This window comes from Sulfurisphaera sp., assembly GCF_059755235.1.
Genome location: NZ_DBPRYF010000052.1, coordinates 1 through 56554, shown reverse-complemented (window position 1 = coordinate 56554; position 56554 = coordinate 1). Strand labels below are relative to the sequence as shown.

Annotated in this window: 62 protein-coding genes and 2 pseudogenes (1 of these 64 cut by a window edge); 32 read left to right on the top strand and 32 right to left on the bottom strand. The window is 35.1% G+C overall.

Annotation, left to right across the window (positions count from 1 at the left end; all coding sequences use genetic code 11):
* The 3 genes from AC3OCB_RS11145 to AC3OCB_RS11135 all read left to right on the top strand — a co-directional run.
* Positions 1–26 carry the final stretch of a hypothetical protein gene (locus AC3OCB_RS11145; RefSeq protein WP_498342605.1) on the top strand. Its footprint begins 400 nt before the window's first position, so the window shows 26 of its 426 coding nt (coding positions 401–426); its start codon lies off the left edge, out of view; its stop codon occupies positions 24–26.
* A gap of 4 nt (positions 27–30) precedes the next feature.
* Positions 31–507 carry an AAA-associated domain-containing protein gene (locus AC3OCB_RS11140; RefSeq protein ID WP_498342604.1) on the top strand — a complete coding sequence of 159 codons (477 nt, stop codon included), beginning with the start codon at positions 31–33 and terminating at the stop codon, positions 505–507.
* Positions 508–569: 62 nt separating this feature from the next.
* Positions 570–1313: a VIT1/CCC1 transporter family protein gene (locus AC3OCB_RS11135; RefSeq protein WP_498342602.1), complete on the top strand. Its 744-nt coding sequence runs from the start codon at positions 570–572 to the stop codon at positions 1311–1313.
* Here the strand turns inward: AC3OCB_RS11135 and AC3OCB_RS11130 are convergent.
* The 3 genes from AC3OCB_RS11130 to AC3OCB_RS11120 form a co-directional block, all read right to left on the bottom strand.
* Positions 1310–2233 (bottom strand): MBL fold metallo-hydrolase, encoded by a 924-nt coding sequence (locus AC3OCB_RS11130; protein WP_498342601.1) that lies wholly within the window; start codon positions 2231–2233, stop codon positions 1310–1312. The genes AC3OCB_RS11135 and AC3OCB_RS11130 overlap by 4 nt on opposite strands.
* 13 nt (positions 2234–2246) lie before the next feature.
* Positions 2247–2495, bottom strand: a complete 249-nt coding sequence (locus tag AC3OCB_RS11125; RefSeq protein ID WP_498342600.1) for a hypothetical protein — start codon at positions 2493–2495, stop codon at positions 2247–2249.
* A gap of 118 nt (positions 2496–2613) precedes the next feature.
* The gene (locus AC3OCB_RS11120) at positions 2614–3675 is read right to left on the bottom strand and encodes an aminopeptidase P family protein (RefSeq protein WP_498342599.1); all 1062 of its coding nucleotides are present in this window, start codon (positions 3673–3675) and stop codon (positions 2614–2616) included.
* 36 nt (positions 3676–3711) lie between these two features.
* Between AC3OCB_RS11120 and AC3OCB_RS11115 the strand changes: the two genes are divergently transcribed.
* A complete protein-coding gene (locus tag AC3OCB_RS11115; RefSeq protein ID WP_498342598.1) occupies positions 3712–4701 on the top strand; it encodes a histone deacetylase family protein in 990 nt (329 codons plus the stop codon).
* Here the strand turns inward: AC3OCB_RS11115 and AC3OCB_RS11110 are convergent.
* The 9 genes from AC3OCB_RS11110 to AC3OCB_RS11070 all read right to left on the bottom strand — a co-directional run bounded on the left by AC3OCB_RS11110 (position 4698) and on the right by AC3OCB_RS11070 (position 13656).
* Entirely contained in the window at positions 4698–5531 is an 834-nt protein-coding gene (locus AC3OCB_RS11110; protein WP_498342597.1) for a zinc ribbon domain-containing protein, read from the bottom strand. The genes AC3OCB_RS11115 and AC3OCB_RS11110 overlap by 4 nt on opposite strands.
* 32 nt (positions 5532–5563) lie before the next feature.
* Positions 5564–6283 (bottom strand): class II glutamine amidotransferase, encoded by a 720-nt coding sequence (locus tag AC3OCB_RS11105; RefSeq protein ID WP_498342595.1) that lies wholly within the window; start codon positions 6281–6283, stop codon positions 5564–5566.
* Positions 6276–6974 (bottom strand): MBL fold metallo-hydrolase, encoded by a 699-nt coding sequence (locus AC3OCB_RS11100; RefSeq protein WP_498342593.1) that lies wholly within the window; start codon positions 6972–6974, stop codon positions 6276–6278. The genes AC3OCB_RS11105 and AC3OCB_RS11100 overlap by 8 nt, the downstream gene beginning before the upstream one ends.
* A gap of 93 nt (positions 6975–7067) precedes the next feature.
* Positions 7068–7937 carry a PfkB family carbohydrate kinase gene (locus tag AC3OCB_RS11095; protein ID WP_498342592.1) on the bottom strand — a complete coding sequence of 290 codons (870 nt, stop codon included), beginning with the start codon at positions 7935–7937 and terminating at the stop codon, positions 7068–7070.
* Positions 7934–9142, bottom strand: coding sequence for a bifunctional hydroxymethylpyrimidine kinase/phosphomethylpyrimidine kinase (gene thiD / locus AC3OCB_RS11090; protein ID WP_498342591.1), 1209 nt, complete (start codon positions 9140–9142; stop codon positions 7934–7936). Before thiD ends, AC3OCB_RS11095 begins: the two co-directional genes overlap by 4 nt.
* 108 nt (positions 9143–9250) lie before the next feature.
* Positions 9251–9871, bottom strand: coding sequence for a CRISPR-associated protein Cas4 (gene cas4, locus AC3OCB_RS11085; RefSeq protein WP_498342590.1), 621 nt, complete (start codon positions 9869–9871; stop codon positions 9251–9253).
* The gene (locus AC3OCB_RS11080; RefSeq protein WP_498342589.1) at positions 9868–11046 is read right to left on the bottom strand and encodes a glycosyltransferase family 2 protein; all 1179 of its coding nucleotides are present in this window, start codon (positions 11044–11046) and stop codon (positions 9868–9870) included. The genes cas4 and AC3OCB_RS11080 overlap by 4 nt, the downstream gene beginning before the upstream one ends.
* Before the next feature lie 550 nt (positions 11047–11596).
* A complete protein-coding gene (locus tag AC3OCB_RS11075; protein ID WP_498342588.1) occupies positions 11597–12733 on the bottom strand; it encodes an aminotransferase-like domain-containing protein in 1137 nt (378 codons plus the stop codon).
* Positions 12718–13656, bottom strand: coding sequence for an ornithine cyclodeaminase family protein (locus tag AC3OCB_RS11070; protein ID WP_498342586.1), 939 nt, complete (start codon positions 13654–13656; stop codon positions 12718–12720). The genes AC3OCB_RS11075 and AC3OCB_RS11070 overlap by 16 nt, the downstream gene beginning before the upstream one ends.
* Positions 13657–13718: 62 nt before the next feature.
* On the opposite strand from AC3OCB_RS11070, the gene AC3OCB_RS11065 reads away from it, so the two are divergent.
* Positions 13719–14033, top strand: coding sequence for a winged helix-turn-helix transcriptional regulator (locus tag AC3OCB_RS11065; RefSeq protein ID WP_498342585.1), 315 nt, complete (start codon positions 13719–13721; stop codon positions 14031–14033).
* Here AC3OCB_RS11065 and AC3OCB_RS11060 read toward each other — a convergent pair.
* The 4 genes from AC3OCB_RS11060 to AC3OCB_RS11045 are packed head-to-tail and all read right to left on the bottom strand — an operon-like array spanning position 14016 to position 17818.
* Positions 14016–14699, bottom strand: coding sequence for a polyprenol monophosphomannose synthase (locus AC3OCB_RS11060; protein ID WP_498342584.1), 684 nt, complete (start codon positions 14697–14699; stop codon positions 14016–14018). The two genes, AC3OCB_RS11065 and AC3OCB_RS11060, sit on opposite strands and share 18 nt — an antisense overlap.
* Positions 14671–15150 (bottom strand): RNA-binding protein, encoded by a 480-nt coding sequence (locus tag AC3OCB_RS11055; protein WP_498342583.1) that lies wholly within the window; start codon positions 15148–15150, stop codon positions 14671–14673. The genes AC3OCB_RS11060 and AC3OCB_RS11055 overlap by 29 nt, the downstream gene beginning before the upstream one ends.
* Positions 15150–17267, bottom strand: coding sequence for a glyceraldehyde dehydrogenase subunit alpha (gene cutA, locus AC3OCB_RS11050; protein WP_498342581.1), 2118 nt, complete (start codon positions 17265–17267; stop codon positions 15150–15152). Before cutA ends, AC3OCB_RS11055 begins: the two co-directional genes overlap by 1 nt.
* Before the next feature lie 38 nt (positions 17268–17305).
* The gene (locus tag AC3OCB_RS11045) at positions 17306–17818 is read right to left on the bottom strand and encodes a M48 family metalloprotease (RefSeq protein WP_498342580.1); all 513 of its coding nucleotides are present in this window, start codon (positions 17816–17818) and stop codon (positions 17306–17308) included.
* A 79-nt stretch (positions 17819–17897) separates the two neighbouring features.
* Between AC3OCB_RS11045 and AC3OCB_RS11040 the strand changes: the two genes are divergently transcribed.
* The gene (locus tag AC3OCB_RS11040) at positions 17898–18917 is read left to right on the top strand and encodes a zinc-dependent dehydrogenase (RefSeq protein ID WP_498342578.1); all 1020 of its coding nucleotides are present in this window, start codon (positions 17898–17900) and stop codon (positions 18915–18917) included.
* Here AC3OCB_RS11040 and AC3OCB_RS11035 read toward each other — a convergent pair.
* Together AC3OCB_RS11035 and AC3OCB_RS11030 are read right to left on the bottom strand one after the other, a co-directional pair.
* The gene (locus AC3OCB_RS11035; protein ID WP_498342576.1) at positions 18825–19757 is read right to left on the bottom strand and encodes a cobalamin biosynthesis protein; all 933 of its coding nucleotides are present in this window, start codon (positions 19755–19757) and stop codon (positions 18825–18827) included. The genes AC3OCB_RS11040 and AC3OCB_RS11035 overlap by 93 nt on opposite strands.
* Complete coding sequence (locus AC3OCB_RS11030) at positions 19712–20461, bottom strand: adenosylcobinamide-GDP ribazoletransferase (protein WP_498342575.1); 750 nt, start codon at positions 20459–20461, stop codon at positions 19712–19714. Before AC3OCB_RS11030 ends, AC3OCB_RS11035 begins: the two co-directional genes overlap by 46 nt.
* 16 nt (positions 20462–20477) lie before the next feature.
* Between AC3OCB_RS11030 and AC3OCB_RS11025 the strand changes: the two genes are divergently transcribed.
* Complete coding sequence (locus AC3OCB_RS11025) at positions 20478–21872, top strand: cobyric acid synthase (RefSeq protein ID WP_498342573.1); 1395 nt, start codon at positions 20478–20480, stop codon at positions 21870–21872.
* A 19-nt stretch (positions 21873–21891) separates the two neighbouring features.
* Positions 21892–23004: a GMP synthase (glutamine-hydrolyzing) gene (locus AC3OCB_RS11020; protein ID WP_498342572.1), complete on the top strand. Its 1113-nt coding sequence runs from the start codon at positions 21892–21894 to the stop codon at positions 23002–23004.
* On the opposite strand, the gene htpX is transcribed toward AC3OCB_RS11020, so the two are convergent.
* On the bottom strand, positions 22985–23962 hold the full coding sequence (gene htpX, locus AC3OCB_RS11015) for a zinc metalloprotease HtpX (protein ID WP_498342570.1): 978 nt from the start codon (positions 23960–23962) through the stop codon (positions 22985–22987). The genes AC3OCB_RS11020 and htpX overlap by 20 nt on opposite strands.
* Positions 23963–24094: 132 nt before the next feature.
* On the opposite strand from htpX, the gene AC3OCB_RS11010 reads away from it, so the two are divergent.
* From AC3OCB_RS11010 to AC3OCB_RS10990, 5 genes are all read left to right on the top strand, one after another.
* A complete protein-coding gene (locus tag AC3OCB_RS11010) occupies positions 24095–24496 on the top strand; it encodes a CBS domain-containing protein (protein ID WP_498342568.1) in 402 nt (133 codons plus the stop codon).
* 246 nt (positions 24497–24742) lie between these two features.
* Positions 24743–26227 carry an MATE family efflux transporter gene (locus AC3OCB_RS11005; protein ID WP_498342567.1) on the top strand — a complete coding sequence of 495 codons (1485 nt, stop codon included), beginning with the start codon at positions 24743–24745 and terminating at the stop codon, positions 26225–26227.
* Positions 26228–26245: 18 nt separating this feature from the next.
* On the top strand, positions 26246–27064 hold the full coding sequence (locus AC3OCB_RS11000; protein ID WP_498342566.1) for a class I fructose-bisphosphate aldolase: 819 nt from the start codon (positions 26246–26248) through the stop codon (positions 27062–27064).
* 12 nt (positions 27065–27076) lie between these two features.
* Positions 27077–28204: a glycosyltransferase family 39 protein gene (locus AC3OCB_RS10995; protein ID WP_498342565.1), complete on the top strand. Its 1128-nt coding sequence runs from the start codon at positions 27077–27079 to the stop codon at positions 28202–28204.
* Positions 28194–28961, top strand: a complete 768-nt coding sequence (locus AC3OCB_RS10990) for a nucleotidyltransferase family protein (RefSeq protein WP_498342564.1) — start codon at positions 28194–28196, stop codon at positions 28959–28961. Before AC3OCB_RS10995 ends, AC3OCB_RS10990 begins: the two co-directional genes overlap by 11 nt.
* Here AC3OCB_RS10990 and agl3 read toward each other — a convergent pair.
* Positions 28945–30102: a UDP-sulfoquinovose synthase gene (gene agl3 / locus AC3OCB_RS10985; protein WP_498342563.1), complete on the bottom strand. Its 1158-nt coding sequence runs from the start codon at positions 30100–30102 to the stop codon at positions 28945–28947. The genes AC3OCB_RS10990 and agl3 overlap by 17 nt on opposite strands.
* A 140-nt stretch (positions 30103–30242) precedes the next feature.
* On the opposite strand from agl3, the gene AC3OCB_RS10980 reads away from it, so the two are divergent.
* Positions 30243–31139 carry a BadF/BadG/BcrA/BcrD ATPase family protein gene (locus AC3OCB_RS10980; protein ID WP_498342562.1) on the top strand — a complete coding sequence of 299 codons (897 nt, stop codon included), beginning with the start codon at positions 30243–30245 and terminating at the stop codon, positions 31137–31139.
* On the opposite strand, the gene AC3OCB_RS10975 is transcribed toward AC3OCB_RS10980, so the two are convergent.
* Positions 31132–32571: a gamma-glutamyltransferase family protein gene (locus AC3OCB_RS10975; protein ID WP_498342560.1), complete on the bottom strand. Its 1440-nt coding sequence runs from the start codon at positions 32569–32571 to the stop codon at positions 31132–31134. The two genes, AC3OCB_RS10980 and AC3OCB_RS10975, sit on opposite strands and share 8 nt — an antisense overlap.
* Before the next feature lie 45 nt (positions 32572–32616).
* Between AC3OCB_RS10975 and AC3OCB_RS10970 the strand changes: the two genes are divergently transcribed.
* From AC3OCB_RS10970 to AC3OCB_RS10960, 3 genes are read left to right on the top strand one after another with little or no spacing between them, the layout of a single operon-like run.
* Positions 32617–32976 (top strand): hypothetical protein, encoded by a 360-nt coding sequence (locus tag AC3OCB_RS10970; RefSeq protein ID WP_498342558.1) that lies wholly within the window; start codon positions 32617–32619, stop codon positions 32974–32976.
* Positions 32966–33211: a MazG nucleotide pyrophosphohydrolase domain-containing protein gene (locus tag AC3OCB_RS10965; RefSeq protein ID WP_498342556.1), complete on the top strand. Its 246-nt coding sequence runs from the start codon at positions 32966–32968 to the stop codon at positions 33209–33211. The genes AC3OCB_RS10970 and AC3OCB_RS10965 overlap by 11 nt, the downstream gene beginning before the upstream one ends.
* A gap of 3 nt (positions 33212–33214) precedes the next feature.
* Positions 33215–35518: a tRNA(Met) cytidine acetyltransferase TmcA gene (locus tag AC3OCB_RS10960; protein ID WP_498342555.1), complete on the top strand. Its 2304-nt coding sequence runs from the start codon at positions 33215–33217 to the stop codon at positions 35516–35518.
* 11 nt (positions 35519–35529) lie between these two features.
* Here the strand turns inward: AC3OCB_RS10960 and AC3OCB_RS10955 are convergent, their stop codons facing one another.
* Positions 35530–36291: a COX15/CtaA family protein gene (locus AC3OCB_RS10955; protein ID WP_498342553.1), complete on the bottom strand. Its 762-nt coding sequence runs from the start codon at positions 36289–36291 to the stop codon at positions 35530–35532.
* 53 nt (positions 36292–36344) lie between these two features.
* On the opposite strand from AC3OCB_RS10955, the gene AC3OCB_RS10950 reads away from it, so the two are divergent.
* Positions 36345–36671: a hypothetical protein gene (locus tag AC3OCB_RS10950; protein ID WP_498342551.1), complete on the top strand. Its 327-nt coding sequence runs from the start codon at positions 36345–36347 to the stop codon at positions 36669–36671.
* Positions 36672–36868: 197 nt separating this feature from the next.
* The gene (locus AC3OCB_RS10945) at positions 36869–38284 is read left to right on the top strand and encodes an APC family permease (protein ID WP_498342550.1); all 1416 of its coding nucleotides are present in this window, start codon (positions 36869–36871) and stop codon (positions 38282–38284) included.
* 196 nt (positions 38285–38480) lie between these two features.
* On the opposite strand, the gene AC3OCB_RS10940 is transcribed toward AC3OCB_RS10945, so the two are convergent.
* Both AC3OCB_RS10940 and AC3OCB_RS10935 read right to left on the bottom strand, forming a co-directional pair.
* Entirely contained in the window at positions 38481–38828 is a 348-nt protein-coding gene (locus AC3OCB_RS10940) for a phosphate ABC transporter ATP-binding protein (protein WP_498342548.1), read from the bottom strand.
* Position 38829: 1 nt separating this feature from the next.
* Complete coding sequence (locus tag AC3OCB_RS10935) at positions 38830–39258, bottom strand: ATP-binding cassette domain-containing protein (protein WP_498342546.1); 429 nt, start codon at positions 39256–39258, stop codon at positions 38830–38832.
* A 240-nt stretch (positions 39259–39498) separates the two neighbouring features.
* Between AC3OCB_RS10935 and pstS the strand changes: the two genes are divergently transcribed.
* From pstS to AC3OCB_RS10900, 7 genes and pseudogenes are all read left to right on the top strand, one after another.
* Positions 39499–40647: a phosphate ABC transporter substrate-binding protein PstS gene (gene pstS, locus AC3OCB_RS10930; RefSeq protein ID WP_498342544.1), complete on the top strand. Its 1149-nt coding sequence runs from the start codon at positions 39499–39501 to the stop codon at positions 40645–40647.
* A 1-nt stretch (position 40648) separates the two neighbouring features.
* A complete protein-coding gene (gene pstC / locus AC3OCB_RS10925; protein WP_498342542.1) occupies positions 40649–41542 on the top strand; it encodes a phosphate ABC transporter permease subunit PstC in 894 nt (297 codons plus the stop codon).
* A gap of 6 nt (positions 41543–41548) precedes the next feature.
* Complete coding sequence (locus AC3OCB_RS10920; RefSeq protein WP_498342540.1) at positions 41549–42388, top strand: PstA family ABC transporter permease; 840 nt, start codon at positions 41549–41551, stop codon at positions 42386–42388.
* A 380-nt stretch (positions 42389–42768) separates the two neighbouring features.
* Positions 42769–43941, top strand: a complete 1173-nt coding sequence (locus AC3OCB_RS10915) for an MFS transporter (protein WP_498342538.1) — start codon at positions 42769–42771, stop codon at positions 43939–43941.
* A gap of 57 nt (positions 43942–43998) precedes the next feature.
* The gene (locus tag AC3OCB_RS10910) at positions 43999–44391 is read left to right on the top strand and encodes a universal stress protein (protein ID WP_498342536.1); all 393 of its coding nucleotides are present in this window, start codon (positions 43999–44001) and stop codon (positions 44389–44391) included.
* Between the two features lie 99 nt (positions 44392–44490).
* Positions 44491–45999 (top strand): MFS transporter, encoded by a 1509-nt coding sequence (locus AC3OCB_RS10905; RefSeq protein WP_498342535.1) that lies wholly within the window; start codon positions 44491–44493, stop codon positions 45997–45999.
* A 174-nt stretch (positions 46000–46173) separates the two neighbouring features.
* Positions 46174–46462: pseudogene (locus AC3OCB_RS10900) on the top strand (peptide-N4-asparagine amidase); the annotation flags it as partial.
* Here AC3OCB_RS10900 and AC3OCB_RS10895 read toward each other — a convergent pair.
* Positions 46459–47643 (bottom strand): enolase C-terminal domain-like protein, encoded by a 1185-nt coding sequence (locus AC3OCB_RS10895; protein ID WP_498342533.1) that lies wholly within the window; start codon positions 47641–47643, stop codon positions 46459–46461. The pseudogene AC3OCB_RS10900 and the gene AC3OCB_RS10895 overlap by 4 nt on opposite strands.
* A 206-nt stretch (positions 47644–47849) precedes the next feature.
* Between AC3OCB_RS10895 and AC3OCB_RS10890 the strand changes: the two genes are divergently transcribed.
* The gene (locus AC3OCB_RS10890; protein WP_498342531.1) at positions 47850–48722 is read left to right on the top strand and encodes a metallophosphoesterase; all 873 of its coding nucleotides are present in this window, start codon (positions 47850–47852) and stop codon (positions 48720–48722) included.
* A 214-nt stretch (positions 48723–48936) separates the two neighbouring features.
* On the opposite strand, the gene AC3OCB_RS10885 is transcribed toward AC3OCB_RS10890, so the two are convergent.
* The 4 genes from AC3OCB_RS10885 to AC3OCB_RS10870 form a co-directional block, all read right to left on the bottom strand.
* Positions 48937–49143 carry a hypothetical protein gene (locus AC3OCB_RS10885; RefSeq protein WP_498342715.1) on the bottom strand — a complete coding sequence of 69 codons (207 nt, stop codon included), beginning with the start codon at positions 49141–49143 and terminating at the stop codon, positions 48937–48939.
* Between the two features lie 270 nt (positions 49144–49413).
* Entirely contained in the window at positions 49414–49809 is a 396-nt protein-coding gene (locus tag AC3OCB_RS10880) for a CBS domain-containing protein (protein ID WP_498342529.1), read from the bottom strand.
* A 51-nt stretch (positions 49810–49860) separates the two neighbouring features.
* The gene (locus tag AC3OCB_RS10875; protein WP_498342527.1) at positions 49861–50199 is read right to left on the bottom strand and encodes a DUF1634 domain-containing protein; all 339 of its coding nucleotides are present in this window, start codon (positions 50197–50199) and stop codon (positions 49861–49863) included.
* Entirely contained in the window at positions 50192–51046 is an 855-nt protein-coding gene (locus AC3OCB_RS10870) for a sulfite exporter TauE/SafE family protein (protein ID WP_498342526.1), read from the bottom strand. Before AC3OCB_RS10870 ends, AC3OCB_RS10875 begins: the two co-directional genes overlap by 8 nt.
* A 647-nt stretch (positions 51047–51693) precedes the next feature.
* Between AC3OCB_RS10870 and AC3OCB_RS10865 the strand changes: the two genes are divergently transcribed.
* From AC3OCB_RS10865 to AC3OCB_RS10845, 5 genes and pseudogenes are all read left to right on the top strand, one after another.
* Positions 51694–52179 carry a hypothetical protein gene (locus AC3OCB_RS10865; protein WP_498342524.1) on the top strand — a complete coding sequence of 162 codons (486 nt, stop codon included), beginning with the start codon at positions 51694–51696 and terminating at the stop codon, positions 52177–52179.
* Between the two features lie 11 nt (positions 52180–52190).
* The gene (locus AC3OCB_RS10860) at positions 52191–52649 is read left to right on the top strand and encodes a hypothetical protein (protein WP_498342522.1); all 459 of its coding nucleotides are present in this window, start codon (positions 52191–52193) and stop codon (positions 52647–52649) included.
* Positions 52650–52663: 14 nt separating this feature from the next.
* Positions 52664–53170, top strand: a complete 507-nt coding sequence (locus tag AC3OCB_RS10855; RefSeq protein ID WP_498342520.1) for a hypothetical protein — start codon at positions 52664–52666, stop codon at positions 53168–53170.
* A pseudogene (locus tag AC3OCB_RS10850) lies at positions 53151–53204 on the top strand (hypothetical protein); the annotation flags it as partial. The gene AC3OCB_RS10855 and the pseudogene AC3OCB_RS10850, both read left to right, overlap by 20 nt.
* Before the next feature lie 153 nt (positions 53205–53357).
* Complete coding sequence (locus AC3OCB_RS10845) at positions 53358–53531, top strand: hypothetical protein (RefSeq protein ID WP_498342518.1); 174 nt, start codon at positions 53358–53360, stop codon at positions 53529–53531.
* Between the two features lie 56 nt (positions 53532–53587).
* Here AC3OCB_RS10845 and AC3OCB_RS10840 read toward each other — a convergent pair whose 3' ends face one another.
* The 3 genes from AC3OCB_RS10840 to AC3OCB_RS10830 all read right to left on the bottom strand — a co-directional run.
* Positions 53588–54673: a hypothetical protein gene (locus AC3OCB_RS10840; RefSeq protein ID WP_498342516.1), complete on the bottom strand. Its 1086-nt coding sequence runs from the start codon at positions 54671–54673 to the stop codon at positions 53588–53590.
* A 189-nt stretch (positions 54674–54862) separates the two neighbouring features.
* On the bottom strand, positions 54863–55780 hold the full coding sequence (locus AC3OCB_RS10835) for a CDC27 family protein (RefSeq protein WP_498342514.1): 918 nt from the start codon (positions 55778–55780) through the stop codon (positions 54863–54865).
* Positions 55756–56554 (bottom strand): glycosyltransferase family 4 protein (locus AC3OCB_RS10830; protein WP_498342513.1); only part of this gene is annotated, 799 nt, incomplete at its 5' end. The genes AC3OCB_RS10830 and AC3OCB_RS10835, both read right to left, overlap by 25 nt.

Here is a 56554-nt window from a genome sequence, read left to right as displayed (position 1 = left end):
TAAAAAGGAGTATGACATATAAGTAAAGTAATGCAAACACAAGTTCCTATACTCTCACCCGAGGCAAGAGTTGCAGACTTACTAGGTTTATTTACAGTACTACAAAATAGTTTTGGGGGAAAGACCGACATATATTTATTAGAAAAAGAACTAGAGGTAGATTTAGATGACTTCATGCCCATAGTTTATGCTGCTAGCGCTTTGGGATTTATAACCATAGATGATGGGGACATTATAATAACTGATAAAGGAATGGAATTTTTAAGAGGTAACATAAGAAAGAGGAAAGAGTTACTAAAGGAATCATTACATAAATTAGAACCCTTTGCTACTGCGAAAGAATTAGGAAGATTCAAGTTAGAGGATTTAATGAAACTCCTAGAGGAAAAAGGAGTCACCGCTTATTCAGGTCCATCAGGTTATCATGACTTACAAATAATCTTGGCTGAATGGGGAGTGTATTCCGGTTTCTTAAAAATGGAAGATGATGAATACGTTGTAACTTAAATCTACTTACGATTTTTCGTAATCCAAGAAGGGTTTTTAAAATTCATGGTAAACATTAGATTATGGAAAAACAAAACATTGACGAGCCTGTAATACATTATACTCATGAAGCTGATGTATTTAGAACAAGAGTTTTTGGAATGCAAGATGGGTTAATAGGAGTTGGAGCTATAGCCCTTGGTGCAGCAGGTTATTCGGACGACCCTTTGCTTGTCTTAGTTACTGGTCTAATAGCAACAATCGCTCAAGCTTTTTCGATGGGAATAGGTGAATATATATCTACTAGAGTTAGAAATCAAATAATAAACAATGAAATAAAAAAGGAAAGATATGAAATAGATAAGTACCCAGAAAAAGAAAAGGAGGAATTAAAGCAATTCTACTTAAGTAAGGGTTTACCAGAAGAAGAAGCAGAAGAAATATCAAGAAGATTGATGAAAAATAAGGATATAGTTCTTCATGAAATGATGATTCATGAGCTTAAGTTATTCCCAGAAGAATTTGAAAATCCAGTTAAACTTGGCTTCATCATGTCAGTATACTTAATAGTTGGTGGCACTATTCCACTAATCCCGTTTATATTGTCATTATTCGTGAGAATTCCTTTCATATCAGCAGTCATCGCGTCTATAGTTCTTGTATTAGCTACCCTAGGAGTTTTTGGTGCCATGACAACTAAGTATACTGGGCTAAGCAAATGGAGGGGATCTTTCGAACAAATCGGTACTGGTTTGTTAGCTTTAGTGGGAAGCTACATAGGAGGTATGATTATAGGCTATTTCTTGCCAGTACATGTTGCTATTTAGTCGCCAGCACTAAGAAGTTGTGCCAATCCTCTAGGTATTTTAGCTGGTTTATTTTCTTTTTTGAATAGCTCTCTTCTATGAGCCTCTAGCAAGTTTGGTTCCTCTCCTAAATACTCAGCAGCTGATATCACCCTGCAACCGCTGTCTTTTGCGATTTCTTTTACTGGCTTTAGTACATTCTCATTGTTTAAATCTCTTAACACGTGATGATCTACAATCGCAAATTCTAATCCGTTCTTTACCATGGTCTCCATGTTCTTTATAGCTTTGTCTAATTCTTCTTCCGACAATGCTCTGCCGAGTAAATAACTTAAAGGTCCGTCAATTATTAGGTAATTTGGTTTAACTTTTAGTGTAAATTCAAGATGCTGATCCTTTGGAGCTCCTTCAATATCTGAAGTAAATATTACTGTCCCATCTTGATCATTTATCCCGACTTGAACTACATAGCCTAATCTTTCATCAGCTCCATGCGGTACAGCATTTGAAAAGAATAATTTTGTTGACCCAAATTTAAACTCTTTTCTGTCAGCAATTTCCAATTGCTTAGGTTTATCTTTTATAGCTCTTAGGAATCTTGGAGCCCTCCTATATTTTTGGCTATTATTTATGTTATTTACTGGGTCTTTGATGAACACTATCTTGTCCTTATATATATCTGTAGGAAGTATATACCCTGGGTCATGATGATCATAATGATAATGCGTTATAACTATTATATCAACATCTTTTGCAATGTCGTTTATTTTCTTAGCTAACTCTGTTAACTTATCAACCTCTAACTGATGTGGAGGCAAACCATATCTTCTAGGTGCTAATGAAACTGCCGGATCGACTAGTATTCTTACATCTTTAGTTTCTATTAGAGTTGCTTGTGATCTTACACCTAGGCTTTCAAAAGCTAATGGTGTGATTTTCATGTCTCATAAATTATTACAGTCTTATACTATTAATATCTAGTATTGTTTCTCTCAAGCGTCTTTTGAATTCCTCAAGGTCTTGATAAGCCATTCTAAGGCCGTAGTTTGTTCCCCTTTTCTCCATGTATTTTCCAATTCCATATAATGTTAGCCCAGTTATTGTAGTTACATGGAATGGGTCATCAAGTCCAAAAGCCACGAATTTCCCAACAGCTTGTATAGTCCTCCCTCTAGGTTCATAATCACCTAAAATTTCTTTCATATTAAATAAATTCTATGGGAAATGATTTAAGGGATTACCCGATATATTATGGTATTCTACCTTCTTATGATCTTGAAAGAATACTCTGTTTCGAACTATGTTTATAGAAAATTAACGTTCAAATTACAAATATCTCATCTTTTTTGAGGTTGTTTATCACGATTCCTTTTTTATTTACATATACCATATCCTCTATCCTTATTCCAAATTTCCCTGGTAAATAGATTCCGGGTTCTATTGTGAAAATCATGTTCTTTTCTAATTTTCTTTTATAGTAAGGTGCTATATAAGGATCTTCATGAACATCAATTCCTATACCATGACCAGTTCTGTGAATGAAGTATTCTCCATATCCGTAGGAAGAAATCGTTTGCCTTGCAGTTTTATCTACATCACAAGCCATAATTCCCTCGTATATGCTATCTTCTGCTTTCTGTTGAGCTTCTTTTACAATTTCATAGATTTTATTTACTTCCCCTGATGGTTTACCTAGGCTAACAACTCTTGTCGTATCAGTAGAGTAGCCTTTATACTTAACACCGAAATCAAAGATTATTACATCTCCCTCTTTAATTTCCCTATTTGTAGATCTCAGGTGTGGCATGGAAGTATTTGGCCCTGAGGTTACTATTGGTTCAAAAGAGACCCCTTCAGCCCCGTTGTTGATAAATTCATCAACTAATATTTTTGCTACTTTCCTCTCGGTAAAACCAGTTTTAATTTGAGAAATAGTGTTTAAGAACGATTTTTCTGCTATTTCAACACCCTTTTTCATTATATCTATTTCATCGTCACTTTTTATTATCCTAAGCTCTTTCATAATTTCGCTACCTTTAATAAGTTGTGAAGGTGAAAAATAGTTTATAATATCTATTGTGAAAGAAGACCATAGCATATCATCTATTGCAATTGCCTTTCCTTTTTCTAAACTTAATTTTTTATAAGGATTTTCATCGTCATTATAGGCAATAACTGGGAAATTAAGTTTTGAGAGTTGTTCCTCATAAAGTTTTGGGGCTATGAAATAAGCGTTCCAGTTGTCAACAACGAAAAATAAAGGTCTTTCCATTTGTTCCTCAAGGAAACCCGTTAGGTAAAACATATTGCTTCCGGGCCCAAGAATTATGTAATCGATCTTCTTTGTTCGCAAGAATTCTCTTAACTTCTCTAATCTTCCCATATATACGCTTTTAACCTAAAGCAATATATAACTTCTGTGGCTTTAGTACCTCTCGTCTACTCGGATAAATACTTATTACACGAAACTAAAAGGTATCACGCGGAGAATCCAGATAGGCTAAAAGGGTTAATTGACGAACTTAAAGATCATAAAATAATTCCTCCTATAAGAGTGGTTGAAGAAGATGCAAAACTTATTCATGACGAAGATTATATAAAACTAGTTAAGTTGACTAGCGAGAAAGAAGAGTGGTTAGACCATGACACTTATACTAACAAGTATACTTGGGAAACAGCACTTTATGCGTTAGGCGGATCGTTAAAAGCATTTGAAAACAATGGGTTTGCCCTAGTTAGACCGCCTGGACATCACGCTGGTAAAAATGGTAGAGCTTTTAATGCCCCTACATTAGGTTTTTGCATTTTTAACAATGTCGCTTTTCCAATTAGAAAGTATAACCTTAAACGCGTGATTATAATTGACTTTGATGTTCATTATGGTAATGGAACCCAAGAAATATTTTGGAATGACCCAGAGGTTGTCCATATCGATATACATCAAGATCCTAGAACTCTTTATCCCGGTACAGGTTACCCAGATATGATTGGAGGAAAAGATGCCGAAGGAACAAAGATAAACCTAATTATTCCGCCATTGGGCGGAGACGATTTATATGAGGAGTTAATCCCAATAATTCAGTCTATAATAGATGATTTTAAGCCAGTAGTTATTGCTTATTCAGCAGGTTTTGATGGTTTTGAAGGGGATGGTATTGCAAGTCTACGAGCAACTGAATGGACTTATTACAACATGGGTTTAATCTCTTCCAAATTTGAAAGGAAATACTCTGTTTTAGAAGGAGGATATACGATAGGGCTAAAAAGAGGGGTTAAAGCTTTTCTTCAAGGGCTAGAAGGGGAATTTATGAATTATAAAAAGAATTTATCTTCAGATTCAGTAAAGAGTAGATTCAAAGACTATCTGTCTCAAGAGAAAAAGATACTAAGAGATTACTGGAAGATTTAGCATGTGTAATAACACTTTAAAGCTAAATTAACAGCGGCGTTAAAGTCTCTATCCGCTTTATATCCACATGCTGGACATACAAACAGTGGGCCTAACACTTCACCTTTTTTGAATCCACAGTTAGAGCACACTTTACTCGTATTATAAGGATCAATGAGTCTGTATCTAATCCCCCTAGAATAAAGCTGTTGTTGTAGCTCAATCTCAATATTCCTTAACGTGTTTCCTACTTTATTTTCAAATATTCTTAGATCTTCTAGTGCAACTATTTTGGGGTTTAAATCTTCTATGAATTTTACCACGTCACTTATTGTTCTTTTTACCTTTGCCCTTACATTTTTTATTTCAGTCACTCCTTGTGGTTCTCCCAAAATCTTTATCATTTCATCAGTAATTAGCTCCTTTCCCCAGAATTTAGCTTTCCATATTTTTCCATTCCTTACTGCTACAACAGTTATCAAATGCCTTACTCCTATGTCAACTCCTACGATAGACTTAGGCTTTTCGTAAGCCAAGTATACTTTAACGTTGTTTGTGAAATCAATTATTGCATAGTTAGGTATTTCTGATCTTTCGCTTTTAACAATGGCATCTATCCCTTTTAGTTTATATGGATTATTTCCAAGTATTTCAATGGGTCCATATTTTATTTCGCTTGACGATAAAGCTAGATAATACAGCTCTCTGGGAACATTTTGAGGTGGAGGCCCAACATCATGTCCAGACATTTTTAGAATTTTTGAGTATTCTCTTATGTATTGTACTTCTTTGTAAAGTTCTCTCAATTTTCCATAATCTATTATCTTTGCCTCAACTAATTCTTCTGCCATAAATATATACTCGAATAATTTATTTAAATGTTTTAACCAGACATATCACTAATCATTCCGAAGCTTAATTCTTGAGTTTTTTTACCTAGATAATATGCTATGGTTGAAGAAAAGATATAATCTTCATATCTATACATTCTATAATATTCCTCAATTTCCTTCATTCTATTCTTGTTATAATAATACCCTACGTAGATTTTAGGTCCTTCTGGGGTGTTAAAGGTGAGTAAGGCAGAATTAAGACTAGATGCATAGGTAGCTAGGTTTTGAATCGTCTCTAAGTAAGCTATCTTAAAATCATTTATCTCTTGGTATTTCCTTATTATTTCTTGAAAGAAAAGATAACTGTCTGTTGAAGGATAAGTCGAATTACTGAAAGCTTTTCTGTTAACGGAACCATTATGAACAAAGTATACATCATGCGTTGCTAACCTATGATAATAAGGATGGTTGTGTCTCACTCCTAAAAGAAATGTCTTGCCAGCTTTTCTCGCATGGAATATTGCGTGAATTTCTTCTCCCTTTAATAGGCTTACGTAGTTAAAGAACATTTCATCTTCATAAATTGGTTCATGGGTCTTGTAAAATAGAACTCTCCATTTTCCATTCCTTAAAATAAAGGCTGTAAAACCCCAACCATCTGAATGTGAACCATATTTAAAGTATACATCATTTTTGCTAGCGTCTAGGAAGGCTTTTAAAACAGATAAATCTGGCTCCCCCTTAGCTTTAAACGCTAAGATTCTACACATTTATAGTCATACCATCAAAAGCTAGATTATAACCTTTTGCCATTCTTTTAATTTCTTCTTCTATCTGAGACGGTATGTGAGTTATAATTAGCCTCTTGTTATTGAAGGTGTTTATTACTTTTGGTACTGGGGTGTGACCATACTGTTCACAGCCTTGAATACAACTACCTTCATGAATTATCAGATCCGCGTCTTTACTCTCCTTTAGTATTGGTTCACAAGGTTCTGATGTGTCTCCGGTGTATATTATTTTCTTCTTCCCATCTGTTATTACATAACTTACTGCATATATGCTATGACAAGCTTCAACAGAGTAAATCTCCAAGTCTCCAATTTTAGCTTTAGGCAATTCATTTTCATTAACTATTGCAGAAATGTTGTTCCCCGCTTCTTTGTAAGATGTCAAAAGTTTTGAAAAACCTGAAGGAGAGTAAATTATAATTTCCGGCATTCTCATGACTTTCCTTTGAACTAAATGGTCAAACACTCCGCTTACGTGGTCAATATGAAGATGAGTTATAAATATAGCTGAAAAATCTAAGAGATTAAAATCCTCAAGCTTAAAATTTGCACCAGTGCCTAGATCAAGAAGGATCGACGTTCCTTCATCACTCTTTAAGTAGATTGATGCCTTCACTCTCTTTGAACTAAAAGTAGCACCTGCTCCAGTTCCTATGAACGTGATTTTCATAAATCATCCCTCTCATTTATGTCTACTAAATCGTCGCAACAAAGTCCTATACATTCGTGTCCTTCTGCCTCTTCCTCCTCTTTTTTAGTTATTCTAATCTTCTTTTTCAATTAGACTTTTCACCTCCTCATAAGTTGGACCTAAAGCACCAATAATAGTTGTTGAATATGCTGCTACTTTGTTAGCTATTTTCACAGCAGTGATAATATCATACCCCTTTTCTAAATAAACTGCTAAAGATGCATTAAACACATCTCCAGCCCCCGTTGTATCAATAGGATTTACTTTAATTGTCGGGACTAATATTCTTTCATGCTTTGTAGCTATTAGTGCACCTTTCTCTCCTAAAGTAACTATTACTGCCTTTTTTACCTTTTTCAAAAGAGCTTGTAATCCGCTTTCGAAATCATCTGAATTAGTTAATTCCTTGAACTCAACTTCATTAGGAGTCAGAATATCGACATATTCAAGGAGAGTAATATCATTAAGTATAGCTGGTGCTGGGTTTAAAATTCTAATACCACTAAAGTCTTTAAATGCTTTCTTTACTACATTCTCGTTAACTTCGAGTTGAGATAAAAGTATATCACCAGCTAAGCTATTGTCCAAATCCTCCTCGTTCAGAAGAGCATTAGCACCTCTATTTACTACTATCATATTTTGTCCTTTAGAATTAACAATTATGTAAGCTGACCCTGTTACAGTATTCTTTATTTTTACATAAGCGGTATCAATTCCTTCATCTTCCCAAAATCTAATAGCGTTCTTTCCATACTCATCATTACCCACTCCAGCAATTATTCTTACCTTAGCTTTTAACCTAGCAGAAGATACTGCTTGATTTGATCCCTTACCGCCGTGATTAATATAGATCTCTTTTGCGAATACTGTCTCTCCTTCAGCTGGGAAATCATCAACTTTTAGAAGAAAATCTACGTTATAACTGCCTAAAACTGTTATCATCCTCTTATCCTCCTTAATTTAGTGATAACTTCATCAACAGAATTGCCTACCAAGTATACCACACCCTCACTCATGATTAAGTCACTGTTAACTCCACTCTCACTAATCTTCAATATTCCTTTCTCAGAGGCTTCTAGTAATGTCTTATTTAAAGACACTACTACGGCAACTCTCTTATTAAAACCTCTCAGTTTTTCTGTTATTGTGTTTTTTACGTTTATTAAAATCGGGCCATCTAGTTTTATCTTATCAAGGTATCTAATTATTCCCCCTGCTAGACTTGCGACGTCCTTGTAATCAGTTAAATAGGCTACATTGCTTTTCGTATTTTCATCAAGTACTTGGAGAATTAAACTTGGATCTTTTTCAAATTCCCAAAGTAATCTTTCTAACTCTTGCCTTGCATATTCCCTTTGAATGATTAAATCAACTGGAGCAAAAGGATCTACTGGACCATGACCCTTGCCAAGATCTAGAGAGTATTTTATTGCTTGTGTTACAAACTCCTTTGCTTTTATTATAGCGTTTTTCAGTTTTTCTCCTTTAGCCAGATACGCAGTTATTGCTGCAGAAAACACGTCACCACTTCCGTGGGTATTTTTTGTATTTATGTTTTCTCCCTTTAACTCAAACTCATCAGAATCAACTACGGCGTAATCAAGTCCGTTTAATGTCGAACCGCCTTTTACTACTACATTTACGCCGTAAGTTTGATAAATTTTCTTTGCTGATTGTCTTAAGTCTTCTACTGAGTTTATTTTCATTCCAGAAAGCTTTTCGGCTTCAAACTTATTCGGTGTCGTAATCAATGACACCTTCAACAATTCAAATAATGATGAGATTACATTCTTGTCAGTAACCAAAGGTGCACCAGATTTGGCAACCATAACAGGATCGAGAACAAGGTTTATTCCGTACTGAATCACTTTCTTTTTTACAGTTCCAATTATTTTGCTAGATGCAAGCATTCCGGTTTTAGCATAAGAAGGTTTTAAATCACCCATAACTGCGTCAAATTGGGCTTCAACAAATTCCGGAGGTACTTCTAATACTTTAGTAACTGAATAGGTATTTTGAGCTGTGAGACCAGTGACTATTACAGTGCCAAAGACTCCTAGTGCGGTAAAAGTCTTTAAGTCAGCCTGTAAACCTGCGCCTCCACCTGAGTCACTTCCAGCAATCGTCATTACTACTGGTCTGAGCATAAGATAAAAATAGAGAATTACTTTTTATTTCTTTAGAACCATTTTTAAGGGAACTCCTCAATCTAAAAGTCAAAGGTTAAAACATGGAAACCCTTTGTCGTAGAAAAATTATTTTTTGGATGGACAAACAGAAGAAAATACACAGTATTTACATTCCCAAGCGTATCTCGGTGTTTTGCTCATTTTTAAAGTCTCCTCTGCTAATTTTATAACACCTGCATCATCCAATGCCCCATTGACTGGGTACTCTGTTATCCTATCTGGTGTTATATACACAAGAAGTCCTTTCTTTATCCCCGTTATCCAAAGATAGATTTGAAGTTGTGCTTTATGATGTTCATGGGGCAAACCTTTATCAGCTCTAGCAGTTTTTATTTCAATAACCGTTTTTTCCCCGTCAATTTCAGCTACAGCATCAATTCTCCCTTTAATTTTTATTTGCTTATCATTTACAAGTATATCTTTTTCTACCTCTATTTCAGCTTGTGCGTTAGTGAAGTTATTTTTTATGAAATCTTCTAGTCCCGCATGTACGAAATCTCCCAGAATGGCGGCAGGCGTGAAAACTTCTGACATTGCTAGTTCCTTGTACACCATCTCATAATGATTTTTTAAAGGGCATCTTACAAGGTCAGTAACGTAAAGCGTGTTCTCTTCCTTTACATGAGATAAATATTCTTCAAGTTTTTTTCTAAGAACTTTTTCTACTATCATTTTGTCCACACTCATATTTCGTTTAATATTTTACCACTCCTTTCAGTTTTGACCCATATCTTAGGTCTTTTGGTTATCTCAAGGATTAAAGCAATTATGTTTAAAAGTATAACGAAATTCATGTAAGCTAATGAGAGTATCGAATAAGGAAACTCGATTAGGTGCTTTTTAGATATTACTACGGTAGTCAAGAAACTTGTAAATGAGGCTAAGGAGACAAAGGCAGTAGTAATTAAGAAAAGTGAGGTTGGATATATTAGAATTAAAGAATAGTTTACTAAATTCAATATCATGAATATAGGTGTAGCTACTATTAGTATGCCGTCAATAAGTCTAAAATCTATTTTACCTTTTTTTATCATTAAATTTACCTCAAAATGCCCCCTGTACCATCTCAATCTTTGTTTTATTAGCCAAGATAGACTTGTAGGTACTTCTCTCCAAGCAACTATTGAGGGAACATAAACTATTTTATAACCTTTTGAAGTTAGCTTTATGCTGAGATCAAGATCTTCTGTCAGATTGTACTCATTCCATCCTCCAACTTCATATAATGCAGATTTTCTCACAAATGTACAAGTACCTTCTAATGGTACGAATAGACCTAGTCTTGCTCTTCCAGATATTGAGTATTCGTAAAATAGTTCTTCAAGACTAGCAAACCTGGCAATTATACTTTCCTTTACGTTTATAGGTATCAGTTTTCCTTGAACTCCTGCAACTTGGTTATTAGAAAAAGCTGCAGAAGCATAACTCAATACATCTAACCGTGGTACCGTATCTGCATCGAAAACACCAATAATATCGTACTTAGCCTTCTTTAGCGCATAATTTAGTGCTCTACTCTTACCATTAGGAACTTTCGCTCGAGGTAATTGTATGCATTGAATTAAATCATTGTATAAAGATTCATAATTTTTACATACTTGATATGTATTATCTGTAGACCCGTCTTCTACTACCAAAACCTCGTATTTAGACTTATCATACTCTTGGTTAACCATTCTATCCAATAATCTCCCCAGCACTTTCTCCTCATTTTTTGCTGGTATAATTATAGAGAATGAGTGCTCTGAATGATCTTTATTATCTATTTTTTTCCATGTCACACCATATATAGCTAAAAACGAGTTATACACACTCCAAGATGACACTAAAATACTCAGAAATGCTATTAATTCATCTAACATTGTCTGACCTCCTTCCCGCCCTGAAGGACAAGGGTCCTTGTAGGTGGTTCATAGGTTTGGTGGTACATCTCTTTCCATTCACCACCAGGCTGGGTTTCCAGCCCATTACCCCTATCCCGTGAGGGACTCGGGGTTATATGGGATTGATCATTGGCATTAATAAAGTGCCTCAAGTGTGGGAGGCATAGTGTATAGAATAGTGTATAGATATGTGTATATACATATTTAGAGTAGCTTGAGGTTGACCTCCCACACATTAATCATCATCACTAAAAAGTAGTTAAAAGTCAAGCTCTATAAACTTTTTGTTAACATCAGCTTTGTAGAAATCCTTAGTAAAGTATTTTTTAGGGAGATTTTGCTGAATTTATGACTTACCGTGTTATGACAAAAATCCCTCAACTCATCATTAAATTAAAGGAATATAAGTTTATCGAACAAGCGTTTCATTGAGGATTTCTACAGAGCTCTTAACATCTTCGCCTTAAAAGGTGAGGCTTTCGGTTGTAAAAATAGCAGGTTCTTTTTTATATTTCTTTCCAAGAGATACTTAAATCATATTCCAAGCCGTTTTCAAAATCTTAACTCCTTTCTTTATTTTTTCTTCTGACGAAACTGAAACGCTTAGTCTTGCCATTGTGTCTCCTCCTCTTAAGAAGAATGGTTTTGCTGGCACAAAACTCAGTCCATGATTAACAGCTTCCCGGAATACTTTCCAACTGTCTTTCTTTAGATCAAGAAGAAGAAAGAACCCGCAGGAAGGCTTATTAAAATCTGTGAACCCTTCATCTTCAAGAGAATCAGTAAGTATTTTCATTTTTTTGTTGTAATGAGAGTGCAAATATTTCATTCTATCTTTTACTAACCCCTTCCTTAGAAGCTTAAGTATCACATACTGGTTTATGGTAGACGTAGAGAAATCCATCTGTTCCAACAAGGAGACCTTTTCTGCTATTTCTTCATTAGCTAAGATAAATCCAATCCTTAAGCCTGGAGCTATTATTTTACTAAATGAACTAATGTAAATGACTCTTCCACTTTTGTCAAAATACTTTATGGGTTTTGGTGTCTCACCGGCAATCGGTTTATAAGGATCATCTTCAAGAATGTAAAAATCATATTGTTCTGATAATTCAGCTAACCTTTTTCTCCTCTCTTCACAAAGAGTAACCCCTGCAGGGTTATGACAGTTTGGTATTACATAAAGGAGCTTTATTTTAACTACTTTTAGTAGTGCCTCTAACTCCTCCACATTTATCCCTTTAGAGTCAACTCCAATTGGTAAAACTACATTACTCCTTAACTTTAGTGGGGTAAAAGTTTCAATGAAAGTGGGGTTTTCGACAGCAATTGTATCATCTTCGAGAAAATATTTAGCTAACAATTCCATTGCATGTTGTGCTCCACTCGTAACTACTACTTTTCCATTTTTTGGCAAATCTAAAAGTGGCAAATAATTTTCTTCAATTTCTTTAACTAGTTCCTCTTGTCCCCCGGCACCAGGATAGAAAAGAACTTTACTTCCATATTCTTCTATTACTTCTTGATAAGCCTCTTTTATTTCATTTAATGGCATTACATTAGGATCAGGTGTTCCACTGGCTAGATTTATTTCAACCTTTTTAGCAATCTGTGAAGCTAACTCAACTGGAGAAATTTCAATTTCTCGTCCTATACGACTGGCCATTTTCCTCTTATATCAATTTCACTTCCTATCCCATATTTCTTTGCTTTTTCATACAATAGTTTCATTACAGCGACGTCTTCTAAACCAATTCCCATTGACTTAAATACGGTAATTTCATCCTCCTTTTCTCTTTTTACATTTCCTCCTATAACTTCAGCTAAAATTTTTACCTTATTCCAATCCAACATGTTCATTTTTTCAGCCATACTTAGGTCTCCTGCTTCTTCTTTGGCTTGGTCTATATCTTCAACTACTATTAAATTAGCGTTTTTAAGAACCTCTGGATAAAGTTCTACTCTCTCTGGCAAATTAGAGCCTAGAGCGTTTATATGTGTTCCCTTATTTAAAAACTCATATTTTACAAAAGGATCCTTAGAATTTGTAACCGTTACAACAACATCTGCATTGCAAGCGTCCTTATAATCCTTGGCTCTTTCTACATCTATTCCTTCTTCTCTAATTTTCTTTATTTCTTCTTCAGTTCTTTCCTTGCTCATAACCTTTATTTTTATCCCTTTTTTTAACTCGTGAAATGCCTTAACTTGATATTTACCTTGTTTTCCTAGACCAATTATTCCCACAGTAGTGTAGTTAGGTCTTGCTAAATAGTCTGAAGCTAAAACAGATAGTACACCCGTTCTTATTCTTGAAAATAAATCAGCCTCAGCTAGAAGTACAGGCTCTCCAGAATCGGTGAATAGCATTGAAAAGAAAGTCCCCTTTATAAAAACTTTGAAACCTAAGTATTGATCTAATCCTCCGGATTGATAGGTCAAAACACTACCGTGAAAAGAAGTTCTAACCCTTCTAGTGTTTGTTGCCATTTTATGGTATTGTAATATGAAAGCTTCTTTAATAGCATCATAAGCATCTTTGAAATTTAACATTTTTTGCACATCAGTCTCCTTCAGAAGCAGTGCCAATTCTTATCATAATTTGTTACGCCTAAGAGCTTAAAAGTAAATACTATTGTAAGCTTAAGATTATGGAGCTAACTCCCAGACTTCAAGATATAATTTCTCTCCTTAAAGAAAAGAAAGAAATTAATATAAGAGATTTAGCACTAGAATTAAGGATCTCCCCAAAAACTGCTAAAGGGTATGCCAGGGAACTATATCGACTAGGCTATGTAGAAATAGAAGAAGAAAACATCAAACTAAAAACAGATAATCCAACTCCGGATAATGAGATAAAGAAGATATTAGAGGCTCACGAAATAGAGATTGCAAACCTAAGGAAGGAAATAGAAATGCTTAAGGGAGAAATATTAAAGATGAAGAAATCAAGAAGTAACACTTAGTGACAATTTTAATACATAAATAAACCACTCAAATATTTTCTCACTACCCAATTTGCTCTTTCCTTTACTTCTATCCTTAAAAGTTATGGGAACTTCAACAGTCTTTAATCCATGTTTTTTTACTTGATAGATCGCACATATTTGGAATTCATAGCCATTACTGTGTCTACATTCTTTTACAACTTCTACTGCTTTTCTTGAATATACTCTATATCCCGTAGTATTGTCTTTTGTATCTAGGTGTAACAGTATCTTAGCCAGCAGATTAGCCCCTTTACTTATAATCCTTCTTTTAAGTGGCCAATTTTCTATTTTTCCACCTTTTATATACCTAGAACCAAGAACTAAATCAGCCTTTAATGAGGCATTAAACATTGCTGGTAAATATATTGGATCATGGCTGAGGTCTGCATCCATAGTGGCTATATACTCAAAGCCTAAATCATATGCTTTTAAAAGTCCGAACCTTAGCGCACTTCCTAATCCTCTCTCGTTTTTTCTTACAAAAACTTCCGCATCTAGTTTTTTTGCAATCTCTGCAGTACCGTCTTGACTATTGTCATCTACGATGATAATTTTTACATCTGGTACGTATTGTCTGATTTGAGGAATTAACTCTTTTATGTTCTCTGCCTCATTATACGTTGGGATTACTACTCCTTTCATTGCACATATCCCATATCTCGTCGTCAATATAATGTAAATTTATTCCAAACTTCCCTTTCTTTTCGCTCATTGCCTTTTCTTTATCCATTGTGACTTTTATTACAGCAATAGGTAGCCCAGTCTTGGTCTTCACAAGTACAATATCCCCTTCTTTACAATCACAGTTATATTGTACTATACCCGGGACGAATAAATCAGCACCTTTTACTACATGCCTTACAGCCCCTTCATCAACGGTAACTGAGGGTAATGGCGGATTATACTTTCTTATAAAGCATAAGGTAGGAATTAATTCTTCTGAGAAGAACGAAAGAAGTCCATCAACAAAATAATATATCATCTTTTTCTCTTTTCCTTCTTCTATTTTCCCTTCAATAGTTATATTATATTTCTTTTTTATTTCTTCCAATATTCTTTTAGCTTCTTTTTCTGAGACAAAGTGTTTCTGCATTACTTTATCATCTCCTCAAATTTTACTGGCATACTCGTTATTCTCTTTTTAATACACTGCTCAACAGCATTTATAATTGTTGGTGTACCTACAACGGCTCCAGCTTCTCCAATTCCCTTACTTCCAGTAGGATGAGGTGAAGTACCTAGAACTTCATAACGCCATTCTATTAGAGGAGCTTCCACTGCTGTGGGGATAGCATAGTCTTGGAAGTTGGTAGTTAAGAGTTGACCATTTTCATCATAAGAGGCTCCTTCAAGTAAAGCTTGACCCATTCCTTGTACAATTCCTCCTATAGCTTGTCCTTCTGCAAGCAAAGGATTTATAACGTTTCCAATATCATCAATTGCAACGTATTTCTTAACGTAAACCTTCCCGGTTTCATCAATTTTCACTAATGCCATATGTATACCATAAGGTGTTGTAGGGGGTTGCGTTACATTATATATCGAAGTTACATCTAGGCTTTCTCCCCTCTTAAATGCATTTTTAACAATGTCCATGAAAGTTACCTTTTGTCCATTCTTCTTATTTATAACTTCTCCGTTTTTATACTCAACTTCTTCTTTATCCGCATTTAAAAGTTTTGCACCGATTTCTATTAATTTATCCTTCAGCTGCTGAGAAGCTAAAAGAACTGCAGAGCCTCCAATAGTTACAGTCCTACTACCCCACGTTCCTATACCATCTTCTATTATTTCTGTGTCTCCCCATCTAACTTCAATTTTCTCTATTGGTAATTCTAGGATGTCTGCTGTTATCTGTGCAAATGCAGTAGCGTCACCTTGTCCATGAGGACCAGTTCCCGTCACTAATGTTATTTTCCCATCGTATTTAACTGAAATTCTAGCCACTTCCCAAGGGCCAAAGGATGTTATCTCAACATAAGAAGCTACACCAACACATCCATCTTCATTTTTCATTTTTTCATAATATGTTCTTCCTATTTCAAGCAATTTCTTCATATTTCCAGAGTCATATGTGACTCCGAATACGTTCTTGTAAGGTAAAGGATCAATTACATTTTTCATCCTTATTTCATATTGATCAATCCCAAGCTCATTTGCAACAATATTTACTATTCTTTCAATGAAATAAGTTCCTTCTGGTCTCCCTGCTCCTCTATATGATTGTGTTGGAGTTACGTTGGTATGAACTGCATATACATCAACGTCAGCACCTAGGATCTTATAAATTCCGGGCAACATTCTTACAGTACTTTTAACATTACCAGATTCATCATCGTTTGCGTCCGGATAAGGTGCACCAAGGTTTGCTATTAATGTTCCTCTAATCCCTAAAATAGTACCATCCTTCTTAACAGCAACTTCAAATTTTAATTTCTTATCCCTTCCATGTCCAGCAGAAATGAACTCCTCAGTTCTAGTTGGTATCCATTTTAGTGGTCTTCTAAGGTTTAAAGCGAGTTTAGCTAAGGCGTACTCTTCAGGGTGGGCAATTATTTTACTCCCGAAAGCTCCTCCAACGTCTGGTTGTATAACTCTTATGTTTTCAAAGCCAAGGAAATTAACAAGGTTTCTTCTTAAGTAATGGGCAGATTGAGTTGAAGAGTAAACTGTTAACTTACTACCATCAAAGTAAGCCAAGGCTCCTCTAGTTTCTAGTGGAGAAGCTATTACTCTTTGATTGACTAAAGTATCAGAAATCACTAGGTCAGCTTCTTTAAATGCCTTCTCAACATCTCCTCCTTTCCACCTTTCATGGTAATATATATTTGAAGATAAGCCACTATACACCTTGACCTTGTCTTCCAATGCTTTTTCTGGGTCAATGAGAAAATCGAGTTGTTCATATTCAACCTCTACAGACTCAGCCAAATCATAAGCCTTGTATCTATCTCTAGCTATAACTATAGCCACTGGTTGTCCTTCATAAGTAGTCTCTCTTGTAGGTATAGGAAAATCTTCACCCGGATTGATATCCTCTCCAGTGAAAATACCTTCAGCTCTCTTTATCTTAATCCTAGCGTGTGGATATTTGCTTCTCACAAAAGCTACAAAATAAGTTCCAGGTAGTTCGATGTCATCTACGTAAGCTCCTTTCCCTGTTATTAATCTAACATCTTCAATTCTTTTGATCGATTTTCCAACATACACAGAATAAAATTAAGGATTGTGTTATATAAGAGTTTTATTTAGAAGTTAAGCATTTTTAACCTTGTATAAGATGTAGGATGAGAAGAGAAAATACTTCCCTCTTTGTCACCATACTTTTCTATGACACTTTTTAGTTCCTCACCAACTACTCTGTATGCTAATTTATCTGCTTCAATTTCTTGTCTTCTGCTCAAATATTTTGAGAGTAGAAATGTAATAATCAGGGTAAGCAGGGAAAACATGATATTAATCTGGAAAAGAGCTAGTGCGACAATTATTGATGAAGCTAAAAATATTTTGGTTTTATTATAATGGTTCAAGATTATATGAGAGAATTCATGGGCTAAAATTGCCTTTTGTTCGTTTGTGCTGAGATTTAGGAACCCTCTTGTGATTACCAAGCTTTTTCCTATGACATAAGCATTAACACTATTGCTCGGATCTAAGAACACATTAACCCCCTTAACAGAGAACAGTGTTTTCTTTCCTCTTAGGATCAGCCTATCAGCTATAAATAAGAGAGGGAGTAATGTGAAAATAAATATATACATAAATGTTACTACTCAGTATTACTATAAATCTTTTCAAACAAGAAAGAGATTTTAAAACTCAGATAGCTAAGTACAATTTGTGAAAGCAGTACTCTTAGAAAACGGAAAAGCTGTAATAAAGGACGTTCCCAAACCTACAATAAAAGAGAAAGGAGACGTTATTGTAAAGATGAAAGCTTGTGGACTTTGCGGTACTGATATAGAAAAAATATGTGGTCAATATACAGCTTCTCAGCCAATATTAGGTCATGAACCAGCTGGTATTATTGAGGAGAGCAGTGTTGATTTCTTAAAACCAGGGCAAAGGGTGTTTGCTCATCACCATGTTCCTTGTTATGAGTGTTACTATTGTACTCATGGAAGTCCTACTATGTGTCCTTATTATAGGAAGACAAATCTTGACCCCGGAGGATTTGCAGAATACTTTAGGGTCCCTGCATGGAACGTCGTTAGAGGAGGTATTTTAGTCTTACCAGATACTGTGACATTTGATGAGGGTTCGTTCATAGAACCTTTAGCAACAGTAGTTAGAGCACAGAGAAGAGCAAGAGTGAATAAAGGAGACTCTGTTTTAGTGGTCGGAGCAGGTCCAATGGGTCTTCTTCATGTAATGATGGCAAAAGCTAAAGGTGCCTCTACGGTAATAACTTCTGATGTAGCAGAGTTTAGAGTCGAATATGCCTCAAAAGTAGGAGCAGATCACTCTTTAAATGCTAAAAAGGTCGACATTCAGAGTGAGGTTAAAAAGCTCACAGATGGTAGAGGAGTTGATATTGCTATAATAGCTTCTGGAGCTCCTTCTGCAATATTATCTGGCCTATATTCTGTCAGAAAAGGAGGATATGTTCTCTTATTTGGCGTTCCTTTTAAGGGTACTATATTGAACTATGACATAAGTGAACTTCTGAATAACGAAATATCGATAATCTCAAGTAACGCTGCGGTAGAAGAGGACACAAGGGAAGCCTTGCAGTTAATCTACGAAAAGAAAGTTGATGTTGCCAAGTTAATTACCCATAAATTCCCTCTTGAGCAGTTCAATGAGGCCGTAAGGATAGCTAAGGAAGGCGAGTCCATAAAGGTAGTAATATACGATTGAAATAAACAAAGTGTAAATGATTAAAGTTACAATAAACAACTTTAGGGCTTTTTCTCCGTCTTTTTCATTAGGTAGTTCTCCTTCTCCTACAGTATAGCATCCAATTTTTTCAAGTTTAACGTTTAAAATTGAAGAAGCAAAGGAGATCGGATATTTCGCATTTGTACTTTGTATTTTGCTTTCCTTTAAGTTTTTTAAAACATTTCTGGGCTTGTAACCCAACAAGTACGCCGAAAATAGCATAAAAAATGCGGTAAGCCTAGCTGGAATATAGTTCAGAACAGTATCAACTTTTGCACTAAACCATCCTTCCTTTCTTAGCTCTACAGTAGGGTAGCCAACCATACTATCCATCGTGTTAGCAAATCTCTGTAGCAAAGCTCCAGGGTAGCCGAGTATAAGAAACCAGAAAAATGGTGAAGTTATTCCATCTACTAAGCTCTCAAAGAGTGATTCTATTGAGGCCGAAAGTACATGGGGGTCATCAATCTCATATACATTTCTTCTTACCAGCTGTTGTGCGTATTCCCTCCTTTTCTCTTTATCTTTTATACTCTTCTTCACTAGTTGATATAACATTTTTACTGAGAAGGAAGTTTTAAGGAAAAAAGCAAGTAAAATAATTTGAATTATTGGAAATGGAATTAGCAAGGGAATAAGAAGTATTAGAAGAATGGGAACTACAGATATAATCCATATTAGAACTCCATAAAGGTATCCTTTGTAAGGCTTTATCAACTTTTCAGAGATTTTTCCTACCCAAACTACTGGGTGTAGAAAAAGTGGTGGTTCACCTAATGTAAGGTCAATGAGTAAAGCGATATAAAGAATGGGTAACAATTCCTTTCAGCAACTAATAAAAAGATAGGGAATGATAAAGTTATTACTGCGCCCACAAAATCACCTGAAACCCCTCTTAGGATCTTGAATCCAAGCAGATAGAAAATAGCGAAGAGTACTACAAGCCCTATCATTGTCTCAACGTTACCTAAGAGAATTACTTGAAGAATAATAATTAGAACTTTCCAATGTTTATTCAATTTATCGTGAAATACTTTCCCCATATAGCTTCCCTCCATTGGGTTCATTAGAGAGAGAAGAAGGATGCCTAGACTCCTACTTTCTACCTCAGAAATTAGTAAAGGAAAGTAGCTTACTCTGTTTGAAGAAAATATAGCTAAAAGAAACAATGAGAGGTACACCAATAGTAAACCAATACCTCCAGAACCCACTTCTACATCGTGTAAAGCCTTCAGCCTTTTATCATAGTCCCTTACCATGATTGCGTCTCCAAAATCAAGCAAACCATCTAGATGATGGAAGCCCCTTATTATCTCGACTGTAGGCAAAAGAAGGAATAAAGAATATTTGCCTAAAAAAGGATAAGCAAGGAAGACTATCAGAAAGTCTATCATAGAAGTGACTACTCCTACAATTAGAGGAGCAAGAAAAGACATGTCAGCAGTATCTTCCAAGCTGGCCTTAACAGATGGAATTATTGTAAAGAACGATATCTGGGCTACAATCCCCTTAAATACTTTCATCGAGTGAGTTATTCATGTGGCAGTTATTATAGCTTCAACTATGAGTGACTCTGGAAAGTCCACGGTTACAACTTCACTTGTAAGACTCCTTGGTTTAACACCTATGAAGATTCAAAACATGTCCCTAAACAGTTTTCCTACAATGGATGGCGGGGAGATTGCGTTTATTCAAGCTTATCAGGCTTTTGCAAGAGGGATAGAACCAGAAAGATATATGAATCCTATTCTATTAAAACCTGCGGGAAAAGGAATAGAAGTAATTTTATTTGGGAATCCTTTAGGAGTGTTTTCTGCTGAAGATTACTATTCAAGAATAGAAACTTTTTGGGAAAAGATTAAATCGTCAATCAGAAACGAATTGGTAATTGAGTCAGCTGGAGGTATCGAGCCTAATTTTGTTGAAAAAGATTTAACGATGGTTAGGATAGTAAAAGAGTTTCAAATACCGGTTATCCTTGTCTTAGATATTGATAGAGGAGGCGCATTTACCTCAGCTCTAGGCTCTTATTATACCCTACCAGAAAGCGTAAGGAAAAGCTTGAAGGGGTTTATTATCAACAAGTTTAGAGGAGAGGAGAAGTTTCTTTTACCTGCAATAAAATGGCTTGAAGAAAAAACAGGCATGAAATACCTTGGTTATCTTCCTTATTTTGAGGAACCACCTATAATGCAGGAGGATTCAATGAATATTTACGAAATGGGAGAAGGGGATATTGAAGTTGGTGTTGTAACTTACCCGTATATGAGTAACTTTAATGAGTTCTATCCTTTCTCTAAATCAAATGCTCATTTAAGATTTATTAGGAGACCATCCCAGCTTTCTAAAGTTGACTTAGTAATTTTACCGGGCAGTAGGAATACTCTTGAGAGTCTTTCATGGCTAGCAGAAAAAGGCTTTACAGATTACTTAAAGAAAAAACCTGTCTTAGGAGTTTGTGGTGGCTTTCAGATAATGGGTAAGAAACTTATAGATCCTTACGGTCTTGAGGCTGGTTTTGCTACAGAATTTGACGGTTTGGGAATATTTGATATAGAAACTACCTTCGAAAGAGAAAAAGTGATTGCAAGGTCGTGGAGCAATCTCAAGGTAGATGGTTATGAAATTAGACGAGGAAAGATAAAGTTTCAAAGTGAGAGACCATTGCTTACCATAACCAGACGAGGATATAATGAAGTTGAAGTAAAAGACGGAATATTAAAAGAAGATAAGCTTGGGTATAGTATTCATGGTTCTCTCTTCTCTGAAGGAGGGAAAAAACTATTGAGTGAGGTTTTTGGGATTAAAATTTACGTTTCTTCAATGGAAGAGGAAATTGAGGAACAAGCTGAGAGACTTTCTAAAGTGTTTAAGGAGCATATTGATGTTGATTTACTTAACCAAATAAATGTAGAGCAGAATTTATTAAGGTAATTTTTAATTAGTTGAATCAATGGAGTTTGACCCTGAGAAGTTCATTCATGAAATAGAACCTCAGTTAAAAGACATTGTAGATGGAAAAGCAGTAGCTGCGGTAAGTGGAGGCGTTGATAGCACTACAGCTGCTGCACTTTCTTACAAAATCCTTGGTGATAGAGTAGTTCCAGTAATGATTGATACTGGTTTTTTGAGAGAGAATGAAGCACAAAAAGTAAAAGAGATGCTGAAAAATATCATGCCATTACAAGTTGTTGATGTAAGCGAGGAATTTATTTCTGCCCTTGAAGGTCTTTCCGATGCTGAAGAGAAAAGAAAGAAATTTAGGCAACTCTTTTATGATACCCTTTCAAGAATTGTAAAAGAAAACAACGCTAAATACTTAATTCAAGGTACTATTGCAGCTGATTGGGTCGAAACTCAAGGTGGAATAAAGACTCAGCACAATGTTCTTGTCCAGTTAGGAATTGATACCGAAAAGGAATGGGGATTTAAAGTAGTCGAACCTTTAGCTGACCTTTACAAAGATGAGGTTAGAGCACTTTCAAAGTATCTAGGTTTACCAAAAGAGATTTATGCTAGACAACCGTTTCCGGGCCCAGGGCTTCTTGTAAGGGTTGTGGGTAAGTTAACTAGAGAGAAACTTGAGATAGTGAGAAAAGCTACAGAAGTAGTAGAAAGAAACTTAGCAACCCTTAATTTATCTCAGTATTTTTCCGTCATCTTTGAAAGTGACGGCTATTATGATGAAAAACTTTCATCTGAAACGGGATGTAAAGTCAAAGTTTATAATACGTTAGCTACTGGTGTTAAGGGTGACGTCAGGGCGTATGGAAATATAGCAAGCGTTGATTGTAAAAAGGATTATGAAAGTTTGCGTGAGATTGTGGAAAAACTAACTGCTTACAACATAACACATGTTTTGGTTAAAGTGAAAGATGTAAACCCTAATGGACAGTACACTATAGGTATTAGAGCAGTTACTACACAAGACTTTATGACAGCTGATTTTGCAAAAATAGATTGGAATTTACTTGAAAAAATTTCTAATGAACTTAATTATGAAAAAATACGTGAAGTTGTTTACGATGTTACTACTAAACCTCCTGCTACCATAGAGTTTGAGTGAGTTTTTCTAAGAGCTGTATTCTTTTTGCTGGATGAGGATGGTCGCTAAAGATATCTGCAAATGGGCTTACCTTAACTCTTTTCCAGTATTCTACCAGTTCTTGGGCTTTATAAGTTGGTATCTCTGTATCTACTTCAAAACCAGAGAATAATAACATACTACCTATCTGCCCGTACTTTTTCTTGTACCTTTCTATTATATCTGGATCCATTGAAAGGGTTATTTTAGCCAAAGCAGTTTGTAGATTTCTTGCACCATTGGGCACTGTTAAAGCTGAATTTACGTCAGCATATGATTCTCTCATTCTATTTAAGAATAGGACGAAGATATTAAATACAAAGCTTACTGCTATCAGTGCTATTCCTACTAGGAATAAAAGTCCAGAATTGTTATTTCTTCCTTCTCCTCCGCCTAAGAATCCTCCCCACCACAATCCATAGCCTATCCAGTAAAGTAAAGTTGGAATTAAGCCAACAGCTAACAGCAACTCTGTGTCTCTGTGTTTTAAGTGACCTATTTCATGACCTATGACAGCTTTTACTTCATCCGGTGTTAACATTTTTAGCAAAGGTAATGTGATTGCCATATTTTTACCGTAAATAGGGCTTTCAAAGGCAAAAGCATTTGGAAATGGTACGTTAGCAATATACACTTTTGGTGTATTAATTCTATTGTAGAGTGCTACTTCTTGTACTAAGTTATAGACCCATCCATAAGTTGGGTCGTCTGGCTTTACTTCAGTCAAGTGATATACAGCTTTTATTAATGCTGGTCCGAAAAGCCATTGAATTATTGTGAAGAATGTTACAAAGGTCAACGAGCCAAGTATTAATATTGGTGCATTAGCAAACCCAAAGAAATAGCCAAGAATTCCATAGATCAGAGCAAACCCTAAGACCAAGATACTTATCGATGCAAGAGCCATTCCTAGTTTTAATTTAGTTACTTCCCAAGTCATTTCAAATTTAAATGCCGTTTTGTAAGTTTAAATTCTTTTTCCAAAAGGTTTGATATCTGTTACAATCCTTGTCGTGAATAAATGATTTTTGTCATAATAACTCTTTTTAATCTCTTTATCGAATAATATAATATGGAAGAGGAAACAATAAAAGATTATATGAAGTCAGAGGTTATTTCAGTACCTAAAGATGCTAAGTTAGTTGATGTTGCAAAGATCATGACTGAAATGAACATCGGGTCTATTATAGTCGTAGATGAAAATAAACCAGTGGGAATAATCACAGAAAGAGATATAGTTAAAGCGATTGGTAAAGGAAAAGATCTAAATACTAAGGCTGAGGAAATAATGACAAAGTCACTAATTACGATCAGAGAAGATTCACCAATAACCGGTGCATTAGCTCTAATGAGGCAATTCAATATAAGGCACTTGCCTGTAATTGATGATAAAGGTAACCTGAAAGGTATTCTCTCTATAAGGGATATAGCCAGAGCAGTAGATGATATGTTCGAAACAATGGGTGAGTATTAATAAGTTATTCTTTTATTTTTATTTTGTTGTGAAGTATAACATTCCAAAAGAATGGTTTGAAATTCTTTCAAAATTAAGCAAAGATAAAAAGGTTGGCTTAAATCAACTTCTTGTTGAAATATACAATTCAAACGAGTGTTTAAACTTGCCTTATGTAGATCCAACATCATACAAGAGTATAAATATCAACTGTGAGTGCACTGATTTGATAAAACATTTAAAGTTTTACTTGTTCTGTTTGGATGAATGAAAGAAGAAGAACAGCAAAAAGTAAGGCTAGTATATACTGGAGTTAGAAATCTTACTTTACGAATTATCACTGCACCTCTTTCATTTATTTTCACTTATTTAGTAGCTCATTATCTTAGCTCTTTACCTAATGGTGAGGTGGTGTTTGCTTCATGGCAATCTTTATATGTTTTGGTAATGGGTTACTTTACGATCCCTGCAGACACATTCTCACTTCTGTCGTCGAGGTATACTAGTGAAAACAGACCTATTGGTGGTTTAATATTACTTAATTTAACGTTAGGTGGAATAGCTAGTCTAATCTACGTCTTACTAGTCCCATATCTTATTTCTTCCTTACACTATGTAGACTATTTAGCTTTTTATTCAATTGCTTTGATAATTATCTCATTTTATCTGTATAGAATATCTTATTCCATTGTTAGGGGCAAATCACCATTAGTTATCGGCACTACTGCATTGGCTTTTCAAATAGTCAGACTTATCACGGTAATAGTTGCTTTTTATGTTTTTCATCTAGCAATTCTAGGTGTAGTATATTCATATTTTGCTGGTTATCTTACTCAAACCTTACTGTCAATCCCTAGAATAAAAGCTAATTTGAAGCTAGATTTCAAAGTTGCATTTGCTACAGCGAAAAAATCACTAGCAACAGTGATTTACTATCTTCAATATATTTTAGAAGCTACAATTGTCTGGATAACTATTATTCTTCTTCATAACGATATTCCTATAGCCTATTTTGAATCAGCCTTAATTATTTCTAACGTGATGACATGGTCTTTCTCTCTATATGACGGGTTAATAGCTAAGCTGTCTGAAACCAAAGACCCCGGAATAATAGTTACCTCTGCAAAAATGTACTCCTTCTTATCGACTTTATGGTTAGCCTTAGTCATAGTTGAAGGAAATCCTTTGCTTTATCATATTAGAAGAGATTATCTAGGTGCAATTTACGCTTTAGTAATTCTGTCAATTTCAAACTATCTACGTGGTTGGTATTCAATTTTTTACTATTCCATTGTGATGAAAGATAAAAGCTTAGGATTAGATGAATACGAAAATCCATTCAAAGGGTTAACTGCTAAGCTCAACTTTTCTAATTTGCTCTTTAGTGTCATAGGTATTTTTCTTTCTGTCATAGCAGTTTATCTCTTGCGTTATTCCCCTGCATATTTAATAGCATTAGGAATGACTATAGGAATTCTTATCAATTCTATTTGGATGGTAAAATCCTCTTATTCTATATCAAAAAGTGAGTATAACTTTAAGTTACCTAAAAGAGAGCTAATCTCTTCAGTACTCTCTGCTATTGTCACTATCCTTCCTTTCATGTTTATACATTTTGTATCTTACACTGATATGGTAGTCTATGCTGTTTTAGCTGTTTTCATTTTTGTGGGAGTAAGTTATCTTATAAACCCTTATGCAAGGTCATTTATCAAAGCCTTGTTAAAGGATTTGAGAAAAATTCATATTTAGAGATTTCACAATACTCATGTGATAGGCTTAGAAATTAGGACAAGAAGGCTTTTTGAAAAAGGAAAAGCGTTTGTTGTTGCACTAGACCATGGTCTTGTTATGGGTCCACTAAAGGGAATAGAAAGAGTGGCTGATGTAGTAAAGAAAATAGCTTTTAACGGACCAGATGCCTTACAGATGACTCCAGCAATGGTTAAGCTCGTTAAGGAGAATTTCTTCTCAAGGTCTTCTCCAATGCTGATAGCTAGGTTAGATACAGCAAACGTGTGGAGACAACAGTATAAAAAAGCTGAAAGTGGATACTATTCTGCAGTCTATTCTGTTAGAGATGCTATTGAAGCTGGAGCTGACGCTGTCGTGACATACTTAGTAGTTGGGTATGGAGAAGACCAAGTAGAGGGACTAAATATTGATGCTCTTTCTGCTCTAAGAAGAGAAGCAAATGACTATGGGATACCATTTATAATTGAACCTTTGTATGTAACCCCAGATAACCCAGATTCAGTAAAGGAACCTGAATTGGTTAAATACGTTACTAGACTTGCTTCAGAAATAGGCGCTGATATTCTTAAAGTAGACTATACAGGTGATAAGAAAAGTTTTAAAGAAGTCGTAGACTTAGCATTTGCACCAATCTTAATCAGAGGAGGTCCTAAAACCAAAAATGATGCAGAGTTCTTGTCAATGTTAAATGATGCTATTGAAGCAGGAGCTTCCGGCATAACTGTTGGAAGAAACTTATGGCAAGCTAAGGAACCAGATAAAATGGCGAGAGCAATTTCAGCATTAGTCCATGAAAGGAAGAATGTTGGAGAAGTTTTAAAAATGTTAGAATAGATTTTTTTTCCAATGGATAAAGTTACTTTAATTTCAGTCATTATTCTTGTTGTATCATTAGGAATTTACACGTATTATACTGTAGTTACATTTGCACCGATTCAAGGATATATTGGAGATGAGGTATGGTATCCTACAGCTGCCTATAATATTTTGAAACTTGTTTTCCATGTTCAACCTCCAATGGATTTTAATTATCCGAACGAGCAAGGCATACAAACTTACCTAAATCCAGAGCACCCTCCTTTAGGTAAGTATTTCATGGACATTTTCATCTTACTCCTTGGTTATCAACCTCTAGCTTGGAGAATACCAAGTTGGATTATGGGGGACTTAACTGTAATAGTAGCATTCTTGCCTGCCAGAAAACTTGTAGGGAATGACTTGTGGGGTAATGTAGCAGGTCTAGTTTCAGCAGCACTAATTATGTTATCTCCAAATATTTGGGTAATTCACGGAATAGCAATATTAGATGTATATGTAGGTTTCTTCTCTTTGCTAGCAATTTACCTGTTGCTCTCAGATCAAAGGCTAATTTGGGCATCAATAGCTTTAGGCTTGGCTTTTGCATCTAAAGAAAGCGCTTTCCCACTTCTTTTACCGTTTCTATTTTACGTTGGCGAAATTAAGAAAAGTCCATTGCAAAGGGCAGTGTATGGCATAGGTATTCCAGTTACAGTGTATGTGGTCCTTTCAATTCCGATCATGGTTTATTTCGGGGGACTGTCTGGCTGGATACAAAACTCTTTCTTACATACGCTAAGCTGGGACGCTACAAATGGCCACATCACTCTTTCAGCCATGACTCAAATATCTACACCATGGGATTGGTTTTTTAGTATACATCCATTCTATTTGGGCTACAATTTCTACGCAACAACAAACCCAATATTGATGTTGTTATGGGTAGCAACAACACCAATAGCGTTTATACTTAAAGATACTAAACTGATCACATTAACTATGTCAGCATGGACAATGTGGTTAGGATTTGTGACTATATACTTTCTGGGTAATCACACTCTCTTTAGTTTCTATGTAACCGATTTTGCACCTCTCGTGAACACATATATAGCAGCCTCAATTTTTAAAGCCTTAAAGAAAATAGATGTTAAAAATGTGATGAAATATGGTAAGTAAAGCAGTAATTACGGCCGCAGGAAAAGGGAGTAGAATGAAATATATAACTTCTGTTTTGCCCAAGGCGTTATTACCTCTGTTTAAGGCGGAAGACGGCAAAACGGTTATGATGCCTGTAATTGACCTAATCATGGAATCATTAAAGCAAGCCTATGTAAGTAAGTTTTGCCTAGTTGTAGGTAGGCATGGAAAACTTCTTATGGATTACCTTTTTGAAAGAGGAGTCACTTTTGTTTTTCAGCCAGAACCCAAGGGTTTTGGTGACGCAGTATTAAGAGCCGAAGATTTTGCTAATAATGACCCTTTTTTTGTTCATGCCGATGACGGTGTATTAACGGGTGGATACATAGAAGCTAACTCTTTGTTTGAGGAAATTAAACCTGAAGCTGTTCTACTAATTAGAGAGGTAAGTAATCCTAAAAGATATGGTATTGTAACTGTTCAAGATAAGGGGGAATATATGGGTCATAAATATTATAGAGTCGTGGAAGCCCAAGAAAAACCTACTGAACCGAAAAGTAATCTAGGCATTTCAGCTGTATATGTGTTTTCGCCTAAGATATTTAACGCATTAAAAAGTGTTAAAGTAGAAGAAGAAAAAGAACTTGAATTAACTTATGGAATACAAAAAATTATCGAAAATGGAGGGGAAGTTTATGCTATAAAACTTGAAAAAGAAAAATGGCTAAATGTAGGAGATCCTCAAAGTTATTATGAGGCCTTAAATTTCTCTTATAAGATTATCTCCTCCACTTAGTTCTAGGTAAAATTGTGTTTTTGAATTTCTCTAATCTCTCCTTGTAAGGTAACAAGTCTTTTATCATATTTTTAACTTCCTCACCTAAGTTTTTCTTAGGATAGTAACCTAGAGACGGTAGTACTTTCCTCTCTGGATTATAATAATGTTCTTCTGCTTCAACCCTTGGATTTGGTAAGGGTCCTATTTGAACATTAAGTCCTAATTCATCTCCTGCTTTCTTAACCATTTCTGCTATTTTCCTCACGCTGTATATTTCCATAAATTGATTAACCACTCTGTACTCCTCTTGTTTTGGTGGGTGTTCTAATAGGAGTGTTAGAGCTCCTATGCTGTCCTCTAAAGAGAGAAATCCTCTAGTCTGTCCACCTTTTCCATATACTGTTAAAGGTATACCTAAGATTGCTTGAACGCAAAACCTATTTACTACAGTACCCCATGTTTCATCGAAATCAAACCTAGTCCTAAGGCTTTCATCTATAATTTCTTGAGTCCTAGTCCCATACACTGGACCTTGCATTATATCAGTTACAGTTAGACCCCAAAGTTCTTGGAAGAAAAGCAAAAAGTCAGTATCGTGGACTTTAGTCCAATGATATACCGATCCTGCTTTTCTAGGTACAATTATTTTATCTTTCTTTCCATTGACTATTGCTTCAATGTATACACTTTCTGGAATATCAAAATTAGGTGTACCGTATTCTCCCATCGTACCCATTTTAAGGATGTGTATTGTTGGGTCTATTTCTTTTACAGCATATATTAGATTTAACGTACTTACTTCATTATTTACCACTGTATAGACAGCATGATCTCTATCTATCATTGAATAAGGAGCAGATCTTTGCTCCGCAAAGTGTACTATGGCATCCGGTTTATGTCTTTTTATTATCTCTTTAAGGTAATTATAGTCTGTCACATCTCCAACATAAAAATCGATGTTAATATCAAGGTGCTTTTTAGCGGCTTTTACTCTATCTTCTGGTTTAGGCAATGGAAAAGCTGAATCTGCTCCTACTTCTTCAGAAAATCTTCTTGTAGACAAGTTATCAATTCCTATGACTTCATGTCCTCTTTTGCCCAAACGTAAAGCTAAAGGCCAACCTAAATATCCGTCAATTCCTAAGATTAGTATTTTCATCGTTGTTTTTACATATCCTAGATATAAAAAACTTTTGCTAGGTGTAAATATATAACCATATAGAGCTCTATTTAACTTAGATAATTCTCGTCATAATGTTTAATTAGTGATAATTACAAATTTATTATTAAGGTGTTTTTATGATTATAGTAGGAGTAGATGCAGGAGGAACTAAAAGTAAAGCTTTAGCTTATGATTGTGAGGGTAATTTTATTGGTGAAGGACTCTCTGGGCCTGGTAATTATCATAATGTGGGTTTGACTAAAGCAATAGAAAACATAAAAGAAGCAATAGGCCTAGCCGTAAAACGAGGGGAACCCAACGTAGTTGCAATAGGGGTAGCTGGGTTAGATTCTAAGTTTGATTGGGAGAATTTTTACCCTTTTGCTTCACTGATCGCACCTAAGGTAGTAATACAACATGACGGGGTTATAGCATTATTTGCAGAAACATTAGGGGATCCCGGAGTTGTAGTTATTTCAGGTACTGGAAGCGTAGTTGAAGGTTTTGATGGGAACCAGTTTATAAGACTAGGTGGGAGAGGTTGGTTATTGTCAGATGAGGGTTCAGGGTATTGGGTTGGAAGAAAAGCTTTACGAAAAGTGTTAAAAATGATGGATGGAATAGAAAAGAGAACCCTACTTTATGATAAGGTTTTAAGTAAAATAAACGTAAGGGATCTAGATGAGCTAGTATTGTGGGCATATGAAAGTAGTTGCAAAATAGATCTTATAGCTTCTATAGCTATTGCCGTAGATGAAGCCGCAAAAGAAGGAGATGAGAACGCAATAGAAATTTTAAGATCCGGGGCTGAAGCTTTGGCAAGTCAAGCAGTATTTTTAGCTAATAGGATAAACACCGAAACTGTTTATCTAAAAGGTGGAATGTTTAAATCGCAGATCTATAAGAACTTCTTTATCTCCTACTTAAGTGAATGCGGGTTAAAAGGTGATGTGGGTAAGAGGGAACCAGAATTCGGTGCAGTGATTTTGGGGTATAAAGAAGCTGGGTGTGATATCAAGAAGCTAATTAAGTAATAGCTAGTGCGATCCCTTCGCTTCTCGTATCTGCTACAGCGATAGAGTATTTTTTGGTTCTTTTTAGTGCTTGAACAACTCCAACTTCTGGTGAGTAGTAATCAAGTAGTTGATATTTACTTTTTAGTCTTTTTTCCGCAACAACTTTGCTACCTAAAAACATAAATCTTGGAGCATCAACCGCTTCATCGATTTCCATCCCATAGTCTGCATAGTATTCAAAAACTTGGGAATGTATCTGTGGTCTTAAATCACCACCTGCACATCCAATAATTATGTCTTCCTTATCATTCTCAGCCATTAAGATTGAAAGGGTATGCATAGGCCTCTTTCTCGGCTCTGGTCTGTTTTTCCCTTCAGTAAATCCGAAACCTCTGTTGTTAAACGGTATATCTTTTACTACAATTCCGGAGCCAAAATTAAAGAAAAGACTTTGTATAAATCCTATTTCGTTTTCTCCATCACTTACTACAAAGAATGTTGTGTCTTGAGTATTTATTTTCTGAGTGTTGGTTCCGAACTCACTTAATCTTTTATGTAAATAATCTTTGTCCAATAAATCAATCTCTAAGGGATAAAACCTCGGGTCAGCTACATGTTGATTTCTGTCTTGGTAGACGATCCCATAAATTCTCAGATGTTCATTAATTCTTGCCTCATTATCATAAGGTAATTTGTTTATACCACTCATCTCTACCAACTTCAGCGCCTCCAAAGTAGATATTCCTTGAGTATTTGGAGGTAGCTCGTACAGTGTGTAGTTTTTATAAGTAGTTTTTAATGGATCAACTTTTTCCCCTCTAAAATCGGCAAAATCTGAAAAATCTATGTTAACTCCATGATTTCTTAAGGCGGTCACAATATCTTCAGTTATTTTTCCTTCGTAAAATTCTCTAGGATCTCTAGAAATTACTTTCAATACCCCTCCCATTTCTCTTAACTTTAAGATATCTCCTGCCTTCTTTCCTCCGTAAACTCTTTTCCAACTTTCTCCTAGTTCGTTTTCTAGGTTTGTTATAGCTCTTCCGAGAGTTTTACTTACGTAAAAACCATTACTCGCTAAAGATATAGCTGGTTTAAGTAATTCGCTCAAATTCATAGAGGTGAAGTTCTCGTAAATGTAATTCCACAAATCAACTAACCCTGGTACTACAACCGTCGACGGATGTCTTAAAGACGGTATCTTTTCTACGTTAAGCCCTTTAGGTGACCATCCAGAAGCATTATATGCTATCACACCTTCTGGCGTTTTTGCGAGTAAAAAACCATCACCACCTAAACCGCTAGTCTGTGGTAAAACTACTGATAATGTTGCACTTATTGCTATTGCAGCATCAAAGGCATTTCCTCCTTGCTCTAAAATTTTTTCTCCAACATAGCTTGCTATATAGTTTTGTGTCGCAACTACTTTTTCACCATAAGCTACATTCATCGATATAAGTTTTTTAATGAGGCAAATAAATCATTTTGATGTATTATGAAAATTCCAGATGATGTAAAATCTCAACTTAAAGAGGACTCTTGCATGGTCTGTTGCAGAGAGTATGTTGTTTGTTTAACTAATGACTTACCAAGAAATACTAATGCTAATGTTGACTTTGAGATTGACAGAGAAAAAGGAGAGGTCGTGCTCAGAAACATTATCTATGATGATCCCTCCAACCCTCTTTATCTTGAATACTTTGTTGATAGGGACTTTGTTCAATCTATCTCAGAGAAAGGCGAAATAAAGATAATCTTCGTTGATAATCAATTCAATCAGAAGTTGGAAATGAATATAAAAATTAATAAAGAAGACTTGAAACTCTTAAGAAGGGAGTTGGGTATTGGAAATTAAATACGTTCAACAAAAAATGAAAGAGTTGTATTTTCAAAAAGATTCAGAAAGAGGATTATATCCAACATTTACGTGGTTAGTTGAAGAAGTAGGTGAGTTAGCAGAAGCATTACTCTCAAACAACAGAAACTCAATAGAAGAGGAGTTAGCAGATGTCGTTGCTTGGGCATTTTCAGTTGCTAACTTAACCAACATAGATGTGGAAGAAGCTTTAAGGAAGAAATATAATATATAATCCATGAACAAAGAAGAGTTCTTTAAACTTCTCGAAGATAGTATCAAAGATAGCATTCAGAGATACTATAGAAACGTTATATTCATTCATGACAAGGATTATCTTTCATATGTTAGAGAGGTATTAGAACTTTACTTGAAGATAAATCCAAAGGCAGAGATTGCTTATACATTTCACCCTTGGGTTACTGGTTCAAAGGATAGGTTAAATGAAATAAGAAAGATAGTTGATGTAATAGATATTGATTATTCTTCATCTGAAAAATATTTAGGCTCAACGTTTGACGTTGTGATTCTTGATCTAGTAGATAACTTTGAACCAAACTTCATTGGTAGGCTGGTTGATCTTGTGAGAGGAGGGGGAATAGCGATCCTTTATACGGATGACTTAAAGGAGCATAAGCTCTTCAGAAATTCCATAATGAGGAACGGTAAGATAAGGGACATATATGAGGAAAGATTCCTGAGAAAATTAAAGGAGCATGAAGGAATATTTGGAATAATAAATTCTGATTATTACGCTAATCCTTTTAAAGGAGAACTTGGAGAAAAACCTTCACCATTACCTCCAAAGAGACCTCTAATGCCTTTGGAACTTCATCAGCTCTGTATGAGTAAAGACCAGAATCGAATCCTAGAGAGTTTTTACACCATGAGACAAGGTGCTAAAAGAGTTCTTGTGATAACTTCAGCTAGAGGTAGAGGAAAGAGTGCTGTTACTGGTTTGGGAATTGCTGGGTTAATCTATAAGTATGGAGATAGAAGAAGAAAGATGAGAATTGTTGTAACTAGTCCTTCTTCTACTGGCATTTCTCAATTAATGTTGTTTTTAAAGAAAGGGTTAGATTCTCTCTCAATACCTTATAAAACAAAGGATTCAATATACGGTTACCCAATGTCTATAGAAGGGTCTAACTTCAAGGTTTATTATGAAGTGCCCGAGGCGACACTTGAAGATGAAGGCGATTTACTAGTTGTTGATGAGGCAGCAGCTATAGGCGTTGGTTATGTTGATTCAGCTCTAAAAACGTGGAAAAAAGTTGTATTAGTTACTACTGTGCATGGTTATGAAGGATCTGGAAAAGCCTTTTTGAGATATTTAAGAAGGATATTGCAGGCAAGAAAGTTCGCAGTAACTTGGCAGGAAATGATAAAGCCCCTTAGATATGTTGAGGGGGATCCAATAGAAAAGTGGTTATATGATACGTTACTTTTGGACGCTGAACCAGAGGAACCACCAAAAGACATTTCTCATTTAGTCTTCGAGACCGCATCACAAGAAGAACTGTTTTCAGATGACAAAAAGCTAAGGCAGATTTACGGCATTTTAGTTACAGCCCATTATAGGAATAACCCTAATGACCTAATGATAATGGCTGACGGGGTACATCATAAAATAATGACGTTAAGCACTCTAGATGATAAGTATGTTGGTGTTGTTCAAATTGCAGAAGAAGGAGGTTTACCAGATAATATGATTGATCTAGCTTTGAAAGGCGGTACTTTTGACGGTGACTTAATTCCAGATAGACTCATTAAACATTCAAGATTGAGAGAATTTGGTAAGATGAGAGGATGGAGAATTGTAAGGATTGCCGTAATGCAGGAAATGCAAGACATGGGTTTAGGGAGCACTATGCTAAAAATGGTAGTCAATGAAGCAATGGATCAAGTAGACTGGGTAGGTTCAGCGTTTATGGGTGATATAAGAGTGTTGAATTTCTGGATAAAGAATGGATTCATACCAGTACACGTATCTCCTAGAAAGAATGAGAAACTAGGTGATTATCCAGTAGTGGTAATGAAACCCATAAGTGAATTAGCAAAGAAAGCTGTTGATATTGCTTCCTATATCCTTAAGGAGAAAATACTTAACACAATCCATGACATTTACTTTAGTATGGATCCAGAGGTCTCTAGTATAATTCTTAACGGTATTAAGGTTCATAAGGACGTTCATGTAAATAAAATCCACGTTGATAAGGCTCTTGCTTACATTCAAGGAGTAAGTCCTTATGAGTCTTCAGCAGATGGAATTCATATGCTAACTCTAAAATACTTCTGGGACACTAGAAGAGACTGGTCCCTCTCACCAGAACAAGAGGTTATACTTATTGCAAAAGTTTTACAAGGTAGGCCTTGGAGGTTTACCTCTTCCTCTTTAAGCGCTAATAGGACAACAGTAAATGAGCTATTATATGAAGCAATAGCGGAGTTGCTATTTAGGTATTATGGATTAACACCAGATTCAAAAATGGGTTTAGAGATAAAAAATTTGGATGATGAATTTCACACAAATGAGCTGTGATTGCATGCACCTCAACTGAAAAATATTAGTGATATTACTACAGCCAGAGAGAAAAGTTGGTGCAATCCAATAGAAATCCCAGGTTTTGTTGGATTTTTATTTATTTGGTAATATACAAATAGACCTACAGCAATTTCTATAATTGATAGTACTAATGGAATCCAATATCTTAATATGATTAAAGCAATGAAGAATATAGCAGCTAAAATTCCATGTATGACCCAAGCCCATTGTAATCTATTTTTAGGCTTTCTAACATCTCCGATGCTTAGTCTCATTCTTCTAGTACCAGTAACAACTCCACCCATGAATATTACGAAGTATAGAAAATGAGGCGGAATTATTGCATCTGCTAGGAATCCTAAGTATTTATCTGGTGAAATAAAATTAGTAGCTAATATCAGGTAAGTTATGAAAGTAGTATATGCTGCTATGTCATGAAATCCTTGAAATATTGATGGCAATTTTCCTGCTAAAACATAAAGGGTTGCCATACCTAAAAGGGCGGTAAAAATAACTGCTATGAAACCAACAAGGGTTATTATGTTAAAGTCTATTATCAATAGCGTAAGGGCGAAAATACCAACTAGCGTAGCTGATATTCTATGTATCGCCTCTGGATCACCTTTACCAGCTAACTCCATGATATTATTAGTATAAGGCCAATTAGTTCCTAAGGACAATCCATATCCGTACCCTTCAACTATTCCTCCTAACACTATTGTTAATCCTGCGAGTAACGTGGCTGTGTAGGCTAAAATTTCATCTATCATGAATAAATCATCAAAGATAACTCTAATAAAGTTTAGTTAGTCTAATTAAAATGATGAAAGAAGAAGTTGTTTCAATATTGTGGAAAGTTATAGATAACGATATACCACTTGTAAATGACGATATGACAACATTTCTATTAAAGGATGGTGAAATAACAGAAGAAGATCTAAAATTGTGGAATGATGCGGTAAAGAAAATAAAAGAGGCTTATAAAAAAATTTATTCTAATGAGAACGAAGCTCAATCACTTTTAAGTTCTTCTTTAGAACTTCTGAATTCGATTAAACCTAAAAAACCATTTCCTCCAGAAGTAAGAATAAGGTTCGAAGAAGTGAAAAATTCCATCTCAAAATGTTTAGAGACTCTTAAGAAGTCCTAAGTAGTTAGATGGTTTAAATATTTTTATTTTGATATGTAAACCTTTAGCCTCTTACAGTCTGAAAACTTTTTTATTTCCCTATAAGCTACTTTTACATTATTTAGACGGTTTGTCTTATAAGCTTTGATGAAACAAAGGGAGGGGAATTAGGAAAGATTTAAAAACTTTTAGGACAGAAAAGCTTAAAGGGAAAGCTTATGGGACTCTCAAAAGGTTCTTTGAGCATTAGGGAAGCTTATGGACAAGCTATGGCAGTTACTGCACCTTTGGGTAGTGTTGTGTCAACAACAACAGCAGCTATTGCTTATGCGGGAAAGGCAGTAGTCTTTGCTACTATCTTAGCTTTGATAGGAAGTGCATTATGGATTTATACACTTACAAGGTATTCATCAAAAATTGCTTCTGCCGGAGGATACTACATATATGGAGCTTCAGCATGGAGAAAAAAGAGTGTAGCGTATTATGAAGCTATTACTGAGGTTGTAGCTTATTCAGCATTAAATGCCGTAAATTCTTTTGCTCTTTACTTGCTTGTTGAAAGCTTTTTCTCTATGTTGGACATCTCAGTCCCTAATCTTTATCTTTACTTACTAATTGTCTTAGGCCTCATTTATCCTACACTCATTTCATTCACTACACGTGTAAAGAACTTGCTAGGTCAAATTGTTAGTATAAGTGCAACTCTTGAGGTAATAATGCTTTATGCAATGTTTATATATGCCGTAGTGACCCGCGGTTTTAATCTTTCCTACTTCTCACCATCTGGCGTTTCGACTGATGCAATAGGTATTGCTATGATTTTATCAATAGTAAGTATTTCAGGAGCCGGTGCCTCAACTTATTTGGGTGAGGAATCTAAAGTACCTAGAAAGACCATAACTTTAGGTATATGGCTTTCACTAATAATAGGTGGCTCAGCAATATTAGCAGGCACATATGGGTTAGTGGCATTATGGAACGGTTCTCTTTCTGATCTCGCTAACTCAAATCAGCCATTAATTCAAGAGCTGTTTGGCTTTGGTCTCCCAACAGTAATGATTGGTTTAATAATGTCGGTTAATAGTTTACTTGCTTCAAACATAGGTACTACTGTAGGGAGTGCAAGAGTTCTTTTCAATCTAGCTAGAGAAAAAGTTGTTCCTAAGACTTTCGAAAAGACAAACAAGCTTAACCAACCTATAATTGCTACCTTATTTATAGGATTGCTTTCAGCGCTATTTGCAATGATTTCAATAATTGGTACCGGTTCTGTAGAGAGTGCCTTTACTGAAATTAGCGTAATAACTAGTATATTTTGGTTAGCTGGAAGGATAGTAGATGGTTTTGGAGTCCCAGTCTTTTATTGGAGGATTAATTCACTTAAGGTTCAAGATATAATTATACCGGTAGTTGCCACACTGATTAATGTCACTGGCGTAATATTGTCCTTGCAAGCTCCAGATCCTTTTCAAAGTTCTTTATTAATCGGAATCTTAGGAATTGCCACTATATGGTATTTGTTGAAGGGAAGAAAAGGAATGGCTGGTACTTATGTTGTTGACGATAACAACCAAATATTAACAATAGATGAATATATTGAAAAATTAAGAAAAGAGAAAGCAGTAGCAAGTTAACTTTTTAATTGTCTAAGTATAACGGTAAAAAAGTATAGACGTCTAATAGTTCAAGTTACACATAGAGACTACTTACTGCAAATCATAAGTCTTTATTATTCCTAATTCCTTTTTCATGATAAAATAGTTTAATGTCTGTTAATTAATGGGCAAGGTTATTAAGAGCTGGCAAGGTTTATCCTAGCATACAGACCAATTATCCGAATCTCCCTACTACATACCTTGCAGTTAGGTCATTTCTAGGTGATTCAAATATCTCTTTTGTAGGTCCCCATTCTATCAATTCACCAGAATATATAAATGCAACATAATCCGTAACTCTTGCAGCCTGCTGAGGATTATGTGATACCATTACAACTGTTATTTCTTTCTTTAATTCTTTTACAAGGCCTTCTATTTTCTGTGCGTTAACTACGTCTATCATTGACGTAGGTTCATCCAACAAGAGAACCTTTGGCTTCAAAGCTAGGGCTCTTGCTATAGTTAATCTCTGTTGTTGCCCCCCCGATAGTTGAGAAGCAGGCGCATTTAATCTATCTTTCACCTCATCCCATAAACCAACTCTCCTTAATGATTCTTCTACAATCTTTCTTATTTCTTTTTTTTTCCTTTATTCCATGTGCTTTTAATGGATAAGCTATATTGTCATATATGCTCATATGAGGGAAGGGATTAGGCTGTTGGAACACATATCCAACTTCCCTTCTTAACTTAATAGGATCCATTTCAAAGATGTCTTTACCCATGTATAGAATTTTAGCTTCGACTTCAACTCCATCATAAATTTCTATCAACCTATTCATAACTTTTAACAAGGTTGATTTGCCAGAACCAGAGGGTCCCATAATTCCAAAGACGTAATTTCTTGGGATTTTTAGATCTGTCACTTTTCTCAAAATTTCTCTGCCATTTATAGAAAGTTTAATACCATAAACCTCAAAGACGTTTTCTATGCCATTACCCGTATAGCTCATTAATATACCCAAGAGTATAGTTTTAAATTACACTATATAAAGCTTATCTACTTATTCTATATAGCTTATATTTATCTATATAAATTATATAGCTTATAGAGTTCACTATAAGCTATATCGGTTATCTTTATAAATGTTTTCTCTGTCATTAACATATGAAAAGAAAAAGGGGAATCTCTACAACCCTGGTCGTAGGGGTAATAGTTGTCGTAATTTTAATAGGGGTCATTGCTTATTTTTTTGGCGACTAGTAATTCTGGAGGAGGTAAATCATCAACATCAACTACTATGTCATCAACATCAAGCACTACTACTACAAGCATGACCGCAACATCTACTGGTACTTCATCCTCAATTCAGGCAAACATAGTTGCTGGCGGTTCAACGTTTGTAAACCCTGCAATGCAAGTCTGGACACGGGATTTTGCAAGTATGTATCCGGGTATCCAAGTAACATATAGTGCAGTAGGTAGTGGTGCTGGAAATAATAACTTCCTCCAAGGTGTTTATGATATCGGTGCTACTGATGTTCCACCACCTTCAAGCCTTTATCAGCAGATGGTGCAAAAATATGGTAGTATTCTTATAATACCGGATGTTGTTGGGGGAGTAGGCATTATATATAACATACCAGGCTTCAGTGGTACTCTTAATTTAACTGCAGATGTTTTAGCTAAGATCTACCTGGGGCAAATACAATATTGGGACGACCCCGCGATTCAGCAATTGAATCCAAATTATCATTTCCCACACCAAAAAATAATTGCAGTACATAGAAGTGATGGTAGTGGAACAACCTATATCTTTACTTACTGGCTCTACATCTCATCTACGGCTTGGAAAAATTCCAATGTTAGTTACGGTTTTACTGTTAACTGGCCAGTAGACAGTTTAGGCAACGGATTAGGAGGTAAAGGAAGCGATGGAGTTACTGCCTATGTTAAACAAAATCAATATTCAATAGGATATGTTGAGGTGCAGTATGCAATTGTAAACAATTTAATGACTGCCGATATTCAGAACCCATCAACCGGAGAGTTTGTATCACTAACAACTCAATCCGTTGAAAATGCTGTTAATAATGCTAACGTTTCACAAATAACATCATTATCCCAAGACTTATCTGAATACCTAGGAGTTTTCCTGAATGTCAACGCTAAAAATACCTATCCAATAGTTACATTTTCATGGCTTGTTGTAAAAACTAATTATTCTGATCAATCTAAAGCAGAAGCAATATATCTCTTCTTAAAATACATAGCTACTGATGGGCAAAAAGTACTACCACAAGGTTATCTTCCATTGCCACAAAATATTCAACAGTTGATTTTACAGAATTTAAAGCAAATCACTTATAACGGTCAACCTGTATATAAAATGGTAGGCTAAAATGCAATTTAAGATAAAGAAGAAAAGAGAAAAGATTTTTTATTTATTAATATTACCATCTTCGATTTCAATTGGTGTGTTTTTATTATTATTAGAAGTGATAGTTTACAATTCAATTCCAGCCTTTGAAAAACTTGGTTTATCTATTTATTCTACAAACCTTTGGAATCCGAATATTAACAAGTATGGTGGATTAGCTGCAATCTATGGTACAATAATAACTTCGACTTTAGCTCTGCTCTTTTCTTCCATCTTATCCTTGTCTTTAGCAATATTTATAAACGATATAGCTCCCCAAAGATTAAAGTCCATACTAATTAACCTCTCAGACTTGCTAGCCTCATTCCCTACTGTTGTTTATGGATTTTGGGGGCTTTATTCCTTTGGGCCCCTTTTAGCTAGCACATTGTTTACCTTCCTTAACAATTACTTTGGATTCTTACCCTTCTTCTCATATAAAAATACAAGCGGACCTAGTATACTACTAGCCTCAATAATTCTAGCAATTATGATAACCCCCTTTGCTGCCTCGTTACTTAGAGAAGTTTATGCACAAGTTCCAAAGTATATTGAAGAAGCAGTATATTCCTTAGGCTTAGGGAAATGGGAGTTGATAAGGATAAAAGTTTCTTATATAGGGAGGGCATTCTTAGGTGCATATGCATTAGCATTTGGTAGAGCAACTGGAGAAACTATAGCTGTAAGCCTTACAATAGGTAACATACTTAACCTTACTCCTAATCTCCTAGCTCCAGGCTATACTGTATCTTCATTAATAGTTAGTCAATTTGGCACAGCTTTTGGTTTAGAGTATAATGCAATCTTTGCCTTGGCATTAATCCTTTTAGTTATTGGAATCTCCTTTGTTATTCTATCTAGACTAGTCTTGAGGTGAAAGATCATGAGGATAAAAGATCTAATTGTAATTTCGCTTGTAACGATGTTCGTAATTTTATTTTTCCTACCGGTATTCTTCTTACTTTACGATGTTACTATAAATGGCCTAAAAGTTATAATCAGCTATGGCCCTAGATTTTTAGCCGACCTTCCACCATATCCTGGCGACGGATTAGGCGGTATAGGTCCTGCATTAGAGGGTTCATTATTCATGGTCGCTTTAGCACTATTGTTTGCAGCTCCAGTCTCTTTATTCACTGGAATATTCTTAACATTCTATGAGAAGTCTAAGATCGCAAAGTTAATTAGGAGTAGTTTAGAGCTCATTGTAGAATTTCCAACAATCGTTGTAGGTATTGTGGTTTTCGCAGTCTTCGTTGTTGGATTTTCCATTGCAAATTACAAGTTTAATATAGGAATAAATGGAGTTAGCGGTGCAATTGCTTTAGCAATAGTCATGCTACCATACGCCACTATACAGATCTCTGAGTCTTTAAGAATACCAAGAAAATTATATGAGGAGGTAGGTTATTCATTAGGTTTTACTACATGGCAAGTTATGAAACTCACAATTTCAGCAGGAAAGAAAGGTATAATTACCGGATTACTAATAGGTTTCGCTAAGATTATTGGTGAAACAGCACCAATAATATTTGTAACGTCTTCTACTGCTAACTTGTACTTAAGATCACTAACTACACCAGTATCCGGAGTTCCCGTTCTAATTTATAACTTTGCGTTTAGTGGATTTTCAAATTGGGTAGATGTAGCCTGGGGAGCATCATTTGTTCTAATAATTATTGTAACGACAATATTTGTATTGACTAGAAGATTGACAAGATAGTTTTTCCCCTAAGTTGAATTTCAAAACTACAATGATACAATGAAAAAACTTATCGTAGGAGGAATAAAAGTTAACTTTTCCTTAAATATTAGATTCTATACTTATCCTTTTATCTTTTTTATTATATTAATTTCATTCTATATCTCACAAGATGAATAGCTATCTTACTTTAGTGGTTATGCCAACTTTTTATTGTTATTCTCTTAAGATTATTATTGAAATCCACTACTTTTCCAGAATTATTTTTATGTAGTTCTAGGAAAGAAGATCTGTAGGTACTTGATTAATAAATTATAACACCTATAAAAATATCGAAAAATTAAGAAAAGAGAAAGTGATAGCAAGTTAACTTTTTAAATGTTGGGCTTCCAATTAACTTTATGAAAACGAGAGTCCTTACCTTAACTTCAATTTCTCACTTTATTAATGATGGAAATACATGGGTTCTTCCTACTGTTTATGGCTTCATGACGAAGTACTTGGGTTTTTCCAATTTTATTGTGGGTTTAATAGGTACAATATTTTTTGTTTTGGGTGCTCTAGCTTCTCCTCTTGTGAGTTATATTGCAGACAGGACAGGTAAACCCATGGAATCTATGGGTTTAGGTATAATTCTCTGGGGGATAGGATTGATCCTTCTTGGTTTCAGCTTAAAGATAGATAGTCTTCCGCTAGTATTTTTATCTACAGTTATAGTAGGCATAGCATCTGCATTCTATCATCCTTTAGCTGCTGCCACATTAGCACTTACATTTCAAGGTAGTGGAGGTAGTGCTTTAGGAATTAACGGTGCAATGGGAAGCCTAGGTAGAGCATTATATCCTTACATCACGTTAGCTTTATTCACGATTTTCAGCAAAAATATAATGCTAGACCTAGTTGTGATTGGAGTAGTTTCAATTATTGTAGCTTTACCAAGTTTCACCGTTAAGGTTAGTTTTCAACATAATACTCAAGAAAAAGCAAATACAGCAGCTAAAGCTTCGGCATATGCTGTAGGAATTCTCACTACAATATCGCTATTTAGGAGCATTTTTACTCAAGGAGTTGCTCAGTTTCTAACTATTATTTTGCTCGATATCTTAGGTTTCTCATATAACACATTTTTAGGAGAAGTAATGACTGGGATATTAGCAGCTGCTATAGTAGGTCAACCCCTACTAGGGTACTTATCAGATATAGCTGGGAGAAGACTCTTACAGGGTATCACGACTGGAGGTGCAGTTATATTTTTCCTTCTGTCCATTTATCTTCATAATATATGGTTTTTACCACTTTTTACTTTTTTTGCTTTCAGTAACTTTTCAGTCACACTCTCATTAACAAGCGACTTAGTGCCACGGAACTCTGCTGGTTTAGCTAATGCACTAGTATGGGGATTGGGTATTAATGGAGGAGGTGCATTAGGTCCCTTTATTGTAGGATTACTGAGTGATTACGGCGGTTTAGTACAAGCTCTACTAATCGTTAGTGTGTTTGGTCTAATTTCAGCTTTAATGACTCCTTTAATTCCGAGACCTCCTAAAAGAAGTAAAGTGCCTTTGTTTAGATAAACACTTTTTAATTTTTTCCAGTAAAAGAATAAATACTTGTTTAACCAATTCTATATTATGAAAATAGTTGTAGCTTATGACGGATCAGAAAATGCGAAAAGAGCTCTCTTTTTTACACTTAAGTTAATAAAAAGAGAAGATGAAATAAACTTAGTTACAGTTGTTAAGGAAGCCCCTAGGTCACCTGAACAAAAAATAATCCAAGAAAGAGAAGAAGCTATGGAAAAACAAAAGGAGGTTATCAAAGATCTTGAGGGTTACAAAGTAACTACTGAGGTGTTAGAAAGCCCAGACGTTGCTGATGCTTTAATAGAGTACTGTAGTAAAATAAATTGTGATCTAATTGTTACAGGCAGTAGAGGGCTTACTGGGTTAAAGAGAACTATAATAGGTAGTGTGTCGTCAAGTTTGATAAGCAAATCTAAAGTCCCAGTGCTAGTTGTTAAATAACTATATAAACTATATAGTTAACTATAGTTTATATTGTCAACTATAGGCTCTATACGTTAAAATTATAAAGGGAGAGACATAACTAAAACTGAAAATAAAATGGCTAATAATCCTACAAATCCATTTAAGAACGTTGATTCCTTAAAACTATCTTTTAACCACATAAAGATATGGTACACAGCTGGAATGGGATTTTTTACAGACGCGTATGACTTGTTTATAATCGGTTCTATTCTTACTACGATAATAGACGCATATAAGTATGCTGGAATCAATATGCCAGGATTTACTGAATATTTAGTTGGCAGTAGTTCAGTTTTTTGGACTGGTCTTTTAGCCTCTTCTGCAATTTGGACAGCAGTACTTGGACAGTTAACTTTTGGCTTTTTGGCTGATAGATTTGGTAGGAAAAGTGTCTATGGTATTGAGGCAATGTTGTTAACAACAGGTGCTTTTCTATCAGCATTTGCTTGGAACCTACCATCATTAATAGCTTTTAGAATGCTTATGGGTCTTGGAATTGGTGGGGACTATCCAATATCAGCAACAATAATGAGTGAATATTCAAATATTAAGGATAGAGGAAAATTAGTAGCATTAGTTTTTGCTAACCAAGGAATTGGTTCCGTTGTTGCAGCGGTAATAGGTATTGTTACAGCATTGGTATTACCACCGGATATTGCATGGAGAGTTATGGCAGGAGTAGGCGCAATTCCTGCAGCAACAGTAATTTATTTGAGGAGAAAAGTCCCTGAAACTCCAAGGTATTCATTACTAGCTAAAGGTAACGTCCAAGAAGCTCAGAAAGCAGCTCAAATATTAGGTACTAAAATAGATACAGAGAAACCGGTTGTTTCTAAAAGGATTGGCATAGGAGAGTTTTTATCTAAATACGCTGTACTACTACTAGGTACTGCTGGCTCATGGTTTATTGTGGATATGGCATTATATGGCACTGGGGCTTTTTCACCAGCAATATTAACCCCAATATTCGGAAGCCCGTTCCCATCCCATATAACCACTGCTTTATCACTACCAGAGTTCCAGTCTGATTTAGCGAAGGAACTGTTTAGCGGTGCGATACCCTTCTTAGTGGGATTCTTTGGTTATTTCACAGCTGTGGCATTAATGGACAAGCTAGGAAGAAAGATTATACAGTTACAAGGTTTTATTATGATGGCTGCACTCTATGCAATTGTAGTTGCATTAGCGATCACAAACACAGAAGGAAAAATAACAGGGTTTATTATACCTGCAAGTGATGCATTTGCAATATACGCTTTAACTTATTTCTTTATAGATTTTGGTCCAAACACTACTACATTTGTAATACCAGCTGAAGTGTACCCCGTTAGATATAGAACTACAGGCCATGGAATATCAGCTGCTGGTGGAAAATTAGGTGCTGCAATAACTACGTATCTATTCCCAGCGTTAGCTGCCTCTATTGGTGTAAAAGGGATATTAGAAATACTTGCAATAGTTAGCGTAATAGGTGCAGTTTTAACATGGTTTATCATACCAGAGCCAAAGCATAAGACATTAGAAGAAGTAGCAGGAGAGGAGTTAGAGGAAACTACCACTCAAGGTACAACTCAAGGTTCATAATTTTATGTTACGTTTTGTTAAACTTTTTCCTCCTTAAGTACTAACGTTCTTTTTCAGTTAACTGCTCTGAATATTTGCTTCTTTATAGAATTAGCCAGGGCTCAGTGGTAACTATATAGAAAGAATCCTATAGAAATCTTCTTCAACTGAATAGGTAAGCCATAGAGCTCAAGGTACCCGAATTATACTTTTGGAAGCTATAACAATACTATAAAGACTGAAGAAAATGTGACAGCTGTAGGAGGTTTTGGAGGAATTCTTGAAGTAATAAACAAGTACGGTGGAGCGGTTTTAGTTTCAATAACATCTAATTACGTTGACACAAAAAAAAAAGAACCTAACTTCATGGTTCCTAATTGACGGAGACGGTTATAAGGAGATCTTTTCGGCAGAAGGATTGCAAAATAGCACAACTAATTTAACAGGGTACTATAGGTATGTCCATGTTTCTTTCTCAAGTTAATATTTTTTCCAAGTCCCCTTCACAACCCACACTGGTTCTTCTGCTACGTCAAGCTCCTTTGGCTCAACTTTTAAGCTCTCTATTAGCTTCTCGTTTATACTTACTCCTATTCCAGGCTTACTTGGCACTTTTACGTGTCCATTTTCAACTTTTGTCTCGTCATAAACAACATCTCTTTTCCACTGAGGGAACCAATCATAAAAGTTCTCAAGTAAATAGAGGTTTGGTGCAATTGATGCCATTTGCAATGAATAAGCATTTTGCACTGAGCCAAAAGCGTTATGAAAAGCAATTTCTACATCAAATGCTTCTGCCAGCGATATTACTTTCCTTCCTATTGTAATCCCACCAATATTGCATAAATCCGGTTGTAATATATTTACGAGTCCTTGAGAAACGTAAAAGGCTGTTTCTTTTAGACTTACTAATCTTTCTCCTAATGCAATGTTCAATGTTGTTGCTCCTCTATACTTCTTTAATCCCTCTATATCCTCGTGATGTACTGGTTCTTCCATAAACATCGGATTATACTTCTCAAGCCTCTTTGCAATAAGTATTGCACTATCTGCATTAAATCTACCATGGTGTTCAATTAAAATGTCAACTTCATCTCCAACAGCAATTCTCACAGCCTTAACTCTTTCCTCAGCCTCTTTTAGCCCTTTTTCATCAATCCAATTATAGTAAGGACCAAAGGGGTCAAACTTCAACGCTTTATAACCTTTCCTTACTACCTCTTTTGCTTTCTCAGCGAAGTCTTCTGGTGTTACACAGTCTTGGTACCAGCCATTTGCATAAACGGGAACTTCGTCTCTAACTTTTCCACCAAGAAGTTGATGGATCGGTGCACCTAGTTCTTTACCTACAATGTCCCATAAAGCTTGGTCTATTGCACTTGTTGCTGTTGCCGATTCAAAGGATCTTGCCAAATAAAAGTCTTGCTTATACCACTCTTGATAATTTTCTTCTGGTTTTCCCGCCTCTCTCCCTAAGTAACCTTTAGCTACTTGCTTTATTGTATTATATACATTAATAACTCTCAATGTGGGTACTGCTTCTCCATAGCCTACCTGTCCATCGCTTGTAGTTACTTTAACTAATATCATTACTGATGCCCAAGTAGCGCTCCCTTTTTCCGTATGCGCAAGAACTATAGGTTCTATTTCAGAAATTTTTGACATAAAGTAATTTCTCTTTATTCGTTTTTATTCTTTTTTATCTGTTTTGTCGTGTTGAATAACTAATTTTTTCCATAGGCACTAAGCTTTTCTTCAAAAACGCTGTCAACGTGATATATATTAACTTGAAAGAGAAATTAGGTGTGATTAGTTTAAAGTTATTCTTTAGCCAAAAACAATTTTAAATCAACAATACTATTATTTTATCCATGGAACAAGTTAATTATAACGAAATTTTTGAATTAATGGATTCTGCTAAGGAAATATTTAAATCCCAAGGACCGTTTGCCGGAGTATATAATGTTAAAAAAGTTGCATTTGTTGGTGATACTCACGGCGCAATAGATGTTACTCAGTACGTATTTAATGAGATCTTTGATAACGTTGACCTTCTAGTATTTTTAGGGGATTATGTTGATAGACAACCTCAGTTAGGCGTTCTTAATTTGATGACAATTTTAAAAATGTTTTTAAAATATAAGGACAAAATTGTTGTTTTAAGGGGAAATCATGAAAGTCCAATAACTAACATGTATTATGGTTTTTATGATGAAGTAGCTTTAGTATTTGGTGACGAAAAGGTCTATGAAAGATTTAAGGATTTCTTCTCTTATATCCCTTATTCAGCAGTTATCAATAATTACTTCTGTGTTCACGGAGGCTTGCCCGGTAAGGATGATAACGGAAGCTTGAAATTGGGAATTCATTCTGTCGATGAAGTGAAGACCTTACCTTATCCAGATGTTAATCCAGACAATCCAATAGCTTTTCAGCTCCTTTGGAATGACCCTAGAGAAGGACTAGGCGAGTTTGATTTTCTGCCTAATATTAGGGGTGAAGGAACTTACTATTTTGGAGAAAAAGTAGTAAATGAATTTCTTTCAGCTACCGGTTATCGTGGGATAATAAGGGCTCATGAAGCGGTTGATGGCTTTAGAATTGACATAAATAAAAAAGTAATCACTGTGTTTTCAAGTAGATACCATGGAGCATCTGCAGGAGTTCTTCTCTTGGATGAAGATAAAATAAAAAGGATATATCTTCACTTAGACGGTTCTATATCTACAGTTGACGGTCTTTAACACTCTTCATAAGCTTCCTTTATCAAATCCTCAGCTAACTCCTTGGGGGACTTTCATATTAGCTTTATAATTTTCGTGTATCACAATAATCTCAATATTTGTGCTTCCTTCTTCTTCCAAGTTAAATAGGCATAGAGTCTAGAGACTAGAGGTCTCACTAAATTTGTTACATCTAACGTTTCAAAGAGGGAAAATCCCTCAGAGTAAGTTGTTTTTAGATCCGAAATGTAGCCCAGCTCATTAAATCTGTGAAGTCCATTGCAAACTTATGGGGTAGTGTATAAGGACAGTTGTTGTAACACATTTTGCAATGGAAACATTCACCAGCAATTTCTTCAAGGTCGTTAAGTGTTAATTTTTTCGGCCTTTTTCCATCAGTAAATTTAAAGAGTTTAGGAAATGCAAAACAGTAATTGAACAGAGCTCACAGCCATGGTAAATTGATGCTTGTCTTATGAATTCAGAAAGGAGTTTAGATGAGTCAAAAAAGACTTGCCTTCTGAGTTTAGATTATACAATTAGATTGGTACCTCCTATTTGCCATAGATTCTCCTATAAATCTGTTCTTTAAGTTATCTGCAGTTTTGGTTCCTTTCAAGTTTGTCATTAATCTATTATAGTTTTTCTAAGTTAAAAACTTTTCCTATTTGACTTTTGATGTTAAATAAGAGTTCTTTTAATTTAATAAAAATTACCAAAATGCAAGGTCTAAAGCTATAGCACCGACGGCTTTTGCTACATCCCTTATGCTTATAACTCCTTTTACTTTACCTTCATGATCTACCACAACTAAATGTCTTATCTCCCTTGACGTCATCAATGCAATGGCTTCACTTATATCACTATTTTCCTCAATTGTAACTGGGTTTTGGCTCATAATTTCAGATACTGGTTTTTCCAAAGGTATATCATCTGCTACAGCATATATAATATCCCTTTCAGTAACTATTCCAGAAACTTTATTTGAATTATCTACTATAACTAAAGAACCAACCTCTTCCCTTTTCATTATTTTGGCTGCTTCTTTAATTGAAACTTTTTCGTTTGCTGTAACAGGTTTTTTCGTTATGAGTTGTGAAACAATCACAAATATAATTTATGTTACTCCTTTTTATTCTCTTCTTATAAGATAGTAGAATTAAACGTGGAGCAGTTTCGGCATAACTAAGATAGCAAACAGCATGAGAGCCAAAACTAAAACGCTAATCCCTACGTATATTTTGTCTTTCTCAGAAGCATATATCATTATTTGTTCTAACACTATGATAGGAGGAATTGAGATAAGAGCAATAACTCCGTAAAGCGTAATGGTTAGCGGGTTCTTAAAGTCTGTCAGACTTATGTTACTTGTATTAAACTTGTAGATATTTGCATTTGGATTTATTACTATAAAAAGAATCAAACCAGATACCACTAGTATAGAGGCAACAAGTACTCCGTATCTTAGAGTTGCAGTAATTATTTTTTTCTCATCCAAAAATTCCCAACCCCTTAAGAATTAGTTGGATTCCTAGCACAACAAGAACTAAAGTAAATATTTGTCTTAGCCTCCTGCTCATTAACTTATTCAAGAACCTTGAGCCTAAATTAGATCCAATAAAAACTCCGGGTATTGTGACACCAACAATTATAGGGTCAATTATTCCTAGTGACCAATAAACGCCGGAGCTTGTTGCTGCAGTCACTCCAATCATGAAGCTACTAGTAGCAGTACTAATTTTAAATGGTAAATTCATTCCCAAATCCATTGCCAATACTTTTAGTGCCCCAGACCCAATACCTAAAAGCCCAGAAACCAATCCAGCAACATACATTCCTAAAAGTCCAAAGGGATATCTTACACCATGATAATGAACTTCCTTTTTTAATGCTTCATCATAATACTTTCCGTGTAACTTTAGCTTTGCTGATAAACCATCTGGCTCAATGTAGTTAGGGATTTCTGCGCCCATTCTTATGAAATTTGGAATAACTGAAAAGATTAGAACAACACCAAATATGATATCAAGGAGAGAGAATAAATGTTCTTTTTCTACGACATATTCAAGAAACGAACCAGTTATTGCCCCACTTGTTGTCGCAATTTCTAATGCAATTGCAAGTCTCATATGGGCCAGTCCACTTTTTAAATACCTTGAGCCAGAAGAGGCTGAAGTGGCTATTGTCGATATTAAGCTTGCGCCAACCGCATAATCTATCGGAACTCCTAAAAATAAAACTAATATAGGGGTTAAAACTACTCCTCCACCTAAACCAGTAAGTGATCCTAGTAATCCTGCAATTATTGCGGCAAAAAACAACCAAGCTAGAAACGTTAAAAGCATAGAATATTAAAGATCGGTCACCATTTAAATTTATCCTTTTATAAAGCGAGGTAATGTAAATATTGTAAGTGTTAAGTTAGGGAGCACAATATATATAGTGTAAGGATAATATTTCTTTATTGTAAAGTCTACAATCTTATTCGAAACTCAGTAATCTGGGTAGCTTCTGAACTAAAAATCCTAAAAGCATTAAAAACAAACTATTACCTTGAATACCCCTAGACGGAGAATACAACTCAAATCGATATTTACGTACGATATTCTCACCCTTTTACCCTGTCCATATAATTATTAGAATTCCTTAGAACAAAAGTCTAGCCATAAAAATTTTTTAGTTTTTCAAGTTTTGGGCAGAATTTTACTTCCTAAATAAGATCCTAATTTAAATTTCAATAGTGTCAAACTTGCCGTTACTAGCTAAATATATCCAATAAAAAGAATTTCTAGCTTTCATATTAGCTCAAAGCTAATTCAGTCTAAGGAATACTGCGTACGGGTAGAGCTCATTAAAATAAACCAAAAATGCTGTTACTATATTATGGGATAAATAATGGGGTATACGTAGAAAAGTTCATTCTTGAGCGCTGAAAAGAGAACTACGAATTTAAATGCATCGAGTTTAAAACCATTCTCAATAAGTTAATTCGATGGAGGTTTGTAAGAGTAAAGAAGGCATAGTTGGTATTAAGTTTCTAGATAACAAAACTATCTCACTTATAAACAATTCTGTGGTAGAGATAATTCCAGAGAAATGTACTAGCATTAATATTGATATTAAAGAAGGAAAAGCTCTTTTTAAAGACTTAGAAATTCCTCTTCATTTAAAAGACCAAAAACTAAACTATCTTCGTCTATTGCATATGTTAAAAGGAGAAACCTCACACGAAATTATCTACTTTAAAAAATCTGTAGAGATTCACGTAGACACTAAGTTAAAAGACGTTAAAATAGGAAATGAGACCGTAAAATTTTCTCGCTTTTGCGGGAACTACGGCCTTCTTTTTCCCCACTATTGCATAGGTAATGAAACTTTTGCAATATTTGGAAAGAAAAAAGAAGATGTTATAACTGCTTTTAATGAGTTTCTACAGTTGTTAGAGATAGTTAGAAAAGTTTTATTAGAGTTAAGTTAGTGTAAAGCTTAATGGCTGAAAAACTGACAACGTATTACTCTTACGTATTAGGTCTTTCCATCGTTCTAATAGTTATTGCATTAGCATTAGCACCACTAGCTCCTATTGATGAACCAACACTTTTCCCTGGTTATGATTTGCAGATACCAGTTGGCATGTCATTTGCTGGATTTATCCTACTGATAACGTTTATAATAGTAACAATACTATTTTGGGGAACTAAAAACCTCTTTGTTAATACCATCATAGACGCGTCAGCTCTTTCATTTTCTATAATTAATTACATAAATTTTTATTTAATTGCCGTTATTTGGAAGCCATTTATGGCTATATTACCCCTTTTCTTTTTGATCAAATATGATGGAGTTGCGACATTGACTTTGGATTTTGGTCAAATTGCCTTAATAGTCTTCTTTTATCGTCTTTATAAGAATCTAAAAATAACAAGAAGAACTTTTAAGTCTATATGACTTTTTATTATGTCATGAGCTACAGACAAGAACTCTTCAAAATACTAACTGTAATAACAATATTAGCAGCAGTAGACTTTGTAGTAACATATATACTAAAGCTCCTTGTTGATATTGTTCCACAGATAGTAATCTATGAAGAAGGGATCGACACCGCAACTCATGTCATTATAATAGCAGTAGGTGGATATTTCGTCATAAGGTTCTTACAGCAAATTCTTTCATTTTCCCTTTACAATAGATTAGAAAAAGGCGTAGCAGGGACTGTAAAATTCGTTTTTGATATTGTTTTTTACACAGTACTTATTTTAGCAATTCTTGCTGTTCTCCACGTTAATCTCACCGGAGTCTTAGTAGGTGGTGCTGTAGGTGGTGTTGTTATAGGTTTGGCTGTGCAGACTGTAGTACAGAACTTACTTTCTGGAGTCCTAGTTACATCAAGTAAAACTGTAAAGCCTGGAGATCAAGTATTGTTAATCTCATGGATTTGGGGGGAATCCAATTATAGGCGAAGTAACTAAAGTAAGTGTCCTTTTTACTGAGGTAAAAAGCATAACCGGGAATATCATAAAAATACCTAATAGTGCATTTCTAGGTAATACTGTATTCCAAAAATTAGACGCAGAAAATTCTATCATTTATCCGTTAGATATAACAGTTAATGCAGATGTATCAGCAGAGAAAGTACTAGACAGAGTTAATGAAATCATGAAAGATAAAATAAGAGACAAGAAGATTAAGATATTCTTTAAGTCTAAAAATGGTGGTACGAACGTGTTTACCGCAATAATACAGTTTGAGAAGATCGACGAACTAAGAGAGTTAATAGACCTGGTAAATTCCTCGTTTGATAAAGCTTATTGGAGCGCTAAGTCGTCATAACAAGAAATATAAAGAAAAAAACTTTTACCTTAAATAAAAGTCCTCTCGGTTAACAACTATGCAAATTTGAAGTATGGGAATATTCCTTCATCAAGCATCTCTAGCCAGAAAGGTATTTTGTTGAGTGACTTTACCTTCTTTACTATCCTTACTCTTATGAACTTAGGTAGTGTAAATAGTGTTACTAATGCAAAGAGTATTGCTAAGAGTGATGCATAAATTGTAGGTAAGAATGGTGCAATTGCAAACAAAGCAGTAGCTACTGCATAGCCTACTAACCACATCGATATCTCAGTTAAAGTAACTTTAACTGAGTCTTTCAAGCTTTTGATCTTAATTCCGTCAATTCCTAAAGCTGTTAGCGCTTCAGATATCCCATAGAACATTGCTCCAAAGGGTATAATGTTATTTAGGGAAATTAATGAAAATGTTGTTAATGCTATTGCTAAGCCTCTTTTAGCTTTGCTTAAATACCAAGCTATTCCTATCCCTATGCCCTCTCCCAAAGCATAGACTATTGGTATTAAGCTCAAAGGTGTGTTCACATAGAGGTAGGGAAGAGCTATTGAAAGAGGAAGAATTGTAAATATTAAGGGAGAAAGATTTATTTTATTTTCTTTCCTTTCTTCAACACTCTCTTCCCTACCTCGGATCTCAACGTTGATTAGTGGCAATGCTGTTAGTGCCATGATCACTCCAGAAGTCATAAATATTCCCTTTAGCCCTAGTACAGCAATTATCTTACCTCCTATGAATGGTATAATAAGTGCTGGAATCATTGATATTGCCCAAACTTTAGCTACGTTATCTCGCATCAATAAGTAAAACACCGGTACTGATACCCAGTACATGCTATATAGTAATATTGATAATGACGCGATTACTACGTTGTTCGAGAATGATAGCAAGATTAAACCTAATCCGGAGGCGATTAATGAAGCTACTGTAATTTCCTTAACCCTAGTTGTAATTTTTGGTAAAAGTACATAAGCCAATCCAACAATTGAAGATAATATATATAAAATTCCTATATAATCTTCTTTAACAACACCCTTGAGAAAAACTGTTAGATAGGGTGAGTATAGATAGTAAGCAATTCCCCATAGTGTCCAAGACACTACTACAGCATTGGTAAAGCGCAATTCTTATCACCTCAATATCCCTCATTTCCCCTTCCTTATATTATATTTATTTTTAAACATATATAAATTTTTTCCTTTAGGGGAGTCCAGGCATGTGACACGCAATATATTTAGTATAAAAATCCAAATATTGCTAATATCATAATTTTTTGCTAATGATAAATAAGGTGACAATAAGAATAAACTAGGTTAAGAGAATTTAGTTTTTATAAACTCCTCATAATACTTTACAGCTTTTTTCAAATTCTCTACTTCATTTTCCTTCTCAGCAAGTTCTACATAAGCTCTGGCTAAGAAAAGATATTCTTTTTCTCTCTCGGCCAGTGTAATTGCTTGTTTTAAGAAATCCACTATTTTTGTCCTTTTGTATAATTCGTTTAGAAGTTTTATCCTATCTTGTGCATTTCCTTCCTTAGACTCCTCAAGTTTCTGCAGAGCCTCATAAAGTAGATCTGATCTGTAGAAAGATAGTCTATACAGAGCTCTAGCTTCTCCCTTTACGTCTTTCAATTCTCTAAAGATTTCTAAACCCTTCTCTATCTTTTCTTTGTCGTCATAAGAGATTAAAGCCTCAGCCAGAAGCCTCTTATTTCCTAGCATTTCTGCATACTTAACAGCTTTATCTAAATACTCCTTTTTCCCATTTCTTCCTAAAAAGATATAAACAGCTAAGAGATCTTCTGTCGGCTCATCAAAACTTTCTAAAATAGCTCTAGCTTCTTCGACATGTCTTAAATCACCTAAAGCTAAACAAACTTTTGCTAGAAGTCTTTGAGCATGCGTCCTTAAAGAGGTGTTTTCCAATTCCCTTAAGATCTCATATGCCCTTGAATGATCTTTTAATTTGAATAAAGCTAAAGCTAGGTTAAACTTAATTATGTTTTTATCCTCTTGACTTTTAGCTTTTTTCAATGCTTTTTCAAAGCTCTCCTTAGCTTTCTTATCTTCACCTTTCTCTAGATAAATTAAACCAAGCTGATTTAGGCACTGTACGTCTTCTCTTCCTTCTAATATAGCAATAGCCTCATCTAACTTTTTCTTGTCCTTGTTCTTTCTGTATTCCTCTAAAAGCTTCTTAGCCTTTATCGCTCGTTCGCTATCTTCCATACATATTTATAATACTCATCAGCAGTTATATTCCAATCGTATTTTAGTGACGACTCATAACTCTTTTTAGAAAGGTATTTAATTACACTTTCACTCCCAAGTAAGTAGTCAATCCTTTCTGCTGCTTTGTCAATGTCTTTGTAATTAACTAAATAGCCGTTAACGCCATCCTCAACTATCTCTGGAATAGAACCAGTTGAATATGCTACAACTGGAGTTCCACATGCATTTGCCTCAACAATTGTCATTCCCCATCCTTCGATAAACGAAGTAGAAAGGACTACCCATGAAGATTGATAGAGTTTTATCTTCTGGCTTTCATCTACTTTACCTAAATAGATGATATTTTTATCACCACTGATAGCTCTTTTGACTTCTTCCTCCATTTCTCCTCCGCCTACAATAAACATCATTGCTTTTGTTTTCAGTTTTTTGAAGATTTTTACAGCGTCCAGAGGATTCTTATAACTCTTAAGCCTACCGATCCACAAAATTGTAGGAATAGAGGCCTTTTCCCCAGGTTTATATATCTCATGGTCAATTCCGTTATAAATAACGTTGATTTTTGATTCATCTATCTTGAAGCGTCTAACCAACTCGTTTTTGGTAGTTTTAGATACCGAGATTATATATGGGTAGTTTTTGATGTATTTTTCTAAATGTCTAACTATGAATGCTGTAAAAGGACTTAACTCATATTTTACTACATCTTGATGAACGTGGTGGACTAATGCTATTGACTTTTTGTTCACTCGATAGGAGAAAAATGGCACA

Bases quoted from the DNA above. Each gene is read 5' to 3' on its own strand.
- AC3OCB_RS11105 (WP_498342595.1), bottom strand. From the start codon at position 6,283: ATGTGTAGAATCTTAGCGTTTAAAGCTAAGGGGGAGCCAGATTTATCT.
- AC3OCB_RS11010 (WP_498342568.1), top strand. From the start codon at position 24,095: ATGGAAGAGGAAACAATAAAAGATTATATGAAGTCAGAGGTTATTTCA.
- AC3OCB_RS11135 (WP_498342602.1), top strand. From the start codon at position 570: ATGGAAAAACAAAACATTGACGAGCCTGTAATACATTATACTCATGAA.
- AC3OCB_RS10995 (WP_498342565.1), top strand. From the start codon at position 27,077: ATGGATAAAGTTACTTTAATTTCAGTCATTATTCTTGTTGTATCATTA.
- AC3OCB_RS10895 (WP_498342533.1), bottom strand. From the start codon at position 47,643: ATGTCAAAAATTTCTGAAATAGAACCTATAGTTCTTGCGCATACGGAA.
- AC3OCB_RS10870 (WP_498342526.1), bottom strand. From the start codon at position 51,046: ATGCTTTTAACGTTTCTAGCTTGGTTGTTTTTTGCCGCAATAATTGCA.
- AC3OCB_RS10845 (WP_498342518.1), top strand. From the start codon at position 53,358: ATGAAAGATAAAATAAGAGACAAGAAGATTAAGATATTCTTTAAGTCT.
- AC3OCB_RS11120 (WP_498342599.1), bottom strand. From the start codon at position 3,675: ATGGGAAGATTAGAGAAGTTAAGAGAATTCTTGCGAACAAAGAAGATC.
- pstC (WP_498342542.1), top strand. From the start codon at position 40,649: ATGCAATTTAAGATAAAGAAGAAAAGAGAAAAGATTTTTTATTTATTA.
- AC3OCB_RS11065 (WP_498342585.1), top strand. From the start codon at position 13,719: ATGGAGCTAACTCCCAGACTTCAAGATATAATTTCTCTCCTTAAAGAA.
- AC3OCB_RS10970 (WP_498342558.1), top strand. From the start codon at position 32,617: ATGAAAATTCCAGATGATGTAAAATCTCAACTTAAAGAGGACTCTTGC.
- AC3OCB_RS11095 (WP_498342592.1), bottom strand. From the start codon at position 7,937: ATGATAACAGTTTTAGGCAGTTATAACGTAGATTTTCTTCTAAAAGTT.
- AC3OCB_RS11130 (WP_498342601.1), bottom strand. From the start codon at position 2,233: ATGAAAATCACACCATTAGCTTTTGAAAGCCTAGGTGTAAGATCACAA.
- AC3OCB_RS10960 (WP_498342555.1), top strand. From the start codon at position 33,215: ATGAACAAAGAAGAGTTCTTTAAACTTCTCGAAGATAGTATCAAAGAT.
- AC3OCB_RS10945 (WP_498342550.1), top strand. From the start codon at position 36,869: ATGGGACTCTCAAAAGGTTCTTTGAGCATTAGGGAAGCTTATGGACAA.
- AC3OCB_RS10835 (WP_498342514.1), bottom strand. From the start codon at position 55,780: ATGGAAGATAGCGAACGAGCGATAAAGGCTAAGAAGCTTTTAGAGGAA.
- cas4 (WP_498342590.1), bottom strand. From the start codon at position 9,871: ATGAGTGTGGACAAAATGATAGTAGAAAAAGTTCTTAGAAAAAAACTT.
- AC3OCB_RS11100 (WP_498342593.1), bottom strand. From the start codon at position 6,974: ATGAAAATCACGTTCATAGGAACTGGAGCAGGTGCTACTTTTAGTTCA.
- AC3OCB_RS10910 (WP_498342536.1), top strand. From the start codon at position 43,999: ATGAAAATAGTTGTAGCTTATGACGGATCAGAAAATGCGAAAAGAGCT.
- AC3OCB_RS10905 (WP_498342535.1), top strand. From the start codon at position 44,491: ATGGCTAATAATCCTACAAATCCATTTAAGAACGTTGATTCCTTAAAA.
- AC3OCB_RS11140 (WP_498342604.1), top strand. From the start codon at position 31: ATGCAAACACAAGTTCCTATACTCTCACCCGAGGCAAGAGTTGCAGAC.
- AC3OCB_RS11005 (WP_498342567.1), top strand. From the start codon at position 24,743: ATGAAAGAAGAAGAACAGCAAAAAGTAAGGCTAGTATATACTGGAGTT.
- AC3OCB_RS11055 (WP_498342583.1), bottom strand. From the start codon at position 15,150: ATGCAGAAACACTTTGTCTCAGAAAAAGAAGCTAAAAGAATATTGGAA.
- AC3OCB_RS10990 (WP_498342564.1), top strand. From the start codon at position 28,194: ATGGTAAGTAAAGCAGTAATTACGGCCGCAGGAAAAGGGAGTAGAATG.
- AC3OCB_RS11125 (WP_498342600.1), bottom strand. From the start codon at position 2,495: ATGAAAGAAATTTTAGGTGATTATGAACCTAGAGGGAGGACTATACAA.
- AC3OCB_RS10935 (WP_498342546.1), bottom strand. From the start codon at position 39,258: ATGAGCTATACGGGTAATGGCATAGAAAACGTCTTTGAGGTTTATGGT.
- AC3OCB_RS11080 (WP_498342589.1), bottom strand. From the start codon at position 11,046: ATGTTAGATGAATTAATAGCATTTCTGAGTATTTTAGTGTCATCTTGG.
- AC3OCB_RS10890 (WP_498342531.1), top strand. From the start codon at position 47,850: ATGGAACAAGTTAATTATAACGAAATTTTTGAATTAATGGATTCTGCT.
- agl3 (WP_498342563.1), bottom strand. From the start codon at position 30,102: ATGAAAATACTAATCTTAGGAATTGACGGATATTTAGGTTGGCCTTTA.
- AC3OCB_RS11030 (WP_498342575.1), bottom strand. From the start codon at position 20,461: ATGAAAGTATTTAAGGGGATTGTAGCCCAGATATCGTTCTTTACAATA.
- AC3OCB_RS11045 (WP_498342580.1), bottom strand. From the start codon at position 17,818: ATGTATATATTTATTTTCACATTACTCCCTCTCTTATTTATAGCTGAT.
- AC3OCB_RS11060 (WP_498342584.1), bottom strand. From the start codon at position 14,699: ATGAAAGGAGTAGTAATCCCAACGTATAATGAGGCAGAGAACATAAAA.
- AC3OCB_RS11020 (WP_498342572.1), top strand. From the start codon at position 21,892: ATGGAGTTTGACCCTGAGAAGTTCATTCATGAAATAGAACCTCAGTTA.
- AC3OCB_RS10920 (WP_498342540.1), top strand. From the start codon at position 41,549: ATGAGGATAAAAGATCTAATTGTAATTTCGCTTGTAACGATGTTCGTA.
- AC3OCB_RS10855 (WP_498342520.1), top strand. From the start codon at position 52,664: ATGAGCTACAGACAAGAACTCTTCAAAATACTAACTGTAATAACAATA.
- AC3OCB_RS10975 (WP_498342560.1), bottom strand. From the start codon at position 32,571: ATGAATGTAGCTTATGGTGAAAAAGTAGTTGCGACACAAAACTATATA.
- AC3OCB_RS11075 (WP_498342588.1), bottom strand. From the start codon at position 12,733: ATGGCCAGTCGTATAGGACGAGAAATTGAAATTTCTCCAGTTGAGTTA.
- AC3OCB_RS10955 (WP_498342553.1), bottom strand. From the start codon at position 36,291: ATGATAGATGAAATTTTAGCCTACACAGCCACGTTACTCGCAGGATTA.
- AC3OCB_RS11110 (WP_498342597.1), bottom strand. From the start codon at position 5,531: ATGGCAGAAGAATTAGTTGAGGCAAAGATAATAGATTATGGAAAATTG.
- htpX (WP_498342570.1), bottom strand. From the start codon at position 23,962: ATGACTTGGGAAGTAACTAAATTAAAACTAGGAATGGCTCTTGCATCG.
- AC3OCB_RS10980 (WP_498342562.1), top strand. From the start codon at position 30,243: ATGATTATAGTAGGAGTAGATGCAGGAGGAACTAAAAGTAAAGCTTTA.
- AC3OCB_RS10865 (WP_498342524.1), top strand. From the start codon at position 51,694: ATGGAGGTTTGTAAGAGTAAAGAAGGCATAGTTGGTATTAAGTTTCTA.
- thiD (WP_498342591.1), bottom strand. From the start codon at position 9,142: ATGCTCAGACCAGTAGTAATGACGATTGCTGGAAGTGACTCAGGTGGA.
- AC3OCB_RS10860 (WP_498342522.1), top strand. From the start codon at position 52,191: ATGGCTGAAAAACTGACAACGTATTACTCTTACGTATTAGGTCTTTCC.
- AC3OCB_RS10950 (WP_498342551.1), top strand. From the start codon at position 36,345: ATGAAAGAAGAAGTTGTTTCAATATTGTGGAAAGTTATAGATAACGAT.
- AC3OCB_RS10915 (WP_498342538.1), top strand. From the start codon at position 42,769: ATGAAAACGAGAGTCCTTACCTTAACTTCAATTTCTCACTTTATTAAT.